The sequence below is a fragment of the Pseudomonas sp. FG-3G genome (assembly GCF_901007645.1).
GTDB lineage: Bacteria > Pseudomonadota > Gammaproteobacteria > Pseudomonadales > Pseudomonadaceae > Aquipseudomonas > Aquipseudomonas rhizophila.
Genome location: NZ_CAAKGZ010000035.1, coordinates 1 through 56,877 on the forward strand (window position 1 = coordinate 1; position 56,877 = coordinate 56,877).

The following is a 56,877-nucleotide window of genomic DNA, read 5'->3' on the forward strand; positions in this document are numbered from 1 at the left end:
TCCCACGGGTTTGGGTTACAGCGGCATCGTGTAATGCAGCGCGTAACTTTCGACACCGTCGTTGGTCGACTTGATGCCGGCGTTGGAGTAATGAGTGGCGCGAATACCCACTTCATGTCCACCGTTGAAGCGCAGGCCGAAACCAATGCGGTCCTCGAACTGAAAAGCCGTACCGAGCTGGTTGTTTTCCACTTGGGTATTTTCAAACAACGCAACACCGATACCCGCCTCGATGTAGGGTTTTACGTTTTGACCGGCAAACTCATACACAAAGACAGGCGAGAACGACAGGCTGTGGTTGCTCGAGGCCTCATCCCCTTCCCAATACGTGTAAGCGCCGCTCCAATAGCCGGTCAGGCGACCGACATCACTCTGTAACCAGCTCTTGTCCCAATCGAACTGCATACCCAAGCGGTAAGTCATGGTCGACTCGCCGGTCTGGCCCACCCCAAACTCCACACCTGCCGCTTGTGCGGAGTAAGTGTGCCCCAACAATGCAGCCGCAAGTGCGGCCAAGCAGAATAAACGCTTCATTAGAAACATCCTTTTCCGAACAGACTTAGTTAGTTTTGTTACAAACAGACAAAGCTATAGAAATCCGCGTTAAAACAGAAGTTCAGCCTGATTTAGGTATTTTTCAGGTTTTTTTACAGACTGAAGCTTCGCACAACGCCGGACGAATTCCATAGCGTTGGTAGGATTTTTCTTAAATGTATCGGATCTGCGCTACTCCAGAATCGCGTTTCGCTGGCGGGACCGGCGGCCAGGAGGCCGCGTTCAGCGAGCAGGCGTTGAAGTTGCCGGGCAACGGCGGCCCCCGTATCGATCAAGCTGATGTGCGCGGGAACCATGTGCTTGAGCAATGGCTTGAGGAAGGGATAGTGCGTGCAACCCAGGATCAACGTGTCGCAGCCGGCGGCCAGCAACGGTTCGACATAGCCCTGCAGCAGTTGACGCAAAGCCGGGCTCTGGAGATCGCCTGCTTCAATCAGCTCTACCAGCCCGGGGCATGGCTGGGTGATCACCTGCACATCGGTGGCGAACCGATCAAGTAACGCGGCGAATTTGGCGCTTTGTAATGTGCCAGTGGTTGCCAGCACACCGACAATGCCACTTCGAGTGGCGGCCGCCGCCGGTTTGACCGCCGGCTCCATGCCGACAATGGGCCAGTGGGGATAATCGCGACGCAAATCGGCGACCCCGGCAACCGTCGCGGTATTGCAAGCCACCACCAGCGCCTTGGCGCCCTGCTGATGGAGAAAGTTGGCGATGATTGCGCAGCGCTGCCGGATGAATTCCGGGGTTTTCTCGCCGTAGGGAATATGCCCACAGTCTGCAACGTAGAGCAGTGACTCATTGGGCAACAGCCGACGGATCTCCCCCAGCACCGACAGCCCGCCGACACCCGAGTCGAACACACCGACCGGCGCTTCACTCATGCTGGCTGCCACCGCAGACGCTGCACCCCGGATCACGCTTGACCCTCAGCTCACGAAAACGGCTGCCCAAGGCGTCGATCAACAGCAGGCGCCCCACCAGTGGCTCGCCGAAGCCGGCCAACAGTTTCAAGGCTTCAAGGGCTTGCAGACTGCCTACCAACCCCACCAGCGGCCCGAGCACACCGGCTTCGCTGCAGGTCAATTCGGCTTCACTGCCGTGGCCGTAGAGGCAGTGATAGCAGGGGCTTTCCGGGCGGCGTGGATCAAACACCGACAACTGCCCTTCCAGACGAATCGCCGCACCGCTGACCAGCGGTTTGCCTGCAGCGACACACGCCGCATTCACCGCTTCGCGGGTGGAGAAATTGTCGGAACAGTCCAGCACCACATCCACTGCCGCAACGGCAGCAGACAGACTGTCTTCGTCCATGGCCTGTGGGTGAGGCACCAGGCTGATGTCGGGGTTGAGCGCCGTCAGGCGACGCATCGCCGAATCGACCTTGCTCAGGCCCACACTGTCGGTGTCGTGGATGATCTGGCGTTGCAGGTTGGTCAGGTCGACCGTGTCAAAATCCGCCAGGTGCAACTCACCGACGCCAGCAGCGGCCAGGTACAACGCCACCGGAGCGCCAAGTCCGCCGAGGCCGACAATCAATACGCGGCTGTGCTTGAGTCGCAGTTGCCCGTCGATGTCGACGTGCTGCAACAGAATCTGCCGGCTATAGCGCAACAACTCCTGATCGTTCAGCACGGCAGGCGCCCCAGGCTGATGCGCTCATGCCCACCCAGGTCCTGGCGGCTGTGGACTTCAGTAAACCCTTGGGTTTGCAGCAGATCACGCACCGCGTCGGCCTGATCGTAACCGTGCTCGAGCATCAACCAGCCACCCGTTTCTAGATGATCGGGGGCCTGGGCGATGATTGTGCGCAAATCATCAAGTCCGTCGTGCCCTGCCACCAGGGCACTGGCCGGCTCGAACCGCACGTCGCCCTCCGCCAGATGAGGATCGGTGGCGGCTATATAAGGTGGGTTGCTAATGATCAGCTCAAAACGCTCACCGTCCAAAGCGCTGAACCAGTGGCTGCTCAGTACCGTGACGTTGCGCAGGTCCAGGCGCTGGCGATTGCGTTCGGCCAGGGCCACCGCCTCCAGCACACGGTCGACCGCGGTGACTGTCCAGGCCGGGCGCTCGCTGGCCAATGCCAGAGCAATCGCGCCGCTGCCGGTGCCCAGATCCAGAACCCTCGCCGGTGCGGCCGGCAGCAAGGCCAGCGCGGTTTCCACCAGCAGTTCGGTGTCGGGACGCGGAATCAAGGTGTGGGGCGCCACTTCCAGGTCCAGGTTCCAGAAGCCTTGCTGCCCGAGGATATAAGCCACTGGCTCGCCAGAACGACGGCGGCGCAGGTATTCAGAGAACAACAGCGCCGCTTCGCTTGGCACGATTCGCTCGGGCCAGGTGTGCAGGAAGCTGCGGGACTTGCCCAGTGCCGCGGCCAGCAGCAATTCGGCATCCAGTCGGGACGTGGGCGAATCCGGCAGCTCGGCGGCGCGTAACAAACTGGCGATGATGGTCATATGTTCACCTGTGCTTACTCGCCAATCGCGGCCAACTGGTCGGCCTGGTATTCGGCCAGCAACGGTTCGATTACTGCGTCGACGCCGCCGGCGAGAATTTCGTCGAGCGAATACAGCGTCAGGTTGACTCGATGGTCGGTGACCCGGCCCTGGGCAAAGTTGTAGGTACGAATCCGCTCCGAGCGATCTCCCGAGCCCACCAACAGCTTGCGTTCGCTGGCGATGGCGTTGGCCGCAGCGCTGGTCTGTTGATCATTGAGCTTGGCCGACAGCCAGGACATGGCGCGCGCACGGTTCTTGTGCTGGGAACGCTCCTCCTGGCACTCGACCACAATGCCCGAAGGCAGGTGAGTGATACGGATAGCCGAATCGGTCTTGTTGACGTGCTGACCGCCCGCACCCGAGGAGCGGTAGGTGTCGACCCGCAGGTCCGCCGGGTTGATCTCGATGGCTTCCTGCTCGTCCGGCTCGGGCAAAACCGCCACGGTACAGGCCGAAGTGTGGATACGCCCCTGGGATTCGGTGGCCGGGACACGCTGCACGCGGTGGGCGCCGGATTCGAATTTCAGCTTGCCGTAGACGTTGTCACCTTCGACCCGGGCGATGACCTCTTTATAGCCACCGTGTTCGCCTTCGTTCTCCGAGAGGATCTCCACCCGCCAGCCGCGACGCTCGGCGTAACGCGAATACATGCGGAACAGGTCCCCGGAGAATATCGCCGCTTCGTCGCCGCCGGTGCCGGCACGGATCTCGAGAAACACATTGCGACCGTCATTCGGATCCTTGGGCAACAACATGCGTTGCAGGTTGCTTTCAAGCTCGAGCAACTGCTCCTTGGCTTCACGGACTTCCTCGACCGCCATTTCGCGCATGTCCGGATCGCTGTCCTTGAGCAACGCCTGGGCGCCTTCAAGGTCGCCCTGCACTTTGAGCAACTGTTTATAGGTGGCGACGATCGGCTCGACTTCGGCGTATTCCTTGGAATACGTGCGAAACTTGTTCTGGTCGGAAATGACTTCACCATCGCCCAGCAGGGCGGTCAGTTCCTCGAAACGGTCCTGGAGAATGTCCAGCTTATTGAGCAGTGACGCTTTCATTGCGATTTTTTATCCGAAAAACTATCCGGTGAACCCTCACCGAGGGCAAAGAGTTCCTGGGCCATGGCCAACGCATCGAGGCGGCCTTCGGCGGTCAGCTTCTTGAGCTGGACACTGGGCGCGTGAAGCAATTTATTGGTCAGGCCGCGAGCCAGTTGCACCAGCACCTCTTCGGCGCTGCCACCGTTGGCCAGCAGGCGCTGGGCCTTTTGCAGCTCTTCGTCGCGCAGGCGTTCGCTCTGCTGACGATAAGCCTTGAGCACATCCACCGCCGCCAGCTCGCGCAGGCGGACCATGAAGTCCTCGGCGCCAATGGTGATCATTTCTTCGGCCGCCTGGGCCGCCCCTTGCCGGCTCTTGAGGTTCTCGGCGACCACTTCGTGCAGGTCGTCGACGCTGTACAGATAAACGTCGTCGAGCTCGCCCACTTCCGGCTCGATGTCCCGGGGAACGGCAATGTCCACCATGAAAATCGGCTTATGCTTGCGCAGTTTCAGGGCGCTTTCCACCGCGCCTTTGCCCAGGATCGGCAACTGGCTGGCGGTGGAGCTGATGACGATGTCACTGTGCACCAGCTCGGCCGGGATGTCCGAGAGCAGCACGGCATGGGCACCGAACTGCTCGGCCAGGGTACTGGCGCGCTCCAGGGTCCGGTTGGCGACAACGATACGCTTGACCCCCAGGTCGTGCAGATGGCGCGCGACCAGGGTGATGGTCTCCCCCGCGCCGATCAGCAGCGCCTGACTGCGTTGCAGATCGCTGAAAATCTGTTTCGCCAGGCTGACCGCGGCAAATGCCACGGACACCGGGTTTTCGCCGATGGCCGTGTCGGTGCGCACCTGTTTGGCGGCATTGAACGTGGCCTGGAACAAGCGCCCCAGCAGAGGCCCGACCGTGCCGGCCTCACGGGCCACGGCATAGGCCGACTTCATCTGGCCGAGAATCTGCGGTTCGCCCAGCACCAGCGAATCGAGCCCGGAGGCAACTCGCATCATGTGACGAACGGCCGCATCGTCTTCATGCACATAGGCACTGGCGCGCAGCTCTTCAAGACTCAGATCGTGATATTCGGCCAGCCAGCGCAGCACGGTATCGGCCGAAATGTGATCCTGCTCTATATAAAGCTCGCTGCGATTGCAGGTGGAGAGGATGGCAGCCTCGCGGCTCTCGGTGAGTCGGCAAAGCTGCTGCAGGGCCTCAACCAGTTGCTCAGGCGTAAAGGCCACGCGCTCGCGGACGTCTACGGAAGCAGTCTTGTGGTTAATACCAAGTGCAAGGAAGGCCATTCAAGGTCGCTGATAGTGACGTGAAGCCGGCAATTGTCCTACTTCGCCAGATTCAGAACAACCACTCGATATCTATCGCCCTGCCCCGTGCCGTAAATCGACGGGCCGGTTATGTTTGACCGAAGGCTGTGTCATGATGATCCGACCGCAGGTTAGTCGTCCTTTTCCTATATGAATAGATCTTCCGCGTTGCTCCTCGCTTTTGCCTTGCTCGGCGGCTGTCAGTCCATGGCTCCCGTGTCGACAGACGGTACGCCGCCGGTCGAAGACAGCACCCAGGCCCCTGAAAAGCCCAAGGTCTATAGCTCATTCAGCGAAGAAACCATTTTCAGCCTGTTGAGCGCCGAACTGGCAGGCCAGCGCAATCGCTTCGACATTGCGCTGGACAACTACGTCACCCAGGCCATCAACACACAGGACCCGGGCATCTCCGAGCGGGCGTTTCGCATTGCCGAATACCTGGGTGCCGACCAGCCCGCCCTGGATACCGCACTGATCTGGGCCAAAAACGCACCGCAAGACCTCGAAGCGCAACGCGCCGCCGCCGTGCAACTGGCCCGGGCCGGACGCTACGACGACTCCATGGTGTATATGGAGAAAGTCCTGCTGGGCAAGGGCGACACCCATTTCGACTTCCTTGCGCTATCAGCGGCCGATACCGACCAGGAAACCCGCGACGGCCTGACTAAAAGCTTCGACCGACTGCTGCAGCGCCATCCCGATAACGGTCAGCTGATTTTCGGCAAGGCCCTGCTGCTGCAACAGGATGGTGACATCCAGGGCGCCCTTTCCCTGCTGGAAGACAACCCGCCGCAAGCGGGCGAAGTGGCGCCGATTCTGCTGCGCGCTCGCTTGCTGCAAGGCGCGAACCGCGGCGACGAAGCCCTGCCGTTGCTGGAAAAAGCCATCAGGCAATACCCGGACGACAAGCGCCTGCGTCTCACCTACGCGCGCATGCTGGTGGAAAACGACCGCATGGACGACGCCAAGGTGGAGTTTTCCAGCCTGGTCCAGCAGTACCCTGAAGACGATGAATTGCGCTATTCCCTGGCGTTGGTCTGCCTGGAAGCCAAAGCGTGGGAAGAAGCCAAGGGTCACCTGGAAGACCTGATTGCGCGGGGAACGCATGTCGACTCCGCCCACTTGAACCTGGGCCGCATCGCGGAAGAGCGCAACGATCCCGAGAGTGCACTGCTCGAGTACGCCCAGGTCGGCCCAGGCAACGATTATCTGCCGGCCCAGTTGCGCCAGGCCGATATCCTGATGAGCAACGGCAAAACGGCCGAGGCCCAGAGTCGCCTCGCCGTGCAGCGGGACACCCAGCCGGACTACGGCATCCAGTTGTATCTGATCGAGGCTGAAACCCTGTCGGCCAATAATCAGGGCGACAAAGCCTGGACTGTGCTCGATCGGGCGTTGAAGCAGTACCCGGACGACCTGAACCTGTTGTATACCCGCGCCATGCTGGCGGAGAAACGCAATGACCTGGCGCAGATGGAGAAAGACCTGCGCCTGATCATCCAGCGCGACCCCGACAATGCCATGGCCCTCAATGCCCTGGGCTACACCTTGTCCGATCGCACCACCCGATACGCCGAAGCCAAGGTGCTGATCGAACAGGCGCACCAGCTCAACCCGGAAGACCCGGCGGTGCTCGACAGTCTTGGCTGGGTGCATTTCCGCCTGGGCAACCTCGACGAGGCCGAACGCCTGCTGCGCCAGGCCCTGGAGCGCTTTCCCGACCAGGAAGTCGCCGCGCACCTGGGCGAAGTCCTGTGGGCCAACGGCAAACAGCGCGAAGCCCGGCAGATCTGGAGCAAGTTCCTCAAGGAACAGCCCGACAGCCCCATCCTGCGCAGCACCATCAAACGCCTGACCGGATCAGAGACCCTTTAAAATTATGCTTTTGCGCCACTTCATCGTTTTCAGCTTTATCGCCCTGCTCGCCGGTTGCGCCGGCTTCGGCGCCCGAGAATCCGTCCAGGGCCACGGCAACACGGCCCAATGGCGAGAGCACAAGGAACAACTGAGCGGTCTCGACGGCTGGCAGATCGATGGCAAGATCGGCATACGCGCACCGAAAGACTCGGGCAGCGGCACACTGTTCTGGCTGCAACGCCAGGACTACTACGACATTCGCCTGTCCGGTCCGCTGGGTCGTGGCGCGGCGCGCCTGACCGGCCGACCAGGCCAGGTTTCGCTGGAAGTGGCCAATCAGGGTCGCTACGAATCACCCTCGCCGGAAGCCTTGCTGGAAGAACAACTGGGCTGGAAGCTGCCCGTATCCCACCTGACCTGGTGGGTTCGCGGCCTGCCGGCACCGGACAGCAAAAGCCGCCTGACCCTCGATGCCGACAGTCGCCTGTCCAACCTGGAGCAGGACGACTGGCAGATCGAATACTTGAGCTACGCCGAGCAAAACGGTTACTGGTTGCCCGAGCGCATCAAACTGCACGGCAGCAACCTGGACGTCACGCTGGTGATCAAGCAATGGCAGCCGCGCAAGCTGGGGCAATGACATGACCGCTGCGCGCCTGACCCTGCCCTCCCCGGCCAAGCTCAACCTGATGTTGCACATCCTGGGCCGTCGCCCGGACGGCTATCACGAGTTGCAGACGATTTTTCAGTTTCTCGACTACGGCGATGAAATCACCTTTGCCGTGCGTGACGACGGCGTGATTCACCTGCACACCGAATTCGAAGGCGTTCCTCACGACAGCAACCTGATCGTCAAAGCCGCGAAAAAACTTCAGGAGCAATCCGGGTGTTCGCTGGGCATTGATATCTGGATCGAAAAAATCCTGCCCATGGGCGGCGGCATCGGCGGCGGCAGCTCAAACGCGGCAACGACTTTGCTGGGGCTCAACCACCTGTGGCAGCTGGGTTGGGACGCTGATCGCCTGGCCGCATTGGGCCTGACGCTGGGCGCCGACGTGCCGGTTTTCGTACGGGGCCACGCGGCTTTTGCCGAGGGCGTCGGGGAAAAACTCACACCGGTAGAGCCCGAGGAACCCTGGTACTTGGTGCTGGTGCCGCAAGTATCTGTAAGTACAGCAGAAATTTTTTCAGATCCACTGTTGACACGTAACTCTCCTCCCATTAAAGTGCGCCCCGTTCCCAAGGGAAACAGTCGAAATGACTGCTTACCGGTGGTAGCAAGGCGTTATCCAGATGTTCGTAACGCATTGAATTTGTTAGGTAAATTTACCGAAGCAAAACTCACCGGAACTGGAAGTTGTGTGTTTGGGGGCTTCCCAAGCAAAGCTGAAGCTGATAAAGTCTCGGCCCTTCTGACAGAGACCCTTACAGGGTTTGTAGCAAAAGGAAGCAACGTTTCGATGTTGCATCGCAAGCTGCAAAGTCTGCTCTAACGGAATCGAGTGCTGGGCACTCGAAGCAACAGATACAGGGGCGTCGCCAAGCGGTAAGGCAGCAGGTTTTGATCCTGCCATGCGTTGGTTCGAATCCAGCCGCCCCTGCCATTTTCCTATACTCATCCAGGTATACCCTCAGCCTTCAGGTACTGCGCGTGTCCAAGATGATGGTCTTTACGGGGAACGCTAACCCCGATCTGGCTCGGCGTGTTGTACGTCAGCTGCATATCCCTCTCGGTGACATTTCTGTCGGTAAGTTCTCCGACGGCGAAATCACTGCCGAGATCAATGAAAACGTTCGCGGTAAAGACGTCTTCATTATTCAGCCGACTTGCGCTCCGACCAACGATAACCTGATGGAACTCGTCGTGATGGCTGATGCCTTCCGCCGCTCCTCGGCTACTCGTATTACTGCTGTTATTCCTTATTTTGGTTATGCCCGTCAGGATCGCCGTCCGCGTTCCGCACGTGTGGCAATCAGCGCGAAAGTCGTGGCTGACATGCTTACCGTAGTCGGCATCGATCGTGTGCTCACGGTCGATCTGCATGCTGACCAGATTCAAGGCTTCTTCGATATTCCCGTGGATAACATCTACGGCTCCCCGGTTCTGGTGGATGACATTGAAGATCAGCGCTTCGAAAACCTGATGATCGTGTCCCCGGACATTGGCGGCGTCGTGCGTGCACGGGCCGTTGCCAAATCCCTAGGCGTTGATCTGGGTATCATCGACAAACGCCGTGAGAAAGCCAATCACTCCGAAGTGATGCATATCATCGGCGACGTCGAAGGGCGTACCTGTATTCTGGTCGACGACATGGTCGATACCGCCGGCACCCTGTGCCACGCGGCCAAGGCCCTGAAAGAGCATGGCGCTGCCAAAGTCTTTGCCTACTGCACACACCCTGTGCTGTCGGGTCGAGCGATCGAAAACATTGAAAATTCCGTGCTGGACGAGCTGGTGGTCACTAACACCATCCCGCTGTCCGCTGCAGCACAAGCCTGTGCGCGTATCCGCCAACTGGATATCGCACCGGTTGTTGCCGAGGCGGTTCGCCGCATCAGCAATGAAGAATCGATCAGTGCGATGTTCCGTTAAGGGCCCTGCCCTTTCCATTACATCTCGTTGACGAAAAGCGCCCCGCCCCGACATTACCTGCCGGGGCGGGGCTTTTTTGCCCATATCGCCTTTAGCGCTGGTCGCAAGCGCTGGGGTGAATGTGGTTACTTTGGAGATACAACATGAACGAATTTACCCTGAATGCTGAAGTGCGTTCCGACCTGGGGAAAGGTGCGAGCCGCCGCCTGCGTCGTCTCGCAAGCCTGGTTCCAGCTGTAGTCTACGGTGGCGGCAAAGCCCCTGAGTCCATCAGCATGCTGGCCAAAGAAGTTGCCAAACTGCTCGAAAACGAAGCGGCCTACAGCCACATCATCGAGCTGAACGTTGGCGGCACCAAGCAAAACGTCGTGATCAAAGCCCTGCAGCGTCACCCGGCCAAAGGCCACGTGATGCACGCTGACTTCGTACGCGTTATTGCCGGTCAGAAGCTGACTGCTGTTGTTCCAGTGCACTTCATCAACGAAGCTGCTCCGGTCAAGAAAGGCGGCGAAATCTCGCACGTAACTTCCGAGCTGGAAGTTTCCTGCCTGCCGAAAGACCTGCCTGAATTCATCGAAGTCGACCTGGCTGACGCCGAAATCGGCACGATCATTCACCTGTCCGACCTCAAGGCTCCTAAAGGCGTTGAGTTTGTTGCCCTGGCGCACGGCGATGACAAGGCAGTTGCCAACGTCCACGCTCCACGTGTTGCTCCAGAAGCGACTGAAGAAGAAGCTGCAGAGTAATTTCACTCTGTCGCCGGAGTGACCGGAAACATCGCGGACTGGAACGTAGCGAGACAGCGGGCGAGAACGCGAAGTTTACTTAACGGTAGATCCGCCATTTTCGTCCCACTGTCGCAACACCGTTTGAGCGCGACGTTGTTATCCACACTCCAGGAAGGGCCCCTATCGTGACTGCCATTAAACTGATCGTTGGCCTGGGAAATCCAGGCGCTGAATACGAACAGACCCGGCATAACGCAGGGGCCCTTTTTGTTGAGCGCATCGCGCACGCACAAGGCGTCAGCCTGGCGGCCGATCGCAAATATTTCGGCCTGACCGGGCGTTTCTCACACCAGGGTCAGGATGTTCGTCTGTTGATTCCCACCACCTACATGAACCGCAGCGGCCAGGCCGTGGCGGCATTGGCCGGTTTCTTTCGCATCAAACCTGAAGAAATCCTGGTGGCCCACGACGAACTCGACCTGCCTCCGGGCGTCGCCAAGCTCAAGCAGGGCGGCGGCCATGGCGGTCACAACGGGTTGCGCGACATCATCGCGCAACTGGGTAATCAGAATACCTTTCACCGCCTGCGGCTCGGCATCGGCCACCCGGGCGTTGCCAGCATGGTTTCAAATTTTGTCCTGGGTCGTGCGCCTCGCGCCGAACAGGAAAAACTCGATGCCAGCATCGACTTTGCCCTCGGCGTGCTGCCGGATATCCTCGCCGGTGAATGGAACCGCGCGATGAAAAACCTGCACAGCCAGAAGGCCTGACTCTACTCCGAGGGGAAACACCATGGGATTCAATTGCGGCATCGTCGGCCTGCCTAACGTCGGCAAGTCCACCCTGTTCAACGCCCTGACCAAGTCCGGTATCGCGGCCGAAAACTTCCCCTTCTGCACCATCGAGCCTAACAGCGGCATCGTGCCGATGCCCGATCCACGCCTGGAAGCGCTGGCGGCCATCGTCAATCCCAAGCGCATCCTGCCGACCACCATGGAATTCGTCGACATCGCCGGTCTCGTCGCCGGTGCCTCAAAAGGTGAAGGCCTGGGTAACAAGTTCCTGGCCAACATTCGTGAAACCGATGCAATCGCCCACGTGGTGCGCTGCTTTGAAGATGAGAACGTCATTCACGTCTCCAACAGCGTCGACCCCAAGCGTGACATCGAGATCATTGACCTTGAGCTGATCTTCGCCGACCTCGACAGCTGCGAGAAGCAACTGCAGAAAGTCGCTCGCAACGCCAAGGGTGGCGACAAGGACGCAGTGGTCCAGAAGGGCCTGCTGGAGCAGTTGATCGCCCACTTCACCGAAGGCAAGCCCGCGCGCAGCCTGATGAAGAACATGAGCACCGATGAGAAGCTGGTGATCAAGGGCTTCCACCTGCTGACGACCAAGCCGGTCATGTACATCGCCAACGTCGCTGAAGACGGTTTCGAGAACAACCCGCACCTGGACGTGGTCCGGGCCATTGCCGAAGAAGAAGGCGCCATGGTCGTTCCGGTCTGCAACAAGATCGAAGCGGAAATCGCCGAGCTGGACGATGGTGAAGAGAAAGACATGTTCCTCGAAGCCCTGGGCCTGGAAGAGCCCGGCCTGAACCGCGTGATCCGCGCCGGTTACGAAATGCTCCACCTGCAGACTTACTTCACTGCCGGTGTCGAAGAGGTCCGCGCCTGGACCGTACGCGTCGGCGCCACTGCCCCGCAAGCCGCTGGCGTGATCCACACCGACTTCGAAAAAGGCTTCATCCGCGCCGAAGTCATCGCCTACGCAGACTTCATCCAGTACAAAGGTGAAGCCGGCGCCAAGGAAGCTGGTAAATGGCGCCTGGAAGGCAAGGAATACATCGTCAAGGATGGCGACGTGATGCACTTCCGCTTCAACGTTTAAGAGAGCCCGTGGAATCACACGGACTTCCCTGGACGAAAAAATCCCCGTAATCATGACTGATACGGGGATTTTTTTCGTCTCGGGATTTCCACCGATGACAGAGGCTCGCCATACGCTTCAAACAAACGAGGCCGCGGATGCGGCCCCGATTATTCCACGTTAGCTTTTACGCAACAGCACCCTCGTCACCCGACGCTCTTCAACCTCGACAACGGTCATGCTCCACTCTTGCCAATCGAGTTTGTCTCCGATGATGGGCAAGCGGTCCAGCAAGCTCATGACCAACCCGGCGAGCGTCTGATAGTCATCCGTCGCTTTTGCCTGGAAGCCGATGTGTTCGCGAACCTGGCTGAGATTCAGCGCACCGCTGACCAGAAATCCGTCATCCTGGGCCACGATGTTCGGACCTTCTATTTCACTGGCATCGGGCAGTTCACCCGCGATGGATTCGAGAATATCGGTCATGGTGAGAAGACCAATGAAATCACCGAACTCGTTCACCACGAAGGCGATGTGGGTCGACTCTTTGCGCATCTGTTCCAGCGCGTTGAGAATCGTGAAGTTGTCCAGCAGGTTGATGGCCTTGCGAGCCATGGCTTCCAGATTCGGCTCGTTGCCCGCCAACAGCTCCTTGAGCAACTCCTTCTTGTGGATGAACCCCAGAGGCTCATCCACACGGCCTTCGCGGATCAACGGCAACCTGGAATACGACGAGTGCATCAGCCTGGTGCGGATCTCGTCTGGGGAATCGGCCAGGTCGAGGTGGTCGATTTCCGCCCGATGCGTCATGACACTGCGTATTGGGCGCTCCGCCAACTGCAGCACACCACTGATCATGACCCGCTCACGTCGGTGGAAGACCTGTTCGGCTTCGTCGCCTGACAGCATGTCAGCGATCTCTTCACCGACTTCATCAGCCCCCAACTTGTGCCCACCCAGTAAACGCATGACCGCATGGGCAGTGCGTTCGCGCATAGGGCGATGCCCCTGCATGCTCTTCTTGCGACGAGAGCGAGCCAACTGGTTGAACAGTTCGATCAGGATCGAAAAACCGATCGCGGCATAGAGGTAGCCTTTCGGAATGTGGAAGCCCAGGCCCTCAGCCGTGAGGCTGAAGCCGATCATCATCAGAAAGCCCAGGCAGAGCATGATGACGGTTGGGTGGCTGTTGACGAACTGGGTCAGGGGCTTACTTGCGATGATCATCAGGCCGATGGAGAAAATCACCGCGATCATCATGACCGACAGGTGTTCCACCATGCCCACGGCCGTGATCACGGCGTCCAGGGAGAAGACCGCGTCCAGCACCACAATCTGCGCAACGATAGGCCAGAACATCGCATAGGCGGCGTTACCTGTACGCTCGGTGACATGCCCCTCAAGTCGTTCATGCAACTCCATGGTGGCCTTGAACAACAGGAATACACCACCGAACAGCATGATCAGGTCCCGGCCCGAGAACGTCTTGTCGAAGACCTCGAACAACGGCTCGGTCAGGGTCACCATCCAGGAGATGCTGGCCAGCAGGCCAAGGCGCATCAACAATGCCAGCGACAGGCCAATGATACGGGCACGATCGCGCTGCTCCGGCGGCAGCTTGTCAGCCAGGATGGCAATAAACACAAGGTTATCAATGCCGAGCACCAGCTCCAGCACGATCAGGGTCAGCAGGCCAAGCCATGCCGTCGGATCAGCAATCCATTCCATAAGGGTTATTCAACCTCTCGTAGAGTCGGGGCGAAAGGTGCCAGGGAAAGAAGCTTTATCGAGCGGATAGAGCAAGGCATGACTTGGGAGGCGACACCGTTGGTCTCACTGGGAGAAATCGATGAGAAGCCTACGGATGGGATTTGGATAGCCAGCGATCCAGAAAAACCGGATAAACGCTGGGTAACGCAGAGCGGACTTGTAGGGGGCGCGGATTGAAAAAAACGACTGGGAGGCTCCAGAAGGGTGTTCATATAGACCTGAAAATAATTGGGGAGGTGATCCTATAATGTTTCCGAACGCGTCATACGCATCGAATTATTACAGAATCTGACATCCCCGCACGCGGCGGCAGATGGGACGACTGCGCAGCTTCATGGATTTGCCAACGGCAACCTCACCACGAACTCGCTCCCCTTGCCATCCCCCTCACTCTTGCCGACCACTGTGCCACCGTGGCTTTCGACCAACTCGCGCACCACCGTCAAACCAATGCCCAGGCCAACGCCGTTGAAGCCGATGGCGTGAACATCCTGCACAAAGGGTTCAAAAATAAACGGCAGCGCCTTGGCCGAAATACCTATGCCGGTATCACGGATGCTGACCTTCAAGACACTCCCTTCGACGGTAACCGACAATTCGACGGTGCCGCCCACAGGGGTGTATTTGACCGCATTACCCAGCAGGTTGCCGAGAATCTGAGCAAGCCGTACCGGATCGCCGTACACCAGCAGGGCACACTCGGGCAGTGTGGTGCTGAACAGCAAATTGCCGCTGACCATGGCCGGTTTACAGATATCGATGGCCTCGCGAACGATCTGCACCATATCGACAATCTGGCAATCGAGGCGAAACTTGCCGGTGCTGACGCGGGAGACATCGAGCAAGTCCTCCACTAATCGAGACATGTGCCGGACCTGACCTTCGATCAGCTTCTGCATGCGCGGCAACTCCTCACTGGGCACCCGCACCAGTCGGCCGGCAATCATGCTGATGGGCGTCAGCGGATGACGCAGTTCGTGGGCAACCAAAGCGAGAACGCTACGCTGGCGCTCCAGCGCCCGTTCGGCCGCGTCTTGCAGATGCTGCGCGCTAAGGGCGGCAATGACCAATTGCTCATTGGCCTCGCGCATCTGCCGATACAGTTGTTGTTCTGCCTGCGTGGAAGGTGGCTTTTCAGCCTCGGACTGGGCCGACAGGATCGCCAGGACCAGTTGCTGATTGGCCTCGATCAGTTGCTCGACATGTTGCTTGTCGGCAAGTTGGGTGTTGGCGTCGTTCAGCTCCTTGCGCAGCGCGGCCAGCACCGCACGCGCCTCGACAGTTTTCTGGCCGAGCAGGAACAGCTCGCGAGCGGCCATCGCCTTCGCCTGCTCATTCCCGCCATTGGCCTCATTCATGATGATGCCTCATCCAGTACCTTTGCCAGACATCTGCCGGGTAGGCCGGCCTCCGAGCAAACCTTCCTGATCCGGCAACATGTCACCGATCTGCAAACCGCTATCGTCAATGCTGTAAAGGCGTAACTCATCGGAGTGAGCGCTGGCCCGCACCTTGACCACGGCCATGATGCGCAATAAACGGCTTTGCACTTCAATGTAGCGCTGAACGATGATTGCATCGGTGAGAAAAGCCGTGCCGTAAGGACTGAATCGCAGATCCGTGTAGCGATCCTCCAACTCCGAGGTCAGCAATACACTGACACCGGCGCTGGTCAACGCGGTGACCATGCGCGACAGCGACTCGCGAAAGTCTTCGCGAAAGGTCGGCGCCAGGGCCAGTTCGAACCCCGACAGCGAGTCAATCACCACCCGCGTGGCGTTCAGGCGAGCAATCTCGCTCAACAGCAACTGCACGATCTCGTCGATGGACAGATCTGGAGCACGGCTATCCACCAGCCCGACTTTGCCGCTTTTAATCAAGTTTGAGAGGGTGGCGTTCTGGGAGTGATTCGGGCGCTGCTCGAACACGGCGATCACGCCGTTTTCACCGTTTCGCGCGCCTTCAGCGAGAAACGATGCCGCGAGAATGCTTTTTCCAGAACCCGACGGGCCAGCAACCAACAGGGAGTAACCGCGCGGCAGGCCACCGCCGAGCATTTCGTCGAGCTGTGGCACACCCATTCCCAAGCGTTTGATGGGGAACTCCAGCGGGGCTTCGACCGGATTGTAGGGCGCAGGGGCAAATACCTTGATTCCCGATGGGGCGATACGGAAAGTGTGCAGACCCGGCAGCGTTGGCTGGCCACGCATCTTCATGATTTCCATCTTGCGCACCATGGAATTGCGCTGAACGCTCTGGCGCAGCCAGATCAGTCCGTCGGCCACGGTGAAAATCGGGTTGGTATCGGTTTCGGTAAAGTACTCACCAATCAGGAAAGTCGTGGCCTGCCAAGTGGTCATCAACATGCCCAGTTGCTGGACGAACTGCGGCAAGTTGTTATTCGGGTTGTCCTGGGTCTGGCTGGCCAGCACCACCGAGCGGAACGAGTCAACGAACACCAGCGCCGGGGAGTGCGCCTCCACCTCGCTGACAATGCGCCGCAGCACTTCGTCCAGATCCCCAGCCAGGGTGTCGTCAGCCAGGTTGACGTAGCGGATCGAATGATTGATCGCGTCGCTGTCGAAGAAATCGAACTGCTGCTGATAGCGCAGCATCTTCAGTGGCGGCTCACCCAGCACGGTAAAAAACAGCGCCGGACGTGAGGGGGTCGCCAGGGCAAACATCATCTGGTGCGCGAGGGTGGTCTTGCCGCAACCGGGTGGGCCGGCGATCAGATTGAACGAAAACTCCGGCAATCCTCCGCCCAAGACCTCGTCCAGTCCTGGCACGCCGGTGGCCAAGCGGTTGATAGTCACTTTGCTGCTCATGGCGAATTTTCCTGCGAAGGGGTGTCGCTCAAAGAAGAATCCCACACGTCACGAAGCAAACGTGCGGTAAGCGAGGGTCCGATCAGCGTGGTCAGCAACTCATAGAAAGTGGTCAGCAACATTTCACCGAAAAACCGCGCATCGGCTTCGCTTTGCTCAACAAGCACTGAATTCAGGGCGGTCAGAACCATGCCGGACGGCACCTTGTTGCAGGTGCTGGTCAGGCGCGGATGAGCGGCCCCACACAGATGCAGGCTGCGGCGATACAACGCGACAACCCCTTGCTGACCAATGACAGGCGTCAGGGCCACTTCTATATCCTGCAAAATGGAAACGATCGCGTGGGCGGTCTTTGCAATGTCAGCGTTGGGGCCAACGCGGTGCGCCAGAGAAGCTACGATCTGACGGCTCTCTTCGCTTAGCGTGGACATGGCTAACTGATATCCGATGGGCGAGTATCGATAGTACACCCTCGGGGGCGTTATCGAGACCCTATTGGACAAAGCAATGCAGATGCGGTCATTCAAGAACTGGATTGAACTGTGGCGAGGGAGCTTGGTCCCTCGCACAATAAATCTTGAGTCACGCGTGGCCAGGAAACCCACTACCCCCTTTTGACTTTGAAGCGCCCCAGCACGCGCTGCATCAAAGATGCTCGCTCCGAAAGATCCTTGGCCGCCACCGCGCACTCTTGTGAGTTGGACTGTTTTTTCTGCGTCACTTCATCGATCTGCTCCAACCCGATGCTGGCCTGTTGCAGGCCTGAGGCTTGCTCGCTGGAGGCTTGATAGATCAATGAAACCAGGTTGGAAACAGCACTGGTTCCGCTGACGATGTTTTTCAGCGATTCGGCGGTCCGGCCCGCGATGATCATGCCGCGTTGCGTTTTGCTCGAGGAGTCGGCAATCAATGCAGCCGTCTGCTGGGCGGCCTCGGCGCTGCGGGCGGCCAGGCTACGCACCTCATCCGCCACCACCGCAAAACCACGCCCCAACTCACCTGCCCTGGCGGCTTCGATAGCCGCGTTCAACGCCAACAGGTTGGTTTGCGCGGCGATGTTGTCGATGGTGGTGATGATCGCGGTAATGTCTTTGCCCGAATTGTCGATTTCGGCCATGGCGGCAATCAGCTCACTCATCAATTTGTCGCTTTCCCCGGCATCGGCCCGTGATGCCTGGGACTGCTCATCGGCCTTTTTGGCATTGGCGGCGTTGTCCCGGGTCTGTGCGGCCATTTGCGTCATCACCGCGCTGATTTCAGTGATGGACGACGCGGAATTGGACGCCCCATCGGACAATGACTGGCTCAGGTCGGTAACCTGCGCCGAGCTGCCGGTGATCTGGGTGGCGCTGGCCTGAACTTCGCCAATCAGTTGGTTCAGATTACCCACCATCTTCTCCAGTGACTTGCCAAGGGTATCGTGGGGCGAGGACAACCGGACCTCCAGGTCCAGATCACCTTCGCTAATGCGTTCGGCCACCCTGACCTGCCGTTGCAGGCTTTCAGACATATCGTTGAGCGCGACAGACAACTGGCCCACTTCGTCCTCGGTTTTTTGCACCAGGCGACGCGAGAAATCCCCCAGGCTGATGTTGGCTGCCAAGGCGGCGGCTTCGCGAATCGGCCCAACGATTTTTGCGGCGGCAAACCACAGGGCGACCAGCGCCAACAGCGAAACGCCCAGGCCAACCGACACCTGCCAGATGCTGTTGCTGATACTGCGCGCCTGTAGCTCCTGCTCCAGGGCAATGGCCTGAGTCATGACCACTGCCTTTGGCAGGCGAATCAGCACCGCCCAGGGTTTACCTGTGCGCCCCAGCTCGATGGGCATCAGCACTTCGATATGCTGGGTGTGCGGATTGAGCAGACCGTCACCACGACCACTCTGGATATCGCGCAGCACTTTCTCCCAAGAGTCAGGCAACAAGGCCTTGATGGGCTGGCCAATCAGGTCGGTACGCTGACTGTCCGCGACCACCAGCCCCTGGTTACTCAGAATCGATACCGTGCCTTTGCCACCGTAGAGATCGGCCGACATCTGCTCGCTGAGTTTCTGGATAAAGTCGATATCGAAGTCAGCGCCGACCACGCCGTAGAACTTGCCATCGGATACGATCGGCACCGACAAAGTGGTCAGCCATACGTTTTTGCCCTGAACCACATAAGGAATGGGGTCCAGCACGCTTTCCTTCAGAGTGTCGCGTGGGCCGCTGTACCAACCCCCTTTGGGTACACCGTTCGGGTGGCGATCCGGGGAGTCATACTCGACCAATGGCTGTACTGCCACATGTCCGCCAGCGCTGCGCGTCCAGTAAGGCGTGAAGCGCCCGGTCAACGGATTACTGCCGTCCTGAGCATTGCGCAACACAAGATCCTGACCATCCAACGCGTCCGGTTCCCAGCAGGAGTAAGTGCCATTGAAGTCCGGGTTATCTTTTAGAACGCTGAGCAATACCGTGTTGATCTGCTCACGTCCCAACGCCAAAGGGCTCTGCGAAGCCTTGCTGGAGGCAAAGGTATTGGCCATGGTGCGGGCCGCATCCAGAGCATTTTGCAACTTGGCCTGAATGGCATTGGCACGGGACTCGGCCAGGTTCTGAATTTCCCGGATCGTTGATTCTTCAACCAACGCCGAGACTTCGGTCGCCACGTATTGTTCATTGGCCCTGGCGGTAAAGAGCCCGTAAATAACCAGGCTAATTGATGAAACAAACAGACATACGCCTGCCGTGACACAAATGCGTGCCTGCAACGACTTGAACTTCATATCATCCCCTGCCTGATTATTTTTATTGCCAACGTTTAAGACGACAGCCTCAAACTTGTGCACGACACGGCAAATAACAATCGCTCACGGCTGTTTACGCTGTCCACGAGGCAATCGCCTTGAACGGACGCGGCGATACAGCTGTTTTATAAGTATTTGAAGCGTGGCAGGTAGGGGCGTGAGTCACCTCACCCGAGGGGTGAAGGTATTCAGATCAAGAGCCGAAGGCCTTATGTCCCAAGACAATAAGAGCGGCGGGTGGAAAGAATGTGGAAAGCTGCTTTCCGGTCACCCCAGCGGACTCCCTTGAAGATTGCCGCTGCGTCCATTCAATCCATCAACCACAGCAGCAAATTAACATGACCGACTTTTATACAAAATCAAACTTAAGACTTATACAAAACGGTACTTTAGTCGCGGTTCCAAGCAACTAATCAAATCGCTCTGGTGGGCGGGTATTTTTCAATGCTTTGAAATTCAGTTGTTTCGCAACGACCGGCGGGGCCCACTCGCCTCCGCCGGTTGAGTACACGTCAGTTTTTTCTGCTTTTGGGCAGAAAAATCGCCAGGGCTCCAAACAACGGCAAAAACGAGCACAACCAATACACATACTCGATGCCGCGGATGTCGGCCAGATGCCCCAGCAGCGCGGCGCCAATCCCGCCGAAGCCAAACATCAAGCCAAAGAACACGCCGGCAATCATGCCGACGTTACCCGGCACCAGTTCCTGGGCATACACCACGATGGCCGAGAATGCCGAAGCCAGGATGAAGCCGATGACCACGCTGAGAATGCTGGTCCACAGCAGATCAACGTAAGGCAGGATCAGCGTGAACGGTGCCACGCCAAGGATCGAGAACCAGATCACCGCCTTACGTCCGATCCTGTCGCCTATCGGACCGCCAAAGAAGGTCCCCGCCGCCACAGCGCCGAGGAACAGGAACAGATACAACTGCGACGACGCCACCGACAGGTCGAACTTCTCGATCAGGTAGAAGGTGAAGTAGCTGGTGAAACTGGCCATGTAGAAATACTTGGAGAACACCAGCAAACCCAGCACCGCCAATGCACTCAAGACCCGGCCCCTGGACAGACCGTGAGTAGCCGCCTGGCCTTGCTTGAGCTTGAACAGGTTCAGGTGATTGGCGTACCAGCGGCTGATGCGGTACAGCACGAACAGCGCAAACAGTGCGAACAGGCCGAACCAGGCCACATTACCTTGCCCGTAAGGAACGATGATCGCCGCCGCCAGCAACGGGCCGAAAGCAGAGCCGGCGTTACCGCCGACCTGGAACGTCGACTGCGCCAACCCATAACGCCCGCCCGACGCCAGGCGTGCGACTCGCGATGCTTCAGGGTGAAAGGTCGAGGAGCCAATACCGATCAGACCGGCGGCCAGCAGGATCATGGCAAAACTTCCAACCATGGACATCATCACGATCCCGATCAGCGTGCAGACCGTACCGGCCGGCAGCAGCCAGGGCTTGGGGTGCCGGTCCGTGTGATAACCCACCCAGGGCTGCAGCAGCGATGCCGTCAACTGGAAGGTCAGCGTAATCAAGCCAACCTGGGTGAAGGTCAGCCCATAACTGGCCTTGAGCATCGGGTAAATAGACGGTAGTACCGCCTGGATCAGGTCGTTGATCAAATGCGCCAACGCCACGGCACCGATGATGCGCATGACCAAAGGGCTGCTTTGAGGTGTGGCAGGGATAGACGCGGTATCGACCTGGGTATCGCTGATAGCCATGGGAGTTTCCATACGGGGTTTGCACAGGAAGCGGATTCATCAATGTGCCATTTTTCGGTGCAGCAAGGCTATCCCCTTAGCTTGCTATCGACTTGAAATATTGTCAGCGAGCTCGGTAATAGCGCAAAGCCATGGTCTGAATCTTGCCTTGTTAACGGTCTACAACGCGGCCCCTTACAAAGGGGACCGAGAATGGGAAGTTTCGCTACAGAGCCAGCCTACAGAGCGGGCCTGGACAAACTTTCGAGGCCTTTTAAAAGGGCACCTGTTTCGGCACTGTGTCGAAACGCACAAAAATAGTGCAAAGGTGTTCAGGGGAGTATGGGCATGCAGGCTTTTCTATCACCGGGAATCAGGTTGCTGGGGCGTTTCGGCTTTGCCCGCAAATTTCAGTTGCTGTTCCTGCTTTTCATCCTGCCACTCATGGGCAGCCTGTGGATCATCGGCCAGGACTATCGCGACAAACTCAGCCTGATTTCCGAAGAACGCGCCGGGGTTCGCCAGTTGCTGGCCCTGGATAACCTGGACAACCTGCTCGCCGCCCAGCGCAACCGCGCGGCCCGTTGGCGAGCCACGGAAACCAATCGCCAGGCAACACCCGCAACGCTTGCCGCGATGGCGGCTTTCGATGCCGTGCAGCCGGCCCTCAACCAGGCCGCCAATGATCTGGGCAGCACCTTGCAAACCGAAGGTGCCGAAGCCGACACCCTGGCTCGCTTCCAAACGTTGCAAACCAGTCTCAATGGTCTTGATTCGAAAAGCCTGGGCACCGTCGGTTGGTGGCCGGACGGTTATGACCGCTTCACTGCGGCCTTGAGTGCCCTGCAAGCCTTGCGCGAGCAGATCGTCATGGACAATCGCCTGACCCTCGCCTCCTGGCTGGAAACCTACCTGCTGATCCAGATCTCGACCCAGCAGACACCGGACCTGATCGAGCGGGTCGGTCGCCTGGCCAGCGTTGGCCAGGCCTCCGTTGTGTCGGGTCAGTTCACCCTGCAAAGCCGCCTGCAATTGCGCGACCTGCGCAGCCGGATCGGCGATGCCCGGGATCAACTGGTCAAAACCGGTGGAGTACTGCAAGCGCGCCTGCCGAACGAACTGCAAGCCTGGGCCGGACAATTCCAAGACAGCCTCAAGCATCTGGATTCCGGCCTGAAAGTCCTGGATGAAGGGGTCTTCGCCGGCTCCATCAGCCTCAAGCCGGAAGAATTCGAGAAACACATGGATGCGCTCCTGGCGGACTTGGCGACCTTGCGCCAGCAGTCTCTGATGGCTCTGGATGCGAGACTGGACCACTACCACTCCTCGGCCATCCGCCAATTCACCCTGGTGGCCACGGTGCTGGGTTGTCTGCTGTTGGCCGCGCTTTACCTCTTCGTCTGCCTGCAAGCGTCCATCCGCCGCAGCGCCAGTGGCATCACATTACTGGCCGAAGCCCTGCGTGACGGCAACCTCAGTCTGCAAGTGCCGGTACAAGGACGCGACGAACTGGCGGCCATCAGTACCGCTCTCAACGTTGCAGTGGTGCAGTTGCGCAACAGCCTGTTGGGCGTGGACCACGAAACATTGCAGTTGAGTAATGCCGTTCGCACCCTCAACACGCACTCCAGCGGCGCCCTGGGCGAAGTCGAAGCCCAACAGATGCAGATCAGCCAGATCGCCGCGGCCGCCACGCAACTGGCCGCCACCTCTCAAGGGGTCGCCAGAAGCTGTGAGCAGGCCTCCGACAGCGCCCAGCAGACCCGGCGTATCGCCGCCGACAGCAGCCGCGACAGTCAACGCACTACGGCGAGCATCCAGCAACTCAACCAGCGCCTCAACGAAACCGCCGCCGCATTGGGCCGGGTCAGCGAACAGGGGCAACAGATCCAGATGGTGGTCGACACCATCCGCGGCGTAGCCGAGCAGACCAACCTGCTGGCCCTCAATGCCGCCATCGAAGCCGCTCGCGCTGGGGAACAGGGCCGTGGTTTCGCGGTGGTGGCCGATGAGGTACGCAGCCTGTCGCAACGCACCCAGTCCTCCACCCAACAGATTGCTGGCACCGTCGACAGCCTGCGCGCTACGGTCAACGAAGCGGTCAGCCTGATGGAAGCCGCATGCGGCCAGGCCCAGACCGACGCGCAAGCCGTTACCGGCCTTGGCGAGCGGCTGGGAGAAATTGCCAGCGCCGTGCAGAGCGTCACCGATACCCTGGCGCAAATCGCCACCGCGGTGGACGAACAAGCCAGCACCGCCGACGAGGTCAGCGGCAATATCCAGCAGGTCGACCAGGCGGCCATGCGATTGCTTGAAGGGGCACGCGCCGTGAACCTCGCGGCGGATACTTTGAGCCAGGGCAGCCAGGCCCTGAGCGCCAACACAGGGAGATTTCAACTCGGTTGACGGGTATTTGCGGCGAGGATTGATAAGCGGTTGAAAGCGCTGAGAAATATTTCAGATTTACGCTTGACACATCTTCGTTACCGGCGAATAATGCGCGCCACTTGGCTACATAGCTCAGTTGGTTAGAGCATAGCATTCATAATGCTGGGGTCCGGGGTTCAAGTCCCTGTGTAGCCACCAAGTACCGATCCATAGATGTCTACAGCAGTCTATGAATCACCTCAAGAAGCCCGCCTAGTGCGGGCTTTCTTGTTTCTGGCTGTCCACCTCTATCTACCCCTATCCTTCCCCACCGTGTATGCCCACGTGTATGCTTCAGAACTAATTGAACTGGAGGCATACACGGATGAAGCGCGCCGATATCAAGCGACGCCCTCTCGCTGATACAACACTTTCCAGCCTGGAGCCTGAGGCCGGGGCATACCGCGAACTAGACAGCCCTGGGCTGTATTTCAGGGTCAAACCAAACGGCCAGAAATCTTGGGAATTACGCTACAAGAAACCGGACGGCAAATGGTCTTGGCTAGGTCTCGGCGGCTATCCAGAAGTAAGCGGCGCCTTCGCTCGGCAGAAAGCGGCAGAGCTGCGAGCTGACGCCTCAGAGGGCAAGAACCCAATCATCTCCAAGAAGGCTCGTCAGGCGGCTGACATTGACGCAGCCAATGACACCTTTGAAGCACTAGCCAGGGAATGGCATACGTCTCGCCTCAGCGGCTGGGATGCTGGGACTGCCAAAAGGATACTTGGCGCACTCGAACGCCACGTGTTCCCCTCGCTAGGTAAACGCCCCTATACCTCGATCATGTCTATGGAGTGGATGGAGCTATTGAGAGGACTTGAGCGCCAGGGGATTTTGGAACAGATGAGCCGCGTGAGGGCTTACTGCAAAGATATCTATGATCTGGCTCGCGTAACCGGCAGAGCCGTCAACAATCCCTTGGAGGGCGTGCATAAGTTTCTGTCATCGGGAAAGGCAGAGAACTACGCTCATGTCTCACCTGACGAGCTTCCTCAGTTACTGAGAGCGATACGTTCCTATCCGCATGCCAAAGATGTTCAGCTTGGCCTGCGGCTGTTGACCCTGATGGCAGTCCGTCCCAGCGAACTTCGCGAAGCTCATTGGTTGGAGTTCGACTTCGACAAAAAGCTGTGGACAGTGCCTGTCGAACGCAAGGGACGTAAAAAAGGCCGCGAACATCTGGTGCCGCTATGCACTCAGGCCGTAGATGCCCTTTTGGAGCTTCGGCAACTTACCGGTGCATACCCTCTCCTGTTTCCAGGTAGAAGCGACCGCACCAAACCCCGAAGCGACACCGTGTTTCTCATGGCACTCAGGCGTCTTGGTTACGAAGGCCGCCAGACCGGTCACGGCTTCCGCCACATCGCCAGCACCATCCTCAATGAGCATGGTTACCCCGCTGACCATATCGAGGCCCAACTCAGTCACAAGGCACAGGGTGTCCGAGGTATTTACAACAAAGCTCAGTACCTCGAGCAGCGCGTGAAAATGATGCAGTGGTATGCGGATCACCTTGATGCCCTAGAGGTAGGTAATGTCGTGCAAGGCCAATTCGGAAAGGCAGTATGAGGGCGCATACCCAGCCCACCTCTAAAACCGGTGTAACGCGTGTGACACGTGTAACGGACAACCCCAACCGATTGAATTTATTGAGTTTTTACCGAGTTACACCACAACCACCTCAACGATACACCGAGTGTAACGACACCAAGTCGTGTAACGAAAATCCGCCTCCTTCAGCACTGCGGGCGGTGGCGTCTTCATATGTGCATCGCTGCGACTGCCCCCCAGCTCCGGGGCGACGGGGAGCCCAACATGCACATTGAACCGAGCACTGGCATTGAGGAGCTGGAAATTTCAGGGATCGATGTAAAGTGCTTAATCCAGGACATGGACGACGTCGAACGTGCCGTTCGCGAGCTGGCGCTCTATCGCCAGTTCAGCGAGCACTTCCGACAAGCATTCGACCTTATCGACGACGCTACTTCATTCTGGCTTGAGGATGGCTCCTATGCGCTGTGTGCTGAGGCAGTCACAACAACGGTCTTTGAGCTACGTGACGTCATCGATGACCATGCCAGCATCGCGGGAGCAGCCTCATTGCCAAATGTCATTCGACACCTCCCTGGCTTCAATCATCAAGCTACAGACTCGCAACTGGCAGCGACCTTTGCTCTCGTGCTTGGCACCGAAGCTGTAGAGGTACTCGGAAACTGGTTGTTCGAACTTGAACTTGCGACCTACGACATCGATGCAGAACTGCTAGAGCAGTTGAGAAATGATTCACCCCGCCAGTATCTAGCCCTGGTCGAAAAAGAACGATTCCGCCGCAGTGGAACCGAAATCAACGCGCGAGAGCGATTCGCTGAATTGCTGGGTGAAGCCAAACAGACCCTATCGATGGCAGTACTGTATAGGCAAGCGGAAAACATCGACGTATTCAAGACTGGCTTCAACGCATCCAGCCTGATGCACCGAATGCTCGACGAGGCTTTCTCGGCAAAGGCATCAAAGCGGGGCCATGAAGCCGGTAAGGGAAATCGAGACCCTGAATCAAAAATACAATCGGACACGATGTATAGGCGCGCAAATATCAAGGCAGCAGCCGAAAAAATCATTAGTGGCCGCTTGATTGAAAAGCGCAGTCTGAGCGATGCAGAGCTAACCAATCTGCTTTTCGATCAGAACGTTCATGGAACCAAAAAAACCATCAGGGACCACCTGACCATCCTGGGTCTTAGACCACTCAAATAAAAAAGGGGAGCGGACACAGTCCGTTCCCCCTCCCCTACGTAGCGTATGGCCTGTTGTCTCATTTCACTCAGGTTAGGCTCGCTATGAATACCGCATCAAAAACCATCGCTTCTCACGACCCAGCATCGACCCTCATTCGAATGCCCGAGGTCATTTCCATCGTAGGGCTCGCACGCCCAACCATCTACAAGCTCATGCGCCAACCGGACAGTGGATTCCCAATGCCGGTGAAGCTCAGCAACAGCAACGCCCGAAGCGCTCCGGTTGCATGGGTTTTGGCAGAAGTTCAAGCATGGACACGAGCACGCATCGCTGCCCGTGATCAGGTGGCCGCATGAGCCGCAAGATCGCCAACAAGGCCCTGATGCATCCGTTCTCCATTCTTCGACAGATCGGTTTTTCGCCTCGCCTCATGCAACGCCTGGAGCGCTACCGCAGCCAGCAGGACAAACAGGGCCGCGTGGTCAGCATCCTCAGCTGGGCCGATGGCACCTGGTGCGCTCTCTCGCTCCACTGCGAAAAGACCGGGGCGGTGATCGTCGACGAGGGCCAGCAAGCGGAAGCCTATGAAGATGCCCGCTCGATGCTCCAAGGCGGCTTCCTGCCCCTGCTTTCCCTGCGCTTCGAATTTCATGCCTGAAACGAAAACGCCTCCGGGGGCGATCCGGAGGCGTTGAGGTAAATCTACATGCCCGAACAATTTATGCCACACCTGGAAAATCCGCAAGGCACCCCCATGGTTGCACTTTCGAAAAACGGACGTTACTCTCTGGCCGTCGCTGCAAAATCAGCGATCGGGTTTGGCGACCCGACTACATACAGGCGCACAGGCGCCCCCATACCGATTGCAGGCGCTTTTTTTGTGCCCGCATTCATCTTTTATGGTGGCTGTGCGTGGGAGACCTTCGGGTCTGCCGGGGTCCTGTATGCCCGGTTCGCCAACCCGCGCACAGCTGCCACCCTAAATCGTTTGGCGACGATCCGTGGCAGCTCCTCACATACAGGAGTTCCGCTAGATGAAACACGCCCTCAATCCGTCCAAATTTCGCGCCGCTGCACACCGCGCAATGGCTCTCGCCGCTTTACACGCCAATTCCAGCCTCGCTACTCGTCTTGCCCGTTACAACGCCCATATGGTCAAAGCTCGCGCCCTCGAAGCCGCAGGCGGTGCCCAATGAATTCATCCCTCAGCTTCGCCTTACCTGAAGACCTGCTCTGCGTCAGCAAAGACATCAAGAAGGGTGTCCCGGTTGATGCAATCACCTGTGCTATCAACCGCGCAGAGTCCGTGCTGATGTTGCTTGAGGACCATTTCGAAAGCGAAGGCGACAGGCCACGTCTAGCCAATCACGTCCTGGCCGCTGTTATTTGGGATGTCCGGGGCACCCTGGGACTGATCAAAACCCTGACCCTGCACGGTGACACCACCTCTGTTCCGATGGATCAGAAAGGCGGTGCCGTATGAGCACTCACACAACACTAGGCCGAGCGTCGTTTTTCAATAAATCCTCCGGCCGGGGCGTGTTTCGGGTGAATGCGGGCATTCCTATTGAGGACGCGCTCGAAACGGTTTCGCTCCTCCAGCATTACGCCAATCAACTCTCCCTTGATGCCGCCATGAGCGACAAGGGCGAGCGCTACAGCTGGTGCGCGCTTTACCTTGGCGAAATGGCAAAAGCTCTGATCGATGACGTAAACGATGCGATGTTTATGCCGGGGGCCGATACATGACCCAGCGCATGAACAGCCCAACAAAACGCCCCAGCTTCGCCGACGTGAAAAACGCCGGACTCAAGGACATTGATCGCGTACTTGCGCACTGGCTGCCCAACGGCAAACGGGTCGATGGCGGCAAGGAATACACCGCCCCTAATCCGACCCGCACGGACAAACGTGCCGGATCACTAAAGGTCAATTTGAGCAAAGGCACCTGGGCGGACTTTGCTACCGGTGACAAGGGCGGCGACCTGATCGACCTGGTGCGCTACCTCGACGGCGGCACAGACGTCGAGGCCTGCAACAAGCTGGCGGAACTGCTACACGTATCGGCAGGCGCCGCACAGTCCAAGCCAACACCGAGCAAAGGCAAAGCACCGGAATGGATCGCCATCCAGCCGATCCCGGTCGAGGCCATGAACAAGTGCCCGGCCAAGCACCGGCAACACGGCGCGCCCTCCAAGGTATGGATCTATCGCGATGCCCAAGGCCAGCCCCTTATGGCGCTATATCGCTTCGACCTGGGGCCCGACGAAGACGGCAAGCCAAGGAAAGTCTTTTCACCGTTGACCTGGTGCCAGCGCGCCGACGGCCAAACCACTCAATGGCGCTGGCAAGGTTTGCCCAATCCGCGCCCTCTTCTGCACCTGGACGAACTGTCGCAACGGCTCGATGCGCCGGTCGTACTGTGCGAAGGCGAGAAAGCAGCCGATGCCGCTGCCGAGCTGATGCCGAGTTACGTGGCGACTTGCTGGCCGAACGGTTCCAACTCTTGGCACAAGGCCGACCTGACACCGCTCAAAGGGCGGTCGGTCTTGTTGTGGCCGGACAATGACTCCAGCGGTCAGAGCTGCATGGAGGCCGTCGCGGCAAAGCTGCGTGAAATCGGCGCCGCCTCAGTGCAAGCAATCGCCCTCAACGTCTTCAAACGCAAGCCCACGTTGAAAAATGGCACACCGACCTTTGCCAAAGGTGGTCAATGGGACGATGGCGACGATGCAGCCGACGCACTCGCCAAGGGCTGGACATCGGCCCACCTCGTCGAGCTGGAGCGCACTGGCGAGCTGTTTGGCTCGGCACCTGCCCCGGCTCCGGCCGGAGAAGTCGAAACCAAGGCGCAGCCCAAAACCAAGCGGCCCACCAAATCAAAAAATGACCTGTTGCCCGGCGGTTTTCGCCTGACGCCGGAAGGCGTGTTTTATTCCGGCGACGATGGCGAAGCGCGGCCTGTGTGCTCGCCCTTGGAGATCCTCGCACGTACCCGTGACGACAAGGGGCACAACTGGGGTTTGCTGGTCGAGTTCGACGACCCAGACGGCCAGAAGAAACGCTGGAACATTCCGGCCCGCACCATGACCGGCGACTTTGGCAAGGACGTCCTTGGCCCACTGGTGGACATGGGGCTACGTCTGGCGGGCAGCCGCTCAGGACGCAACGCACGCAACGACTTACAAAGCTATTTGCAGGGCTTTGACAGTGCGCAACGGGCTCGACTGGTTACCCGTCTCGGCTGGCACGGGAATGCTTTCCTATTACCCGAACGCCAGATCGGTTCGCATGACGAACACCTGCACTTCTATGAGGCTGGGGCACAACTCCCACCGATCAGCGAGTCCGGCACACTGGAACAATGGCAGGAGCAAATCGGCGCACTGTGCATTGGTAACCATCGTCTAGCGTTCGTCGTCAGCGTGGCCTTTGCGGGACCGCTGTTGAATATGCTCGGTCACGAATCAGGCGGGTTTCACCTCTACGGTGACAGCTCCGGCGGCAAGACCACACACCTACAAGTCGCTGCCTCTATCTATGGCGGGCCGCGTGTGGTGCGCTCCTGGCGCTCGACAGACAACGCCCTGGAATCCATCGCCGCCGCGCACTCGGACGGGCTCCTGGTGCTGGATGAAATCGGTATGTGCGACCCGCGCATCATCGGCGAAACGGTCTACATGCTCGGCAATGGCACCGGCAAGGCTCGTGCCAATGACCGAGGACAAGCGGGCCGACAGGTGCAGGAGTGGCGCTTACTGTTTCTCTCGACCGGCGAGAAGACGTTGGCGCAGCACATGGCTGAAGCCAATAAGGAACTGAAAGCCGGTATGGAGGTGCGCATGCTGGCCGTACCAGCGGATGCCAGTAAAGGCCTCGGCATGTTCGATGTGTTGAGTGGTTTCGACGACGCAGCGGCCCTCTCAGACGCGCTCAAGGCTCGGGTAGCCAAATACTACGGCACGCCACTCACCGCGTTCCTGGCGGCTCTTTGCGAGCCCGGCAAGATGCACGGATGGTCAACTATCCTCCGCCGGACTCTGGAAGGCTTCGTCACCAAAGCCCTCCCTGCCTCGGCCAGTGGGCAAGCACACCGAGCCGCTGCACGCTTTGGGCTGGCCGCAGCGGCCGGAGAGCTGGCCACCGCGCTCGGTATCACCGGCTGGCCCGACGGCACCGCGACCACAGCGGCACGTGTGTGCCTGAGCGCGTGGCTGAATGAGCGTGGCGGCGCCGGAAACCTTGAAGGCGATGCGATCTTGGCCCGCCTTCGCCAGATCATCGAGCGCTTTGGGGAAAGCCGCTTTACCCGCTGGGAAACCGCCGCCGCGAAGATCGATGAGCACGGGCCCCGCACCATTGACCGGCTGGGCTTTCGCAAAACCCTGGAGCACGGCATGGGCGACACCATGCACACCACCCACACCTACTACGTGCTGCCCGAAGCATGGCGATCCGAGATCTTTCGGGGCATGAACATCAACGCCGTGAACAAGGAGCTGCTGCATCGGGGGGTGCTGGAACCTGGTAGCGACGGCAAGGCATCGAGCTTGGTTCGGTTACCCGGCCTGGGCCCGCAACGCTGCTACATCGTGAAGACGATACCGGGAACGGATGAGAGCGAGGCTCGGGCTGCCTGACGGCCTCCCTACTGATGGAGGTAGCGCCGGCTCATTCCCGGCCTCGCCAGCCGCCCAACCCAATCCAATCGAATTACACAGAGACGAAACAATGAACGACATCCAAAAACTGAAAGACCGCCGTGAACAGCTGACCTCCGAAGTGGAACGCCTGCGAGCCGAACTCTTGCACTATGAGACCGCTCTAGCCGCCCCCGAGTCTATCCAGCGAGGCCGGGAGCGGGACGTGCAGGATCAGTACGCCGACCGGAAAAGAAAATGTGATTCACTGGACTTTGAAATTGATCGTTTGAGTCAAAAAATTGTTCGACGCGAAAACATCGCCAATCACGAAACCCTGATGGCGGGCTACCGCGACGCCATGGCGACCTGGAAGGCCGACGAGCACGAGCTCAACGAAAAGCGCCAGAGTGTCAGCACCCGCCTAAATGAAATCCGTCAGCAAGCCACAGATGAAATGGCGAAGGCACGGCAGGCTGAGACCGAAGCGGCAACTGCCTACGCTCAGGCTGTCGCGTGGGGCGACACCGAGGGCGAGAAGACTGCTAATGCTGACGCTCAAAAAGCCGCTAAAAACCTCGCAACGGCAGCCGAGCAAAACCGTCGTCAGCAACTGATGATCAGCGCTCTGGAACAAGAGCTGACCACCATCGATCAGCACATCGCTGAAGCGCAGCAAGAACATCAAAAAATTGAGAACAAGGCGCTGCACCTCGCAAACGCGGTGCTCGAAGAGAAGTGGAATGAGGCCGCTCAAGCATTGCTTGATGTGGGCGGACAACTTTGCGCGGCGCGTCGAATGATCGACCGGGATCCTGTGGCGCTGCTCAAGCTCAACATTCCAGAGCAAGGGGAAAATTTCAGCAACTGGGCCTGGAGTGACCTGTCGGACCGCTCAGTACGGTACAAGGTACAAGACGTGCTGGCTTTGTAGCGCCCTGCCCACCTTAAACAGCCCACGTGTGTGGGCTGTTTAAACAATGCCCAAGGATCAGCACTATGAACACTGCCATGCAGAACAGCCCCAGTCGTACCGAAACGCTGAAAGCAAGGAAAACCCACCTGAGCGCTCTGCTCAAGCTCATGGGCTCTCGATGGGTGAAGACCACAGCAGTACAAACCCTCACCTCTAACGCGATCAAAGTAGAGCTGAGCCTCATCGATGAGCAATTGAAACGCCGGAGCTAGATACCAATGGAGGCCTATTCGGCCTCCATTTACATTTAACTCATTTTCAGCTGCCAGATAAGGGCCACGACTTACGACTCCGTAAATTTAATCTTGCCATAAACCAAAGGCACGCTTAGGGTTATACGACAATATTTATGCCACCCTCGTCAAGTCGTTAAATTGTAGCTCGACGAAAACTGAGAAAGGGTTCGAACAAAGCCGACTTGCCGCAAACTTGGTCTATATCCCAGATGAAACCACAGGATGAAATTTTGAAATCGACCTCAAAAGCAATATCGGCATCTTTAACTCAAAGGATGAAAGATACTTATTTATTATCAGAGAAACATTAGTATTAACCTGATTAAGTAGAACCTCACCCCAATGATCAGGTGAGTAGCGCATCAAATTGCTAAACATGCTAGTTAAAAGAAAATGCACGGCAATTTCTGGAAGTACCACAGGAAAAAAAGGGTTCTCTACGTACCAGAGGTTACCTCTGATATCGGCATAAATAGCTGCTTGAGCCCTATGCTCATCCACTGCTGGGATATTTACTATTGTTTTCCCGTATCGCTCAGTTACATCAAAATTTGGAAAAGATTGCGCAACGTCACCTAGGGGGGGACGTCTAATGCCGTCACCTATCTGCAACTCCCAAGACGTGCTGCGCCGGTCTGTAACAACCTTTACTTCTAGTGGGTGGGTGCGAGAGTCCCGACCAGTTGTAATTTTATAATAATCCCGAATTTCTGGAACCATACTTAAAAGAGCACCAGCACTAACCGTAAACCTGTTCTTATAGAAAGCAAGGATTGAGTTTAGATTACTTTGTGCATAATCGCTGTCACGAGTTCTAACTAGACTAGTAGGAAAAGATGACACCAAGTCACTAAAGGTTCCGTGAGGCATGTCCCCGCCAAACTGAACGCGGATTGGGTCTGGCAAATAGTTCATCCCATGGGAACCAGGAAGATTATCCAATTTAAATCTTATTGGGTTATTCAATATTATTATCGAGTAGGCGTAAGCTGTAAGAGAATAGAACAAAGTTAGAGGTTTCACCATGACTGGGCCACTTCTACTACTGAGATATAACTCCCGGCCCTGTTTCAGGCAGTTCTTCAGCCTTCTAGCCTCATCAGCGGAAATTCCAGAGTTTCGCTCATCTCCGGTTGTACGTTTTCTGATTCTATAAAGCTCTCGAATGTGATCAGAGTTTTCAAGGTTCTCCAAAAGCTCAAGAGCTGGCGACGGAAAATTTAAATCATCCAAGGCTATAAAGTCGAGATTACTACGAGCACCAGTCCGCGCTTGTATTTCGCTGTCTAGCAAAAATAAATTTTTTGAGTTCGCAAAATTTTGATCCTCAGTAGGCACCAGCTTTTTACTTTCATAGAAGAGCCTTAATTTACCGTTGAACTGCTTTTGCCCATCGTGACCAAGGGCTCTCCATTCATTATTTGCTTCTTCTTGGTTCTTTTTAAACAGAGCATAGTCAAACGTGGATTCGAAGGGAGGTCGATTTTCCGCCTGAACAACCTCCACTTCATCATGCAAGATAGCTTCAATATCCATATTACGCTCCTGACAAGACAAGATATATAACCCAATAAAGCGAGCATAAGGAGCTAAAACAAAAAAACATTAAATAGTCGGTTTTTTATAAAAACCAAACTCATAATTGAATTTCTGTCCTACGCTGTCTTTCAAGATAGCTCACAGCCATCATTTCGTGCAACTCTTATCTGCATATCATATAGCGCACTTTTTTGTACACAGCCGTCTCTTCAATACGGAGCCAGTCAAGCATAATTCTCACATCACCGCACCGCCACTGGTAGATGCTCACATATATGATGGTATTCCCTCATTGTTGCACTCTTTCAGGGTGTGATCGACTAGGCCTACCCGGCTATAAATGCAGCAGCATATGCATCCATGGCGAATCGTGAAACCTTCAAAAAATGAGTTCACCCCCGATTAGGTATGTGTACGATAAACGCTAGTCTGAGAATCGGGAGGGGGTATGGAGCAAAGAGAAATCGAGGCGTTGTTGGCGACCGTGCATGCAGTCTTGCGTGCGGAGGGTGCTGATGAGGCGGCCGACTTAATTCGTGATTACCCTGCCAAGGCTGAGCTGACCGGCAGCGACAGCTGGAACGGCGGAACCTATTACTGGGACATCCAGTTGTCCATGCCCCCTTTGGATTTTGCCAAGCTTGGGGCCAGGCGCAATCAGCTTAAGGAGCGAATCACGTCGGCGCTTAGAGAGGTCACCGAGCATGAGGCAAATCTTGCTTATGCGGCAGTGATCATTCCAGCGAAAGAATTTTATCCGGAGTGGCGATCTGGTAAATCTGACGTACCGAAGAAGGTGCGCCAGAACATACTTGATGGCCTTCGGCTCGATGACGTGAAATGGCACGGCGAGCTCAATGACGTTGAGTTTCTGAGCCGGCTTTATGAGCTGGAAAAGCTTCCATCTTTTGACGCTCGCTTTAAGGATGCAGCTGGTGACATTTGGCAACATCGGTGGAACAACGATGATTGGGAAAGCGACTGGGTCTTCACTGATTCTCGCTTCCAACTGCTCGACGGCCACGCAGAGCAGTTCCTCCGTTTCCTTTGCGAAATTGTGCACCCTGTCGTGCGTCCAGACCGGACTGACTCCCTCAAACTCGTAAGCCACTTCAACGATCAACTCAAAAACACCGGTTGGGAAATTTATCAAGAGGAGCTGATCGCTGGCCGCCCGCGCTTCGCTTACCGCTCGGTTACCGACGCTACCAGCCAGAACAACACCTCTAGGTCCGTAATGCGTGCAAAGGCGGTCGTCGAAGCACTAAATGCAGGTTGGATGGCGAAGCAAATCGAACGGGTGGAGTATTCCGTCGACAGCGACCCCGAACTCGCTATCGGCACTGCCAAGGAGCTGGTTGAGAGCTGCTGCAAATCCATACTCACCAAACGCGAAATCCCTTTTACGAAATCTGACGACCTAGGTGATTTGACTAAGAAAGTTACGAAAGCGCTCCAGTTAGTGCCTGAGGGAGTCAGCGACGCGGCAAAGGGCGCTGACAATATTCGGCTAGTGCTACGCAACCTTGCGGGGCTTACGAGCAATCTGGCGCAGTTGAGAGGCCTATACGGAACCGGGCATGGCAAAGACGGCCAGTACCGCGGGCTTCAGCCGAGGCACGCACGTCTAGCAGTTGCCGCAGCGGTAGCTTTCATTGATTTCGTGTCTGAGACATACCGGTATAGGGAAGAATTGGAGGCAATCGAGAAGAGCGAATAGGGTAGGACTTGGTAGGCCGTCCCTGGCGGGAAATCTTAGGTTAGGGGCTGGAATGATAGCTTGGAAGCGTTCCTAGTATAGGCAAACGCATTTTTCTCGCGAGCTGCTAGGCAAATCTGAACACTAGATCTTACTAAGAAATCACGGTATGGATCTCAGATGCGCACTCTGTTACAAATAAACGAAGCAGACTTACTCAACGCAATCGTCGGCCTCCGTCTACCAGTATGAGCGGCTTAGGGCTGTTCCAGCCCATAGACCGATTAGAGCAGGTATCGTGCCCCCCAACTAATTCTGAATGAAAGGGGAGTTGCCGCATGTGCTGAGTAAATTAGCTAGCGGTAGAAGTGGCCAACCCACCAGTCACGAATAAATCCTCTCAGACGCAATATTGGGAAATTCGCCAACTCATTGAGAAGCCTTACACCATCAGGCATCAACCGCATCCGTTCTAGCAATATACTTGTCGCCTTCTTCACTTTCGCCGAAGGGTAGGCGTCGCCATGACTTAATTGTAAGAAATCTTCAACCAGCGAATTATTGGTTGAGTTGTATGCGAGCAGCCAATGTTTGATAATAAAACGCAAAACCAGATCAAAATGACTCTTTTCTTCGGCAGACGATCCGCCTAAATATTCGCAAACCGCTCTAAACTCTACAAGCTCAGTTGTCAAATCCCGTTCAAAAATAGAATCAAGAACATAGGTACTTATAGATACGGACGTGTGTTTAAAGCGACACAAGCCCAGAATTGCGTCAACATATGCGGCAGGTGAAATTCTCCCATCTCTCATCGCCTCATTGATGAAAATTTGCAGCCACGCGCTTTCCGACAATTCATAAGCATTTAGTGCAAAGCCTCTCGAGAACCCATCATCCGATAGAAGAAGGGCCTTGTTTTCCTTAGCTATGAAATATGTTTCGATTGCTTCTGGGCTGATTTCAAGTAAAAGTTCAGTGAGCTCATCCAGACCGGTAGGAAAATCAAAATGAACCACTTTGCATACGGCATTTATTGCATCAGCACAATCAGATAACCTTTCAATCTCTGCTGCCAGGTCCGCCTCGGTATATTCGTTCTTTATAAAAGTCCCACTCCGCCACCCAATACTAAATGTGGAACCCTCTCGATCTCCTGTCTCGCGCACAAGTTTACGCAGAGAATCTAACGAAGACTGAGAGACAAGCACAGTCTCGAAATAATCTGACAACACCGTCAATAAATTAAGCTCCGCAGCCACCCAAGCAGTATAAGTGTCTAAAACAACAGCTTTTCCTTCGTATCGGCGGATCGCCTCAATGGCCCGATCTCGCTCCTCCACTGTACCCGCACAGGTATAGATGCTTCCTTTACTCACCCTCATTAAATCTGAAACTTGAAATACATTTTTTTTCCACATTCCAGCTGCGACTTCTAGAGGTATATTTTTCTCAGAAACAGTCGCTATAAAACCTTCATCTTTTTCAGCCTGCCGCCTTATAAAATCAAGTAAAGACTGTACATTTCCATCTTCAACTTTAATGGACCATAGCCCACCTGCCTCTGGAAATTTACTTTCATATGTGGCGCACACATTATGAAAAGCATCTAGAAATTTATGTTTAACTTCTTCTAGCCTCCACCTTACTACCCCCTGAAATTTAACCTGCTCATATTCAAATCCAGGCTTCATCCCATATACTTTTTTTACATAAGGATCGACGCCTTCAGGATTAAGCGAAAGATCATCCTCTATACTTTCAGAAACATTTCTCTCAATGACAGTATCATCTGAGCAGACAAGCTTGATATGGCAGCCACCACTTACTGCTAGAGCATCATCCATTAACACATCTTTATTAGCATTGATAAAAATGTGAAAATAGCTTAACGCAACTTTTGATATTTCAGGATTTTCTACATATAAACGATGCGCCAGCTCCAATCCTTTTTTTGAGTCGCCAATCATGACCAATGCACTAGCGACATGCATCCATTGGTCCGGCGGCCCGTTGAACCGATCGATATCATACAGAAGAAAAAGCTCAGATAGCGCTGGCAGGTTTCTTTCATTTTTGGCCATATCTATCAAAGCGAGAAAACCAAACAGATCAGTCCCCCCCGAACTATAATATTGAGTAATACATTGCCTAGCCATTTCAAAAGAATTTCTTCTGAAATAATAGATACCCAATAACAACTCAAAACCTTTGGGCGCCAGCGCCAGTTCTTCATAGAAGCAAACAGCTTCTGCCCTTAACGGATGCTCGTTTATGAAAGCAAGGGCCAGCATATGCTTGAGATCATAATTATCAGCCACATCTGGACATACGCTAAGGCGAGATATGATTTCCTTCCACATCATTAGCGACCGAAGAAGCTTCATATAATGAAAAAACTCGATCACGTCTGTCTTATCGGCAATAAATTTTGAGCCGTAAGCATAAGCAATTTCTGCGATTGTTTTAATACCAGACGCGCGTGAAAACTCAAACAGCAATAAGCGCGCTCGGCTATCCAACAACGATGTAGCAAGCAGTGCCTCTAACTTGGCTTTGCCCACTGAGTCGCCTTTTTTGGCTCTAGCAATGTACACCACGATTTTTGCCTGGCAAAGAAAATCGCCATCGAACTTAGCTAATTGGTAGTCTTGAAAACTCGACAGCCCTTCCCAGTCTTGTTGGGCAACCAAGAGTAGAAAACGTAGCTTTCTAGCTTCTTCATAATTATCCAGCTTATCAATCGCCTTCCTACAAAGCTCAGGCTCATCTAGATCTAATAAACATTTTATTGTAGTATTAATTAACCCCTGATCATCAGACAGTTCGGAAAGAGTATAAATGCAAAGCTCACGCAACCGATCACGACTCGCACTAAGTTTATAAGAAATAATCAAACCTTGAACTACTTGCAAGTCCCAGCCATTTGCAAATCTATCACTTCCTTTAAAGTCCGACCAATAATCATCTAAGTATCCGGCGGCGATATTTATTTTTAGCACGTCCTCAGCCGAAAACTTAAAACCATTCTGACTTTGCCGCTCATCGATGTAAGACTGGATTATGCCTAGAGCAACTAGACTCTTCGCTAACAGATCGTCTGGCTCTTCGCTCAAATATTCATCGGCCAGAGCTCTCCAGATGCTGCTGTTTTTCGACGAAAGCAGATGAATATGAGCAAGACGAACGGATTTAGACCTCTTTAGCTCATCGGAGAAATTTTCATAAGGATCATCAAAAAAATCTGAGTACTGATAATGTATTCTTGTGGCTTGCAGCACAAACTCGGCCAGCGTTTCGTTGTTAGGATGACGCTCAAGCTCTTTCAAGCCGTAGTCGATGGCCTCATTGGTTTTCCCCTGCAAAATTAAGGCGAACGCCTTAAAAGCCACTGCACGTTGATCATCCGGAGCGTAAGTACACGCTTCTAATAATAGCCGCGCGGCCTCCTCTGGTTTGCCAAGTAAATGATCGCAAATACCTATATTTGCTTTGATCCGAAAAATTGAGATGGGTTGGAGATTCTTTGCCTGATGAGACAGAAGCTCCGTGTAAAGACTACGAGCCTCAGTTACACGACCCGAATTCATCAGATCTCTGTAGTGATCGATTTGCCGACCTATCTCGCTTTGTAGCTCACCCTCTACACCTAGACTGCGCATTTCAGCTTGGCTAGTAATGACCTCTGCTAGAGCGCTTTTGATTTCGTCTCTATCATTGCTAATGATAGTTCCGTAGTTATCACCATTCACAGCGACTCCGCCCCTGGTCGCTGTAACGTTCGTTTTTCCGCGAGGTTTTAAGAGTCCTACATACTCCAGCAAACTCCGCATTTACTTTCCTTTACGGTATGAAGTCTTAATAGTTCCCTTGTTATCCCCATTAACCGCCGCACCACCTCGATCGGCCTTGACAGATGTTTTGTTTTTCCATACCAATTTCAGTGTAATTACAACTATTAGGCAAACCCCGACTGCTACCGCTATTGCCAATTGTGGGTTATCTACTATCGAAAAACTCATGCTTAGTCTCCATGACCAGACGCGTTGATGGCTCGATGCTACCTCAGCTTAGCGTGCCACGCTATGCCGGCTCGGTGGCGAGTTCATTTTCGATTTCGCTCCAATAGCTGCCAGTCAGCAACCTGTCTATTGGGTGTAACACCGAGGGCTTTCGTAACACTCAACACAGCATTGCCGTACCCGTGGTGTAACCAACAATTAACCCTACAAAATCAATCAGTTATGAGAGTTTGTAACATCAGTAACTCTTGTAACACCCTTCAACGGGCTCCCCTGCCCCCCTTGCCAAGGAAGCTATCAGCGGGTAGGCATCGTCATGAATATTCGGGACAGGTGGTTGCTTAGCGCAACGGATGAAGACAGAAATTACTTGGCCCCAGACGGTACGTAGAGGGAAAGGGTTGGATACCCGAATGTCGTTTTAGCGGAAACGTCCAGCTTAGTGGACAAGTGGGCCGGGTTCGCTGCTGTTTAGCATTCTATTTGCACGATGGTTTGTACCGTCGCGAGGGACCCTGCGCATTTCGGAAAGGCACGGGGCAAAGAACCCGCAGCATCTTGTTAGCGACTGAATTTTCTACGTCGGTTGACAGGTTGACGTGGTTGACACCATCCCCAAGGTTGACCGGGTTCAGCCGTTCGCTATCAGCAACACAATGGCTCACCTTTACCGTTGCGGTAACGATGCCCTTTTTTCGTCAGGGTCCTTTCAATTTCAACGTTGAAATTTCAGTAAGGTGCAATCTCTGTCACTACCAAGATCCCGCGGGTTTCCGACCCCGTGTGCAGCGAAATCTCCCAGGGTCCCCGGCGCAATTTGGCCCACCTGGTAAACAGGGCTACTGATATGCAATGCCACTGGCTCGATGTAGATTGGCTACATGGTCAACACGGGAGGGAGAACAGCATGGAAGACCCATCTCTGCTTGCGTCTGTGCTCAAACGAATGAATGAAAATCAGCTTGCCCTGGGAGCAGCTATCGAGGAGCTCTCAAACTGGGTTGAGCAACGAGGATCTACAGAGGTCGCGCAAAACATCAGGGGGGCACTGGAAACGCTGGATAGGAACTCAGGATTTCTCACCCTGGCCCTCGCCTCCCTGGCGGCAGAAGGACGGGCCAAGGAATAACTATCTTGGCATCGGCCCTGCTTGATCGAGGTACGCCATGTCTGGTGGCGCTTTGACAGGCGGAGGGTACATGGGCAAACAGTAGCCAGAAAAAGGCAGCGTGTATGCCCACATGTATGCCTAACCGAACGGAACGACAATAAACCTTTTATATACAGCCACTTGAGCGCCCAGTTCAAATGACTGTGTACCACCAAGTACTAAAAACGGCTTATCGAAAGATAAGCCGTTTTTTTATGCCTCGATAAAAGCCGTCCCCCAAGTCCGCGCTGATTTGCGCCCGACGCCTCGCATCGCTACAGTCGATCCCTATCCCCTGGCCCACGGATGGAGCGACACATGCTTGCAGATCTGAAACCGAATCTTCATCGCCTGTCAGCCGTTTCGCTGCTGGCTGTAGCCCTGGCACTCGTTGCCTGTAAGGCCCCGTCCTCCTCCACAACCCCAGCATTGCCCGTCGCACCGGAGATCGCCTCCGGCTATCGCACCGACCTGCAGACCCGCCACGCTGACAAGCACATGGCCGCGGCGGCCAACCCGCTGGCGGCCGAAGCCGGGCGGCAGATGTTGCGGCGCGGCGGCTCGGCCATCGACGCGGCGATTGCCATGCAGGCGGTGCTGACCCTCGTGGAGCCGCAGTCCTCCGGGATCGGTGGCGGTGCATTCATCGTGTTGTGGGACGGCAAGGCAGTACGTACTTACGACGGTCGCGAAACGGCACCGGCCGGCGCCACCGAGAGACTTTTCCTGCAAGCAGATGGCAAACCCATGCCGTTTACCGCCGCGCAGATAGGCGGCCGTTCCGTGGGCACACCGGGCGTGTTGCGGGCACTGGAACTGGCCCATCGCAAACATGGCCGACTTGAATGGGGCACGCTGTTCGAGCCGGCCATCGCATTGGCCGAACAGGGTTTTGCGATCTCGCCCAGGTTGCACTCGATGATTGCGGCCGATGCGTCCCTGCCGGGGTCGCCGGACATGGCCGCCTATTTCCTGAACGCCGACGGCAGCCCGAAGGCGGTCGGCACCCTGCTGAAAAACCCCGCTTTGGCCGACGTGCTCAAGCGCATTGCCCGCGAAGGTCCCGACGCCTTGTACAAAGGGCCGATTGCCGAAGAAATCGTCGCCAAGGTGCAGAAGCATGCCAACCCCGGCAGCCTGTCATTGAATGACCTCCAGGGCTACGCCGCCCGGGAACGTGCGCCGCTTTGCACTGACTACAAGCGCTGGCAAGTCTGTGGCATGGCGCCCCCATCTTCGGGCGGGATCGCCGTGGCACAGATTCTCGGAACCTTGCAGGCATTGGAACAGCGCGACCGCCGCACGGCCCTCGCGCCCATGAAACCCGTCAAGACCGATAAACCCGCCGGCATTGAGCCGACGCCCGAAGCAGTGCACCTGATCGCCGAAGCCGAGCGCCTGACCTACGCTGACCGCGCCCTGTATGTCGCTGACTCGGACTTCGTCCCCGTACCGGTCAAAGGCCTGGTCGATCCCGGTTATCTGGCCAGCCGCGCGAGCCTGATCGGTCCACGCAGCATGGGCATCGCCAAACCCGGCACACCACCGGGCGTCCAGGTGGCATACGCCCCGGACCGTTCGCCCCTGCGCATCTCTACCTCGCAAGTGGTGGCAGTGGATGACCAGGGTGGCGCCGTGTCGATGACCACCACGGTGGAGTCAGCGTTCGGCTCACACCTGATGGTCCGGGGTTTCATGCTCAACAACCAGATGACCGACTTCTCGTTCATCCCCGAAGAAAATGGGCAAAAGGTCGCCAACCGCGTCGAACCCGGCAAACGCCCCCGCTCGTCCATGGCGCCGACCCTGATCTTCGATCGCCAGAGCGGTGAATTGCTGGCCGCTGTTGGCTCACCAGGAGGCTCCCAAATCATCGAATACGTCGCCAAGTCAGTGATCGGCCTGCTGGACTGGGACCTGGACGCGCAAGCCGCCATCAATCTTCCCAACTTCGGCAGCCGCAACGGCCCCACCGAACTGGAACAAGGTCAGTTCAGCCCGACACTGATCCAGGCGTTGAAAAACAAAGGCCATGCCGTGAGTGAAATCGACATGACCAGCGGGACCCAGGCAATCGTCCGAGTCCGTGATGCCCAAGGCAAAACCTCACTGGCCGGTGGAGCGGACCCGCGGCGTGAGGGGCAGGCGCTGGGGGATTGAGCGTCGCGGCCATCCGACCGGTCTGCGAAGTCGCGTCGCCGCCCATCGCGGGCAGGCTCGCTCCCCCAAGGGGTCAAGCCTTGGGGGGATCGCTCTGCGGTTGGTAAATCAGCAAATCGGCGGGCTGACATTGCAGATGGCTGCAAATGGCTTCGAGGGTAGCCAGGCGAATACCCTTGACCTTTCCTTGCTTCAACAAGGAAAGGTTGGCTTCCGTAATGCCTATCGCGGCGGCAAGGTCCTTGGATTTAACCTTGCGCGTCGCCAGCATCACATCAAGTTGAATAACGATAGGCATAGGGCTCTCAAACAAAAGTCCGGTTTTCTGAATCGACTTCACTGGCCCGGGACAATATCCGGGCAATGATTGCAATGCAGGCTGCAAGAAACAACGCGACAAACGACGGGGCGGTAACGCTGAGGGTAAGCAGACGCTGACCGACCGGTGCGTTGATCGTCACCAGCAGGCTGAGAAACGGCTCACACAGGAAATCCAGCAGCACCCACAGCGCCACAGCGCGACCTACCTTCCCCAGGCAAACGGCTGCTTCGCTGGAAAAATACTCGCCTTGGGCATATCGCTGGAACAACTGCCGCAAATGGCCCAGCCCGAACGCCAGGGCCAGCAGCGGTATGCTCGACAACAGCATTGCGCCAAGGCATTGCCAGCCAGTCAAGCGCATAGCCTCTGCTGACAAGCTCGACAGCTGTCGCTCGGTCAGGGCAAAGCCCAGACCGTATTCTGAAGCAACGTCAGGAAACAGCCAGACCCCGGCGTTGAGGACCATCATCGTGATAATGAAGACAAGTGTGATGGCAGCCATGCGCTGGCTGTACAGGGCGAGACGATTCGAGGACATGGAAGGCTCCACAGAACAAAGGAAGCGCAAACCATAGCGGTGAAATTATCGCAGAACAATAATTAATATGTAAAAAACGATAACATCAAACTCAAGTCGACAACTGATTGGCAAACTGGCTCACGGCATCGACCACCTTCTTCGCGCCATCCTGAATCTCGACGATCACCGTCCCCGCCTCCGCTGCCAGGGCCAGACCCTGTTCGGCCTGGTGCTGGCCGTCGGTCATCAGTGCCACGGCGTTGCGGGCCATGTCCTGGTTCTGGCGAACCACGCCGACGATCTCATCAGTGGCCTGACTGGTACGCGACGCCAGTTGCCGCACTTCATCGGCCACCACCGCAAAGCCCCGGCCCTGCTCACCCGCCCGGGCGGCTTCGATGGCCGCGTTGAGCGCCAGCAGGTTGGTCTGTTCGGCAATGCCGCTGATGGTCTTGACGATGGTGCCGATCACCAGGGATTGCTCATTCAGGGCCTCGATGCCTTCGCCGGCGGTTTGCATGTGCCGGGCCAGGTCACGCATCACGCCCACGGCCTGGGTCACCACGGTGGTGCCGCGCTGGGCGCTGTTGTCGGTTTGCAACGAGGTGCTGTAGGCAATGCCGGCCGCCTCGGAGACGGCTTTTTCCTGGTTGACCTGATCAGTGATGTTCGTGGCGAACTTGACCACTTTGTACAGTCGCTCGTTGGCATCAAGCACCGGGTTGTAAGAGGCTTCCAGCCAGACTTCACGGCCGTTGCTGTCCAAGCGTTTGAAGCGACCGGCGACGAACTCGCCGCTGTTGAGACGCTGCCAGAACTGCTGGTAGGTGGCGCTGTTGTACTCCTCCGGTTCGCAAAACATGCGGTGATGCTTGCCCTTGATCTGCGCCAGGCTGTAACCCATGGCATTGAGGAAGCGATCATTGGCTGTCAGTACGTGACCGCCCAGGTCGAATTCGATCACCGCCGTTGAGCGCACCAGCGCACCAATGAGGTTTTCATGCTCGCGCGACGCCTCGATGGTACGGGTCAGGTCGCTGGAGTACATCGAGAAATAGCGGATTCGGCCATCAGTCGCCCGAACCGGTTGGAGAATCGAACGCAACCAGGCTTCCTTACCGTTGCCCCGGAGCAGCCGTACGGCGCCGGAGAAATGCTCGCCTCTAGTCAGCGCCGTCTTGAAACGCAACTGGAACTCATTGGATTTCAGGTAAGCCGGCACCAGCTCTTCGACAGACCGGCCGATGAGGTCCTGGGTCTTGTAGTGCATTTCGTCGAGAAAATTCTGATTGACCGTCTGCACCCGCCCTTCGGCATCCAGAGTGAGGGCCAGCATCTCGCGGTCCAAACTCTCCTTCACCTGCACACATGGCATGCTCCGAGAGCAGGAGAGTTAGGTGGCCTGTTCTCTTGCCATCGGCTCGCCGATTTTTTTCTAAAGAGCGCCCCGGGCCGCTTCTGAAAATAATCCTGCGCGCTCGCGAACCCCGATTAGCCTCCCATGGTCACTGGAATGTTCCAGTGTTGGCGCCTGACGCCAAGACCCTGCCGCACCCAATACCCATAACCATAAAAATCGAGGTAATTGCCGTGACCACCGACATACAAGACAGCCGTTCCGCCCGCTTCGCCTTGCGCTGTTCCAGTTTTGCCGAGCGCTGGTTCCCTGACTCCTGGGTATTTGCCGCCCTGGCAGTATTGGTAGTCGCGGTGGCGACACTGTTCATCGGCGCCAAGCCCACGGCCGCCGCCATGGCGTTCGGCGATGGCTTCTGGAGCCTGATACCGTTCACCATGCAGATGGCCTTCGTGGTGATCGGCGGTTACGTGGTCGCCAGCTCGCCACCCGCCGTCAAACTGATCGATCGCCTGGCACGCATCCCGAAAAACGGTCGCTCCGCGGTGGCCTGGGTCGCATTGATCTCCATGGTCGCATCGCTGCTCAACTGGGGGCTTTCCCTGGTATTTGGCGGTTTATTGGTACGTGCCCTGGCCCGTCGCACCGATCTGAAAATGGACTACCGCGCCGCGGGCGCCGCCGCTTACCTGGGCCTGGGCGCAGTTTGGGCACTGGGTTTGTCTTCCTCGGCGGCGCAATTGCAGGCCAACCCGGCCAGCCTGCCACCCTCGATCCTGTCGATCACCGGGGTCATTCCGTTCACCCAGACCATTTTTCTCTGGCAATCGGGAGTGATGTTGCTGGCGTTGATCGTGATCTCGCTGATCGTGGCCTATGCCACCGCTCCCGGCCCGAACAGTGCCCGTGACGCCGCCGCCTGCGGGATTGATCCCAGCTTCAGCATGCCGGCATTGCAGCCTCGCACCCGCCCGGGAGAATGGCTGGAACATAGCCCGCTGCTGACCATTGCCCTGGCGCTGCTGGCCGCCGGCTGGCTGTTCCACGAGTTCTCGACCAAACCTGCGATAAGCGCCATCTCCGGGCTCAACACCTATAACTTCCTGTTCCTGATGCTTGGCGCGTTGCTGCACTGGCGGCCGCGCAGCTTTCTCGATGCCGTGGCGCGCGCGGTGCCGACCACCACCGGCGTGCTGATCCAGTTTCCGCTGTACGGCTCGATTGCCGCGCTGCTGACCACGGTCAAGGGTAGCGACGCCCAGACGCTCGCCCATCACATATCCACCTTTTTCGTACAGATCGCATCCCACGATACCTACGCCGTGTTGATGGGCGCCTACTCGGCGGTGCTGGGCTTTTTCATTCCTTCGGGAGGCGGCAAATGGATCATCGAAGCCCCCTATGTCATGCAGGTGGCCAATGATCTGAACTATCACCTGGGGTGGGCGGTGCAGATCTATAACGCCGCCGAAGCGCTGCCAAACCTGATCAATCCGTTCTACATGCTGCCGCTGCTGGGAGTGTTGGGGCTCAAGGCCCGGGACCTGATCGGTTTCTCCTTCGTGCAATTACTGGTTCACACGCCATTGGTGCTGGTGCTGCTGTGGGCGCTGGGGACGACATTGTCTTATCTGCCGCCCGTGATGCCATAAAGCCATAAAAAAGGGCCGATATTTTCGTCGGCCCACTTTTTCTTCGCTCCGGTCTGTTTCAGTATGGCTACACCCTGTTCGAGGGGTCCACACGCTGAAAAGGATCTGAGCATGTCCAAACTCGCCGTACTTTCTCTTGCCACCCTGGCCTTCAGTGCCGCCGCCCATGCCGACATCGATGTTCAGTTGGGCAGTACCGAACGCGTCACCCGTCTCTTCGCCTATCCCAACAACTGCAACGTCATTTGTTTTCGCAACTGGACGCTGGAGCAGACCGTTGAGCATTACCTGACCCAAAGCGTGCAGCGTGACGGCTACAGCGCGGCCAAGGTCAGCGTCAAAAGCGACAACGATAAGGTCTACGCCAGTATTAGCGGTGTGCCGCAAGACTACGGCAAACCGTTGACTGCGCTGCTGGATGCCGGTGACCTGGCATACAAGGGCGCCACCAAACTCAACAGCGATAACAAATGGGCCTACGACTGGTACCTGTTCCTGCCGCTGGGCATGGCCCTGGAGAACCGCAAGAGCATTGAGTTGCTGCACTTCCCGCCGGATTACTCCCTGACCCAGGCGCAGGACTACCTGGAATCGGCCACCACCGATCGCTGGGCCACGCTGCTGACCGCCAACGGCATCGCCGCCGAACAGACCCCGGCCTTCCAGACCATTGTCGACATCGCACCGATTGCGGCGCCATCCAATGCCGGCCAGGCGCTGGGCGGGGTCTACGACTATTTCAATGACTACCAGACCACCATGGTCAAGCAAGTCAGCCAGAACGCCAGCGGCGACGCCCTGCCGATGGTGGCCTTCGGTGCTCCCGTGCGGAACTGGATCAAGACACAGTACGGCCAGACCGTGGACGTGCTGGGTCTGGCGACCATTACGCCGACTGCGGGTGTCAAGGTTCCGGTCCTGGGCTCCAACCACCCGAGCTACATCTGGTATGCCGCCGACCCTGACAGCTACAACGGTGATCAGGCCAAGGCGGATGCGGCAGGTTTGAAAGTCATGGGGCAGGACCTCAGCGCTGCATGCTGGCAAGCCGGCATGGGCAGCAAACCGGGCACCGATCCGAGTGCGCAATTGAATCAATGCACACAGACCTGGCAGGTCACGCAAAAGGAAGAAACCTGTGAGCTGTTCTATACCTCGATCCGCAAGCTGTCTGCGGACGAAGCGGCGAAAAAATGCGCGGAGCCGGCAATCAAATCACAACTTCCACAATTGAAAGTCCCCATGCCAGCGCTGCCTGACGCGGTGTAAACCCCAAGGACTTTCCTGCGTAAGCCTGGGCTCACGCGGGAAAGCGCCTTTGGCTCCTGTCAGAGTCGACAGTAGATGTCGTTTCAAGGTTGCGCGAAGCTAGGCAGGTTTCAATGATCGCTGGCAGGATCGCCAGCGCCAGAAGGCCGAGCGTCCTACGCGACAGGGACCGTCATGACCACCTTCCTTGCAGACAGCGCATCCTCACCGAACGGGGACGGCATCTACCCCGAGAAACAACTCAGCACGCGCATGGGTTATCCATCCAGGCGCGATTTCGAAGTGCGCCAGACGACTAACGGCCGCGGCAATGGCATCGTCGCCCGCAAGCGGTTTGCGCCGTTGGAAAGGATGTGCAGGGTATCGGGACTGATCGTCAGCCGACGACGCCTGCATACACTGCAGATCCTGCCGGACATCCACATGTATGACCCGCGCTTCGCCGCATTGCTGCAGCACTCCTGCAGCCCGAACGTTTTCCTTGACATGAGCGAACTGTGGTTATGGGCGTTGACCATCATCGAGGAAGGTGACTGCCTGACGATGGATTACGCCAGTACCGAGCAGAAATTGTATCGACAGTTCGCCTGCCGGTGCGGTTCGTCCAACTGTCATGGCTGGATCACAGGCTATGACGAACCGCCCAACGAGCGAGGGATGAAATTTCTGCGGCACTGGCGTCGCCGCTGTCATCGCGACTGAATGAGCCGAATCAGGGCGCGCCGACCGGACGCAGCCGATACTGCGGCGGCAACTGCTCGAAACCGCTGATCGTCGTGTCCAGGCTTTTCCAGCGGCCGTCCTTGATCCCGTAGATACAGCCGTGGATCGACAGTTTCTGCCCGCGATGCCAAGCGTTCTGCACAATGCTGGTGTGGCCGACGTTGGCCACCTGCTGGATCACATTGAGCTCGCACAAGCGATCCACGCGTTCTTCTTCGGTCGGCAATTGGGCCAACGTTTCGCGGTGCTCGTAGTACAGGTCGCGAATCGAACGCAGCCAGCCGTCGATCAGACCCAGTTGACGATCCTGCATCGAGGCACGCACGCCGCCACAGCCGTAATGCCCGGTGACCAGGATATGTTTGACCTTGAGCACGTCCACCGCGTACTGGATCACCGACAGACAGTTGAGGTCGGTGTGCAGCACCACGTTGGCCACGTTACGGTGCACAAACAGATCGCCGGGCAGCATGCCGACGATCTCGTTGGCCGGCACCCGCGCATCGGAACAGCCGATCCACAGATACTCAGGGGTTTGCTGACGGGCCAGCTTGGAAAAGAAATCAGGATCTTCCTGCTTGATCGCATCGGCCCAGCGCGCGTTGTTATCAATCAGATCTTGTAATTCGTTCATGCTATCTAGCCCTCGAGAATAGTGCGCAACTTTGACAGACGACCGCCCGTCGAGGTCACGTCCAGAATGCCGTTGGAATTCTCGCCACGGCTGTGGGTCCACCCAGTAAGCCCCACAGTATGAGGAATTGCCATGAATGATTCACGACGTCCTTTCGACGCGGTCCAGCCGGAACCCATCGACGATAACGAAGACCGCATGGGCTCGATGCATGAACTGGAATTCGACGAACAAGAGCCCAGTGCGAAAATCGGCGACGAACTGCCGGAAAATGAACGCGAACAGTTGATACCGCGTGAACGCGTGCGTGAAGCCGGGCTGACAGGGGCTTCAACGGATGATCACGAACCCACCGACGACGACATGAGCCCGGAAACACTGATCCGCGAAGACGGTGCCCGGGACGCCCATGAAGCCGGTGACGACGGGCAGGCCGACTGGGACCTGAGCGTGGTGGATGAAAATGATATTGGCGGGGGCGACGGGCTGGATGAAGCGCAAATGGCCGATATCGATCCGCTGGATGGCAAGCGGTAAGTGTCGATAGAGCTGACGCCATCGCGAGCAGGCTCGCTCCCACAGGTTCTGCGTCATAACCCAATGTCTTGAGCGATGCAGATCCAATGTGGGAGCGAGCCTGCTCGCGATAGCGGTGGATCAGTTTGCACTGGGGTTGAATGTGCCGCCGTCATCGCGAGCAAGCTCGCTCCCACAGGGTTTTGTGTTCGAGCGCAAATTTGATGCACACCGCCAAGCTCTCTGTGGGAGCGAGCTTGCTCGCGATGACGGCGTTGCGGTTAACCTCGATGTGGCAAGTTCAGTCCACCAAGGTACACGCCATGACCACCGCATCTTCGCGTCCGCCCACCGCAGGGTAGTAATCGCGGCGACGGCCGACTTCATTGAAGCCATAGCGCTCATACAGCCGGAACGCTGTGCGGTTGCTGTCACGCACTTCCAGGAAGCACTCCCGAGCCTCGGCCTTGTAGGCAATGGACATAAGATGCTCCAGCAGCCGCAAACCCAAGCCGCGCCCCTGGTTTTCCGGTTTGACGGTGATGTTGAGCAAGTGCGCTTCATCCAGGATGATCTGCACCACGCCGTGGCCCACTTGCTGCTGGCCTTCGAACATCAGCCAGATCTGGTACTTGCCCAGCCCGTCGAGAAAGATCCCTCGGGTCCAGGGGTGGCTGTAGGCCGCATATTCGATTTTCAGCACAGCGTCGAGGTCCGCCTCGGTCATCGGGCGGAACGATACAGCGTCACTCATTCGATTCTTTCCAACGCGCCATCAGCCGGCGCATGGCTTGCCAGACATCAGCCTTGCGCTGTGGCGTCTCCATTAACAATTCCAGGCCGGGCAACGCCCAGGCCGAGCCCAGGCCTTCGACCTGCAGTTCGCGATTGAACGCTTCAGCATCCACCTCACCAGCAAATTTCACCGCCGGCAGGCCGATCAGCCAAAGGCACACGCAGGGCTCATCCTCAAGCCGCGCCGAGACAAAACCCTGGACAAAATCCCGCGCCGCTTCTGGTCCCTGGTCCATGGTCCCGCGTGACAGCAACGGCCAGCGCACTGGCTCGCCAATGATCTGTGGGCTGTCCGGCAGACCGGCGGCGCGCAGCATGTCCTTGAGCAACAGATACGCCGGATCGCGGCTTTGAAACGGTTCGCCCGTGGGCAGTTCCACCAGTAGCAGGCAACGTCCTGCCCGTAGCAGTTGCAGCGCGAAACGCGGCGGTGCGACGTAAGGGGCCTTGACCGGGGGCGGGGTCTCATCGGCGGCCTCTACCGGTTTGGCGTTGGTGCGGGTCGAAGCCAGGCTCGGGCGCGGAACCTCGATCTTCGGCCGTTCGACCACGGGCGCCACCGGCTCGGCAACCGTCTTGGCCACGGGCGCGCTCACGACCGGCTCGATATCCAGCGGCTCGGGCGTTTCCAGCAGCTCGGGCCGCGACGGGGCGGCAAACGGCAATTCGGTACGCGGCAGCCAGTTGACCACCTGCATGGCGGTCAGATAGGCGCGGCGGCGGGACTCGATAAGCAAGGGTCGGCCACTTGTGGATAACTGAAAGTGGAAGGGATTCTACCGCCCTTCGAGAGAGATCGCTTCCCTGTTGAATCAATAGTTGAGCGATTCAACCGACAGTCCGTCTCAGGGGTGAATCGCAACCGGCCTGATGCAGTACAATCGCCCCTTTTAATTGCCAACCCGACGGCCATTGCGATGATCGAACCCAAGCGCGTCTTGCGCGCCCTCGCTGAACACTGGGCATTGCTGGAACCTTTGTGCGAGCACTTCGACCAGGGCACCCTGAGCCTCAACGAATTGCGTTCACAATTGGCCGCCCAACAACTGGACAGCACGCCCCAGGACATCACCAACCTGTTGGACGTGTGGATCCGCCTGGACATCCTCGTACCGGTGGCGAAAAGCCCGAACCGTTTCGAGCTCAACGCCCAGATCCATGACTTCCTCGCCTACCTGCGCCGCGAACACCGCCTCGGCCTGTGCCTGGAAATCGAAGCCTACCTGCGCCACCTCGAGCGCCTGGCCGGTTATATCCAGGACGCGTTCGACATTCGCGACGGCAACGATCTGGCCCGCCAGTTGCGTCTGCTGGACATGCGCGTGCGCGACGTACTCAAGAAACTCGCCAACGACGAACAGGCCCTGGTAGCGGTGGCCGAACGGGCCAAGACCAGCGACCGGCAGATTCCGTTGCGCCAGCGCTACGCCGAAGTGCTGGCGACCTGGGATGAATACGTCGAACCGATGATTCAGTTGGTGAACGCCGACGGTGCGTTCGAGCAAGGCGTGCGCAAGATCGAGAATGTGCTGTTGCGCATGCTCACCGAACAGCAGCGCCTCGGCCACCTGGTGGACGATGACATGCTGCTGCGCACCCACGCGCGCATCCTCGAGATGCAGACCAGCGCCCAGTTGACCCTGCGCCATGCCCGCGAATTGCTCCTGCCGCTACGCGAAGAGGCCCGCCGTCACAACGCGGTGACCCGTGGCGCCGCCCTGGCCCTGGCCGCCATTCGGCGCAAAGGCCTCGATGCCGTGCCCCAAGCCGCCATGCCGCTGTTCACCCGTCCGCAAAGCACCTTCCTGGGCAGCGCCAGTCAGGTCGAAGCCTACGTGTACGCCCTGGCCCGTTTCGAGCCGAAACCGGCGCGCTTCCCCAAGTCCCACAAGACCCACAAGGGCGGCGAGGCTCCTCGCGCGCCACGCACCGTACGCGAGATGGTCGAGCGTTGCGAAGACGCGCTGCCAATGCCGGACCTGATGACCTGGTTGCTGGAGCAGGAGCCGGACGGCGCCACCGACGAATTGCTGTACTGGTTCTCGCGTCTGTCGCGGGAAAAACGTTTCAAGCGCGAGCGTCTGGAACGCCGCGACTACCACACTCACGAGCATCAGGTCAGCCTGCGCTCCTTCGCCCTGCTCTCGGCCCGCGACACCGCCGCCGAGGATTCTGCGAGCATCCCCCATGCATCTTGATCTATCCGAACTGTCCCAACTGGCGCCGATTTTTCGCGAGCTGTTCAAGGGTTACCACGTCAGCCGCCGCGACCCGGAGCTGTACGCGCAACTGTCGAACTTCCAGGACCAGTACCGCACGCTGTTCAAGGCCCTGGGTTTCGAACTGGTGTGCGACACCCGTGGTTTCTACTACTTCGTGCCGGACCTCGCCGCCGCTGCGGTGAACAAGACCGCCCAACGCCTGGCGCTGTTCACCTTCATCCTCGTCGAGCACCTAGCCGACCAGGGCCGCGACCCGATTGCCGTGCTCGACGGTGGTAGCCTGGGCCGCGATGAGCTGCCCTCGCTTCTGGAAAAGTACCGCGACCTGTTCCTTCAGGCCGAAGTGCAGACCCAGGAAGAGCTGGAAGAAAAAATCATGCGCCGCATGACCCAACTGGGTTTTGCCGGCGAAGAGAACGGTGTCTACCGCTTCCTGCCACCGATGCACCGTTTCCTCGACGTCTGCCTGTCGGTCCAGCAGGACCGCGACCTGGCCGCCAGCCTGCACAGCGTGCTGCCGTTGCCTGCACCGGTACTGATCGACGAAGACAGCGACGAAAAGTTGCTGCAAACCGATGATCCGCTGGATCTGAGCGAATTCGAAGGTGAAAGCGAAGAAGACGCACTGGCCCGTGCCATTGCCGAAGAACAGGAGACCGACGCATGAGCAAGGAACGCTACGGCATCCGCCGCTTTGCCCTTTTGAACACCGCCGGCTACAGCCTGGGCCTGTTCCCGCTGGAAGAACCGCTGTCGGTGTACGGCGCAAACAACCTCGGTAAATCCGCGTCGATCAACGCCTTGCAGTTCCCGATCCTGGCGCGCATGTCGGACATGAGTTTCGGCAAGTACAGCCTGGAGCAATCCCGGCGTTTCTACTTTGCCTCGGACACCAGCTACATCCTGGTGGAAGTCGCCCTGCCCCACGGCCCGCACGTGATCGGTGTGGTCGGTCGCGGCCCCGGCGGCGGTTTCGGCCACCAGTTCTTTGCCTACGCCGGCAAGCTGGACCTGGCCCATTATCAGAAAGACGACACCTGCCTGCGTCAGAAAGAGCTGTTCACCAACCTGGAGCGCGAAGGCCTCAAAGCCTACGAACTCAAGCCTGATGAACTGCGACGCCTGCTGGTGGGCGGTCATACCTCGATTCCGCTGGACCTGACGCTGATCCCGCTGCGCTCCACCAGCGAGCAAAGCCTCAAGACCTTCCGCGCGCTGTTCATCAACCTGTTGCACATGCGCGAAATTACTGCGGCCAAGCTCAAGCAACTGTTCCTCGACGCGTTCGAGCACAGCCTGCGTTCCGGTAGCGTGGATTACATCGCCGCGTGTGAAGAAGCCTTCCGTGATGTACGACGCATGGAACAGGACTACAACTCCCTGGTGGCTGCCGGTCCGCTGGTGGAGGCCCTGGCCAATGGCGTGAAGCAGCGCGATGTACTGCGCGGCAAACTGCATCGTCTGTCACCGTTGCTCGACTCGCTGCTCGGCACTTGGTCGGACTACGCCAGTGCGCGCAAGGAAGAGCTGACCATCCAGGCCGAGCACTACCGCAACGAGCAGGATTCGCTGCAGAACGACCAGCGCGGCGGCACTCAGGAGTTGATGCGCTTGGAACGGGAAATCAGCGGTATCCAGCGCTGGATTGGCGAACTGTCGGTGCTCAAGAACCGCTTTGCCCTGGTGGATGACGTCAAGGTCCTCGAGCAACAACTACTCGCGGCCAAGGATGCCCACGACGAACTGGCCGGTGCCCTGGCCCAGTCCCGGCAGTTCAGCGCCGAAGACCTGGATGAGCGCCTGCGGGATCTGGAGAAACGCCTGAAGTCGGTCAAGCAGCAACTCGATCATGCCGACAACAACAGCTACGCCCGCCTGCGGGAAGAATTCTCGCAACAGGACGTTGAACGCCTGATGCGCCTGTTCAACAGTGCGCTGTTCAGCCTGCCGCTGGGCGAGCACGGTATCGCGCTGGACGAGAACGGCGAGTGGGTCAAATCCATGGAGCTGATCCTCGACGGCTTCAAAGGTGAGCGTTTCGAAGTACCGGGCCTGTCCATCGACCTGTCCCACATCGAACCGCCGGCCCTGCAAGCCCTGGCCGATCGCGCCGCACTGCGGGACCAGAAACAACGCCTGGAAAAAGAACTCAAGCAGCTCAAGACCCAGCAAGCTGTGGCCGCCGACCGCGCCGCGAGCAAGACCCAGACCGAGGCGCTGTACCAGCAGGTTCTGGATGCGCAGAAAGCCCTGGAAGACTTCCGCCGCACCCAGACCCTGAGTGCCGAGGAAGGCGAAAAGCTTGAGCAACTGGCGCAGATGGAAGCCGCCCAGGACGAACTCAAGCGCTCCAGCGATGCCTTCACCGAACGTGTCCAGCAGTTGTCCGCCAAGTTGCAACTGGTGGGCCGGCAGATCGCCGACATGGAAGCCAAGCAACGTACCCTCGACGACGCCCTGCGCCGTCGTCAATTGTTGCCAGCGGACCTGCCGTTCGGCACACCGTTCATGGACCCGGTCGACGACTCCATGGACAACCTGCTGCCACTGCTCAATGACTACCAGGACAGCTGGCAGGGTCTGTTGCGGGTCGATGGCCAGATCGAAGCACTGTACGCCCAGGTGCGCCTCAAGGGCGTGGCCAAGTTCGACAGCGAAGACGACATGGAGCGCCGCCTGCAACTGTTGATCAACGCCTATGCCCACCGTACCGACGAAGCCCTGACCCTGGGCAAGGCACGGCGTGCGGCGGTGACTGACATTGCCCGAACCCTGCGCAACATCCGCAGCGACTACGACAGCCTCGAGCATCAACTGGCGCTGTTCAACCGCGAGATCAACAAGCGTCAGGTGTCCAACCTGCAGAGCTTCCGGATCGTCCTGGCGCCGAACAAGGAAGCGCTCAAGCACATCGACCAGATCATCCACAGCGCCGGCCAGTACGAGGAAGGCGAGACCCTGTCGGTGTTCGACCTCAGCCAGAGCGCCGAGCAGGACAACAAGAACGAAGAGGCCAAGGAATACCTGGCCCGCCTGGTGGCGGCCAACCACAACCAGCTCGGCCTCAAGGACCTGTTCGAACTGGCCTTCGAGATCACCAAGGTCAACGGCCAGCCCGTGATCCACACCGATATCGATGGCGCGGCGTCCAACGGCACCACGATGACCATCAAGGCGCTGACCAACATGTATTTGTTGCTGCACCTGATGGACCGCGAACAGGCCGGTCGCGTGCGTCTGCCGTACTACCTTGACGAAGCGGCAGACATCGACGAGAAAAACCAGGCCGCGCTGCTGGAAACCAGCTTGCAGCTGGGTTTTGTGCCGATCCTGGCCAGTGTGAAACCGCAAGTCTGCGCCAGCGTCGCCATCGACCTGGAAGGCGGCAGCGGCCCCAACGGCATCTACATCGACGAGGCGGACTGGAAGTACATCCGCCGTCATGATGCGGTGAAAGCCACGGTGAACGTACAGGCCGACGAGCCGGAGCTGGATCCGGTTTGAGGTAAATAGCCGGACACAAAAAAGGCCGCGATCCAATGGATCGCGGCCTTTTTCATTGCGGCGAGCTTTTTAGGATTGTCGCGAGCAGGCTCGCTCCCACAGGTTTAGCGTCGCAATCAGATGACACTTCGTGGGAGCGAGCCTGCTCGCGATGGCGTCAGAACAGACTGATTGCCCCCTGATCACTTACCCAGCTTGATCTTCGGCGCCCAGGTCA

At 57.4% G+C, this 56,877-nt stretch carries 49 protein-coding genes, 2 tRNA genes and 2 pseudogenes (1 of these 53 only partly in view); 30 read left to right on the forward strand and 23 right to left on the reverse strand.

The window, feature by feature from the left end:
* Positions 1 to 15 precede the first annotated feature (15 nt).
* From PSEUDOMOFG3G_RS22890 to hemA, 6 genes are all read right to left on the reverse strand, one after another.
* Positions 16 to 534 carry an acyloxyacyl hydrolase gene (locus PSEUDOMOFG3G_RS22890; protein ID WP_047229402.1) on the reverse strand — a complete coding sequence of 173 codons (519 nt, stop codon included), beginning with the start codon at positions 532 to 534 and terminating at the stop codon, positions 16 to 18.
* Positions 535 to 647: 113 nt separating this feature from the next.
* Complete coding sequence (gene murI / locus PSEUDOMOFG3G_RS22895; protein ID WP_139051144.1) at positions 648 to 1,439, reverse strand: glutamate racemase; 792 nt, start codon at positions 1,437 to 1,439, stop codon at positions 648 to 650.
* Positions 1,432 to 2,190 carry a molybdopterin-synthase adenylyltransferase MoeB gene (locus PSEUDOMOFG3G_RS22900; protein ID WP_139051145.1) on the reverse strand — a complete coding sequence of 253 codons (759 nt, stop codon included), beginning with the start codon at positions 2,188 to 2,190 and terminating at the stop codon, positions 1,432 to 1,434. The genes murI and PSEUDOMOFG3G_RS22900 overlap by 8 nt, the downstream gene beginning before the upstream one ends.
* Positions 2,184 to 3,014 carry a peptide chain release factor N(5)-glutamine methyltransferase gene (gene prmC, locus PSEUDOMOFG3G_RS22905; protein WP_139051146.1) on the reverse strand — a complete coding sequence of 277 codons (831 nt, stop codon included), beginning with the start codon at positions 3,012 to 3,014 and terminating at the stop codon, positions 2,184 to 2,186. Before prmC ends, PSEUDOMOFG3G_RS22900 begins: the two co-directional genes overlap by 7 nt.
* 14 nt (positions 3,015 to 3,028) lie before the next feature.
* Positions 3,029 to 4,111, reverse strand: coding sequence for a peptide chain release factor 1 (gene prfA, locus PSEUDOMOFG3G_RS22910; protein ID WP_047229398.1), 1,083 nt, complete (start codon positions 4,109 to 4,111; stop codon positions 3,029 to 3,031).
* Positions 4,108 to 5,397, reverse strand: a complete 1,290-nt coding sequence (hemA, locus tag PSEUDOMOFG3G_RS22915; protein ID WP_047229397.1) for a glutamyl-tRNA reductase — start codon at positions 5,395 to 5,397, stop codon at positions 4,108 to 4,110. The genes prfA and hemA overlap by 4 nt, the downstream gene beginning before the upstream one ends.
* A gap of 171 nt (positions 5,398 to 5,568) precedes the next feature.
* On the opposite strand from hemA, the gene PSEUDOMOFG3G_RS22920 reads away from it, so the two are divergent.
* From PSEUDOMOFG3G_RS22920 to ychF, 8 genes are all read left to right on the forward strand, one after another.
* On the forward strand, positions 5,569 to 7,293 hold the full coding sequence (locus tag PSEUDOMOFG3G_RS22920) for a tetratricopeptide repeat protein (protein ID WP_047229396.1): 1,725 nt from the start codon (positions 5,569 to 5,571) through the stop codon (positions 7,291 to 7,293).
* Between the two features lie 4 nt (positions 7,294 to 7,297).
* Positions 7,298 to 7,915 carry a lipoprotein insertase outer membrane protein LolB gene (gene lolB, locus PSEUDOMOFG3G_RS22925; RefSeq protein ID WP_047229395.1) on the forward strand — a complete coding sequence of 206 codons (618 nt, stop codon included), beginning with the start codon at positions 7,298 to 7,300 and terminating at the stop codon, positions 7,913 to 7,915.
* A 1-nt stretch (position 7,916) separates the two neighbouring features.
* A complete protein-coding gene (gene ispE / locus PSEUDOMOFG3G_RS22930; RefSeq protein ID WP_047229394.1) occupies positions 7,917 to 8,768 on the forward strand; it encodes a 4-(cytidine 5'-diphospho)-2-C-methyl-D-erythritol kinase in 852 nt (283 codons plus the stop codon).
* A 36-nt stretch (positions 8,769 to 8,804) separates the two neighbouring features.
* Positions 8,805 to 8,879 (forward strand) — tRNA-Gln (locus tag PSEUDOMOFG3G_RS22935).
* Between the two features lie 47 nt (positions 8,880 to 8,926).
* Complete coding sequence (locus tag PSEUDOMOFG3G_RS22940) at positions 8,927 to 9,868, forward strand: ribose-phosphate pyrophosphokinase (protein WP_003171603.1); 942 nt, start codon at positions 8,927 to 8,929, stop codon at positions 9,866 to 9,868.
* A gap of 143 nt (positions 9,869 to 10,011) precedes the next feature.
* Complete coding sequence (locus tag PSEUDOMOFG3G_RS22945; RefSeq protein WP_139051147.1) at positions 10,012 to 10,614, forward strand: 50S ribosomal protein L25/general stress protein Ctc; 603 nt, start codon at positions 10,012 to 10,014, stop codon at positions 10,612 to 10,614.
* A 167-nt stretch (positions 10,615 to 10,781) separates the two neighbouring features.
* A complete protein-coding gene (gene pth, locus PSEUDOMOFG3G_RS22950) occupies positions 10,782 to 11,366 on the forward strand; it encodes an aminoacyl-tRNA hydrolase (RefSeq protein ID WP_003185374.1) in 585 nt (194 codons plus the stop codon).
* Positions 11,367 to 11,388: 22 nt separating this feature from the next.
* Entirely contained in the window at positions 11,389 to 12,489 is a 1,101-nt protein-coding gene (gene ychF, locus PSEUDOMOFG3G_RS22955) for a redox-regulated ATPase YchF (protein ID WP_047229391.1), read from the forward strand.
* A 159-nt stretch (positions 12,490 to 12,648) separates the two neighbouring features.
* Here ychF and PSEUDOMOFG3G_RS22960 read toward each other — a convergent pair whose 3' ends face one another.
* The 7 genes and pseudogenes from PSEUDOMOFG3G_RS22960 to PSEUDOMOFG3G_RS22985 form a co-directional block, all read right to left on the reverse strand.
* Positions 12,649 to 14,196, reverse strand: coding sequence for a TerC family protein (locus PSEUDOMOFG3G_RS22960; protein ID WP_047229390.1), 1,548 nt, complete (start codon positions 14,194 to 14,196; stop codon positions 12,649 to 12,651).
* 374 nt (positions 14,197 to 14,570) lie between these two features.
* Positions 14,571 to 15,596 (reverse strand): HAMP domain-containing sensor histidine kinase, encoded by a 1,026-nt coding sequence (locus tag PSEUDOMOFG3G_RS22965; RefSeq protein WP_076386316.1) that lies wholly within the window; start codon positions 15,594 to 15,596, stop codon positions 14,571 to 14,573.
* A gap of 9 nt (positions 15,597 to 15,605) precedes the next feature.
* Positions 15,606 to 17,066, reverse strand: coding sequence for an ATPase domain-containing protein (locus PSEUDOMOFG3G_RS22970; protein ID WP_139051148.1), 1,461 nt, complete (start codon positions 17,064 to 17,066; stop codon positions 15,606 to 15,608).
* Entirely contained in the window at positions 17,063 to 17,497 is a 435-nt protein-coding gene (locus PSEUDOMOFG3G_RS22975) for a hypothetical protein (RefSeq protein ID WP_257220859.1), read from the reverse strand. The genes PSEUDOMOFG3G_RS22970 and PSEUDOMOFG3G_RS22975 overlap by 4 nt, the downstream gene beginning before the upstream one ends.
* 173 nt (positions 17,498 to 17,670) lie before the next feature.
* Entirely contained in the window at positions 17,671 to 18,576 is a 906-nt protein-coding gene (locus tag PSEUDOMOFG3G_RS28465; protein ID WP_373685102.1) for a methyl-accepting chemotaxis protein, read from the reverse strand.
* Positions 18,571 to 19,833, reverse strand: a pseudogene (locus tag PSEUDOMOFG3G_RS28470) (HAMP domain-containing protein); the annotation flags it as partial. The pseudogene PSEUDOMOFG3G_RS28470 and the gene PSEUDOMOFG3G_RS28465, both read right to left, overlap by 6 nt.
* Positions 19,834 to 20,366: 533 nt before the next feature.
* Entirely contained in the window at positions 20,367 to 21,584 is a 1,218-nt protein-coding gene (locus PSEUDOMOFG3G_RS22985) for an MFS transporter (RefSeq protein WP_139051150.1), read from the reverse strand.
* Positions 21,585 to 21,911: 327 nt separating this feature from the next.
* Between PSEUDOMOFG3G_RS22985 and PSEUDOMOFG3G_RS22990 the strand changes: the two genes are divergently transcribed.
* The 12 genes from PSEUDOMOFG3G_RS22990 to PSEUDOMOFG3G_RS23045 all read left to right on the forward strand — a co-directional run bounded on the left by PSEUDOMOFG3G_RS22990 (position 21,912) and on the right by PSEUDOMOFG3G_RS23045 (position 32,552).
* A complete protein-coding gene (locus PSEUDOMOFG3G_RS22990; RefSeq protein WP_047229445.1) occupies positions 21,912 to 23,969 on the forward strand; it encodes a methyl-accepting chemotaxis protein in 2,058 nt (685 codons plus the stop codon).
* 103 nt (positions 23,970 to 24,072) lie between these two features.
* Positions 24,073 to 24,149, forward strand: a tRNA-Met gene (locus tag PSEUDOMOFG3G_RS22995).
* 166 nt (positions 24,150 to 24,315) lie between these two features.
* The gene (locus PSEUDOMOFG3G_RS23000; RefSeq protein ID WP_139051151.1) at positions 24,316 to 25,557 is read left to right on the forward strand and encodes a tyrosine-type recombinase/integrase; all 1,242 of its coding nucleotides are present in this window, start codon (positions 24,316 to 24,318) and stop codon (positions 25,555 to 25,557) included.
* A 246-nt stretch (positions 25,558 to 25,803) separates the two neighbouring features.
* Complete coding sequence (locus PSEUDOMOFG3G_RS23005; RefSeq protein WP_171061423.1) at positions 25,804 to 26,742, forward strand: hypothetical protein; 939 nt, start codon at positions 25,804 to 25,806, stop codon at positions 26,740 to 26,742.
* An 83-nt stretch (positions 26,743 to 26,825) separates the two neighbouring features.
* Positions 26,826 to 27,080, forward strand: coding sequence for an AlpA family transcriptional regulator (locus tag PSEUDOMOFG3G_RS23010; protein ID WP_082097993.1), 255 nt, complete (start codon positions 26,826 to 26,828; stop codon positions 27,078 to 27,080).
* On the forward strand, positions 27,077 to 27,382 hold the full coding sequence (locus PSEUDOMOFG3G_RS23015; RefSeq protein ID WP_139051153.1) for a hypothetical protein: 306 nt from the start codon (positions 27,077 to 27,079) through the stop codon (positions 27,380 to 27,382). The genes PSEUDOMOFG3G_RS23010 and PSEUDOMOFG3G_RS23015 overlap by 4 nt, the downstream gene beginning before the upstream one ends.
* Before the next feature lie 376 nt (positions 27,383 to 27,758).
* Positions 27,759 to 27,920, forward strand: a complete 162-nt coding sequence (locus PSEUDOMOFG3G_RS23020; RefSeq protein ID WP_010457911.1) for a hypothetical protein — start codon at positions 27,759 to 27,761, stop codon at positions 27,918 to 27,920.
* Positions 27,917 to 28,207: a hypothetical protein gene (locus tag PSEUDOMOFG3G_RS23025; RefSeq protein WP_139051154.1), complete on the forward strand. Its 291-nt coding sequence runs from the start codon at positions 27,917 to 27,919 to the stop codon at positions 28,205 to 28,207. Before PSEUDOMOFG3G_RS23020 ends, PSEUDOMOFG3G_RS23025 begins: the two co-directional genes overlap by 4 nt.
* Positions 28,204 to 28,473 carry a DUF3077 domain-containing protein gene (locus PSEUDOMOFG3G_RS23030; protein ID WP_139051155.1) on the forward strand — a complete coding sequence of 90 codons (270 nt, stop codon included), beginning with the start codon at positions 28,204 to 28,206 and terminating at the stop codon, positions 28,471 to 28,473. Before PSEUDOMOFG3G_RS23025 ends, PSEUDOMOFG3G_RS23030 begins: the two co-directional genes overlap by 4 nt.
* Complete coding sequence (locus PSEUDOMOFG3G_RS23035) at positions 28,470 to 31,364, forward strand: DUF927 domain-containing protein (protein ID WP_139051156.1); 2,895 nt, start codon at positions 28,470 to 28,472, stop codon at positions 31,362 to 31,364. The genes PSEUDOMOFG3G_RS23030 and PSEUDOMOFG3G_RS23035 overlap by 4 nt, the downstream gene beginning before the upstream one ends.
* Before the next feature lie 91 nt (positions 31,365 to 31,455).
* On the forward strand, positions 31,456 to 32,298 hold the full coding sequence (locus tag PSEUDOMOFG3G_RS23040; protein WP_139051157.1) for a chromosome segregation protein SMC: 843 nt from the start codon (positions 31,456 to 31,458) through the stop codon (positions 32,296 to 32,298).
* 65 nt (positions 32,299 to 32,363) lie between these two features.
* The gene (locus PSEUDOMOFG3G_RS23045) at positions 32,364 to 32,552 is read left to right on the forward strand and encodes a hypothetical protein (RefSeq protein WP_139051158.1); all 189 of its coding nucleotides are present in this window, start codon (positions 32,364 to 32,366) and stop codon (positions 32,550 to 32,552) included.
* Between the two features lie 222 nt (positions 32,553 to 32,774).
* Here PSEUDOMOFG3G_RS23045 and PSEUDOMOFG3G_RS23050 read toward each other — a convergent pair whose 3' ends face one another.
* Entirely contained in the window at positions 32,775 to 34,112 is a 1,338-nt protein-coding gene (locus PSEUDOMOFG3G_RS23050; RefSeq protein ID WP_139051159.1) for a YaaC family protein, read from the reverse strand.
* Positions 34,113 to 34,563: 451 nt separating this feature from the next.
* Between PSEUDOMOFG3G_RS23050 and PSEUDOMOFG3G_RS23055 the strand changes: the two genes are divergently transcribed.
* Positions 34,564 to 35,835 carry an abortive infection family protein gene (locus PSEUDOMOFG3G_RS23055; protein ID WP_139051160.1) on the forward strand — a complete coding sequence of 424 codons (1,272 nt, stop codon included), beginning with the start codon at positions 34,564 to 34,566 and terminating at the stop codon, positions 35,833 to 35,835.
* 335 nt (positions 35,836 to 36,170) lie between these two features.
* Here the strand turns inward: PSEUDOMOFG3G_RS23055 and PSEUDOMOFG3G_RS23060 are convergent, their stop codons facing one another.
* Positions 36,171 to 39,647 (reverse strand): M48 family metallopeptidase, encoded by a 3,477-nt coding sequence (locus PSEUDOMOFG3G_RS23060; RefSeq protein ID WP_139051161.1) that lies wholly within the window; start codon positions 39,645 to 39,647, stop codon positions 36,171 to 36,173.
* A gap of 1,096 nt (positions 39,648 to 40,743) precedes the next feature.
* Here PSEUDOMOFG3G_RS23060 and PSEUDOMOFG3G_RS23065 point away from each other — a divergent pair.
* Together PSEUDOMOFG3G_RS23065 and ggt are read left to right on the forward strand one after the other, a co-directional pair.
* Positions 40,744 to 40,965, forward strand: coding sequence for a hypothetical protein (locus tag PSEUDOMOFG3G_RS23065; RefSeq protein WP_042956428.1), 222 nt, complete (start codon positions 40,744 to 40,746; stop codon positions 40,963 to 40,965).
* Between the two features lie 339 nt (positions 40,966 to 41,304).
* Complete coding sequence (gene ggt, locus PSEUDOMOFG3G_RS23070; protein WP_139051162.1) at positions 41,305 to 43,146, forward strand: gamma-glutamyltransferase; 1,842 nt, start codon at positions 41,305 to 41,307, stop codon at positions 43,144 to 43,146.
* A 73-nt stretch (positions 43,147 to 43,219) separates the two neighbouring features.
* Here the strand turns inward: ggt and PSEUDOMOFG3G_RS23075 are convergent, their stop codons facing one another.
* From PSEUDOMOFG3G_RS23075 to PSEUDOMOFG3G_RS28480, 4 genes and pseudogenes are all read right to left on the reverse strand, one after another.
* Positions 43,220 to 43,444 carry a helix-turn-helix transcriptional regulator gene (locus PSEUDOMOFG3G_RS23075; protein ID WP_047229383.1) on the reverse strand — a complete coding sequence of 75 codons (225 nt, stop codon included), beginning with the start codon at positions 43,442 to 43,444 and terminating at the stop codon, positions 43,220 to 43,222.
* Positions 43,445 to 43,451: 7 nt separating this feature from the next.
* Positions 43,452 to 44,006 (reverse strand): DUF2975 domain-containing protein, encoded by a 555-nt coding sequence (locus PSEUDOMOFG3G_RS23080; RefSeq protein ID WP_139051163.1) that lies wholly within the window; start codon positions 44,004 to 44,006, stop codon positions 43,452 to 43,454.
* A 91-nt stretch (positions 44,007 to 44,097) separates the two neighbouring features.
* Positions 44,098 to 44,529, reverse strand: a complete 432-nt coding sequence (locus tag PSEUDOMOFG3G_RS28475) for a methyl-accepting chemotaxis protein (RefSeq protein ID WP_373685103.1) — start codon at positions 44,527 to 44,529, stop codon at positions 44,098 to 44,100.
* A 108-nt stretch (positions 44,530 to 44,637) separates the two neighbouring features.
* Positions 44,638 to 45,363 (reverse strand): annotated as a pseudogene (locus tag PSEUDOMOFG3G_RS28480) (PAS domain-containing protein); the annotation flags it as partial.
* Between the two features lie 215 nt (positions 45,364 to 45,578).
* Between PSEUDOMOFG3G_RS28480 and PSEUDOMOFG3G_RS23090 the strand changes: the two are divergent.
* From PSEUDOMOFG3G_RS23090 to PSEUDOMOFG3G_RS23100, 3 genes are all read left to right on the forward strand, one after another.
* Complete coding sequence (locus PSEUDOMOFG3G_RS23090; protein WP_076386741.1) at positions 45,579 to 46,997, forward strand: short-chain fatty acid transporter; 1,419 nt, start codon at positions 45,579 to 45,581, stop codon at positions 46,995 to 46,997.
* A gap of 111 nt (positions 46,998 to 47,108) precedes the next feature.
* Entirely contained in the window at positions 47,109 to 48,266 is a 1,158-nt protein-coding gene (locus tag PSEUDOMOFG3G_RS23095; protein WP_047229380.1) for a hypothetical protein, read from the forward strand.
* Positions 48,267 to 48,440: 174 nt separating this feature from the next.
* The gene (locus PSEUDOMOFG3G_RS23100; RefSeq protein ID WP_139051165.1) at positions 48,441 to 48,968 is read left to right on the forward strand and encodes a lysine methyltransferase; all 528 of its coding nucleotides are present in this window, start codon (positions 48,441 to 48,443) and stop codon (positions 48,966 to 48,968) included.
* Positions 48,969 to 48,978: 10 nt separating this feature from the next.
* On the opposite strand, the gene can is transcribed toward PSEUDOMOFG3G_RS23100, so the two are convergent.
* Positions 48,979 to 49,623 carry a carbonate dehydratase gene (can, locus tag PSEUDOMOFG3G_RS23105; RefSeq protein WP_047229378.1) on the reverse strand — a complete coding sequence of 215 codons (645 nt, stop codon included), beginning with the start codon at positions 49,621 to 49,623 and terminating at the stop codon, positions 48,979 to 48,981.
* 132 nt (positions 49,624 to 49,755) lie between these two features.
* Between can and PSEUDOMOFG3G_RS23110 the strand changes: the two genes are divergently transcribed.
* Complete coding sequence (locus PSEUDOMOFG3G_RS23110) at positions 49,756 to 50,160, forward strand: serine kinase/phosphatase (protein ID WP_139051166.1); 405 nt, start codon at positions 49,756 to 49,758, stop codon at positions 50,158 to 50,160.
* A gap of 280 nt (positions 50,161 to 50,440) precedes the next feature.
* Here PSEUDOMOFG3G_RS23110 and rimI read toward each other — a convergent pair whose 3' ends face one another.
* A complete protein-coding gene (gene rimI / locus PSEUDOMOFG3G_RS23115; protein WP_047229376.1) occupies positions 50,441 to 50,893 on the reverse strand; it encodes a ribosomal protein S18-alanine N-acetyltransferase in 453 nt (150 codons plus the stop codon).
* Positions 50,886 to 51,671, reverse strand: a complete 786-nt coding sequence (locus PSEUDOMOFG3G_RS23120) for an energy transducer TonB (RefSeq protein ID WP_139051167.1) — start codon at positions 51,669 to 51,671, stop codon at positions 50,886 to 50,888. Before PSEUDOMOFG3G_RS23120 ends, rimI begins: the two co-directional genes overlap by 8 nt.
* A gap of 180 nt (positions 51,672 to 51,851) precedes the next feature.
* On the opposite strand from PSEUDOMOFG3G_RS23120, the gene mksB reads away from it, so the two are divergent.
* From mksB to mksF, 3 genes are read left to right on the forward strand one after another with little or no spacing between them, the layout of a single operon-like run.
* On the forward strand, positions 51,852 to 53,132 hold the full coding sequence (mksB, locus tag PSEUDOMOFG3G_RS23125) for an Mks condensin complex protein MksB (protein ID WP_139051168.1): 1,281 nt from the start codon (positions 51,852 to 51,854) through the stop codon (positions 53,130 to 53,132).
* Positions 53,122 to 53,823, forward strand: coding sequence for an Mks condensin complex protein MksE (mksE, locus tag PSEUDOMOFG3G_RS23130; protein ID WP_047229373.1), 702 nt, complete (start codon positions 53,122 to 53,124; stop codon positions 53,821 to 53,823). Before mksB ends, mksE begins: the two co-directional genes overlap by 11 nt.
* On the forward strand, positions 53,820 to 56,660 hold the full coding sequence (gene mksF, locus PSEUDOMOFG3G_RS23135) for an Mks condensin complex protein MksF (RefSeq protein ID WP_139051169.1): 2,841 nt from the start codon (positions 53,820 to 53,822) through the stop codon (positions 56,658 to 56,660). The genes mksE and mksF overlap by 4 nt, the downstream gene beginning before the upstream one ends.
* 182 nt (positions 56,661 to 56,842) lie before the next feature.
* On the opposite strand, the gene PSEUDOMOFG3G_RS23140 is transcribed toward mksF, so the two are convergent.
* Positions 56,843 to 56,877, reverse strand: partial view of a PqiB family protein gene (locus tag PSEUDOMOFG3G_RS23140; RefSeq protein ID WP_139051170.1) — the 3' portion only. The gene runs 2,269 nt beyond the window's last position; the window shows 35 of its 2,304 coding nt (coding positions 2,270–2,304); the start codon falls outside the window, past its right edge — the gene reads right to left on this strand; the stop codon is at positions 56,843 to 56,845.

What these genes read in the sequence shown, in the direction of transcription:
- PSEUDOMOFG3G_RS22890 (WP_047229402.1), bottom strand. Translation starts at nt 534, where the DNA reads ATGAAGCGTTTATTCTGCTTGGCCGCACTTGCGGCTGCATTGTTGGGG.
- murI (WP_139051144.1), bottom strand. Translation starts at nt 1,439, where the DNA reads ATGAGTGAAGCGCCGGTCGGTGTGTTCGACTCGGGTGTCGGCGGGCTG.
- prmC (WP_139051146.1), bottom strand. Translation starts at nt 3,014, where the DNA reads ATGACCATCATCGCCAGTTTGTTACGCGCCGCCGAGCTGCCGGATTCG.
- prfA (WP_047229398.1), bottom strand. Translation starts at nt 4,111, where the DNA reads ATGAAAGCGTCACTGCTCAATAAGCTGGACATTCTCCAGGACCGTTTC.
- hemA (WP_047229397.1), bottom strand. Translation starts at nt 5,397, where the DNA reads ATGGCCTTCCTTGCACTTGGTATTAACCACAAGACTGCTTCCGTAGAC.
- PSEUDOMOFG3G_RS22920 (WP_047229396.1), top strand. Translation starts at nt 5,569, where the DNA reads ATGAATAGATCTTCCGCGTTGCTCCTCGCTTTTGCCTTGCTCGGCGGC.
- lolB (WP_047229395.1), top strand. Translation starts at nt 7,298, where the DNA reads ATGCTTTTGCGCCACTTCATCGTTTTCAGCTTTATCGCCCTGCTCGCC.
- ispE (WP_047229394.1), top strand. Translation starts at nt 7,917, where the DNA reads ATGACCGCTGCGCGCCTGACCCTGCCCTCCCCGGCCAAGCTCAACCTG.
- PSEUDOMOFG3G_RS22945 (WP_139051147.1), top strand. Translation starts at nt 10,012, where the DNA reads ATGAACGAATTTACCCTGAATGCTGAAGTGCGTTCCGACCTGGGGAAA.
- ychF (WP_047229391.1), top strand. Translation starts at nt 11,389, where the DNA reads ATGGGATTCAATTGCGGCATCGTCGGCCTGCCTAACGTCGGCAAGTCC.
- PSEUDOMOFG3G_RS22960 (WP_047229390.1), bottom strand. Translation starts at nt 14,196, where the DNA reads ATGGAATGGATTGCTGATCCGACGGCATGGCTTGGCCTGCTGACCCTG.
- PSEUDOMOFG3G_RS22965 (WP_076386316.1), bottom strand. Translation starts at nt 15,596, where the DNA reads ATGAATGAGGCCAATGGCGGGAATGAGCAGGCGAAGGCGATGGCCGCT.
- PSEUDOMOFG3G_RS22970 (WP_139051148.1), bottom strand. Translation starts at nt 17,066, where the DNA reads ATGAGCAGCAAAGTGACTATCAACCGCTTGGCCACCGGCGTGCCAGGA.
- PSEUDOMOFG3G_RS22975 (WP_257220859.1), bottom strand. Translation starts at nt 17,497, where the DNA reads ATGTCCACGCTAAGCGAAGAGAGCCGTCAGATCGTAGCTTCTCTGGCG.
- PSEUDOMOFG3G_RS28465 (WP_373685102.1), bottom strand. Translation starts at nt 18,576, where the DNA reads ATGTCTGAAAGCCTGCAACGGCAGGTCAGGGTGGCCGAACGCATTAGC.
- PSEUDOMOFG3G_RS22985 (WP_139051150.1), bottom strand. Translation starts at nt 21,584, where the DNA reads ATGGCTATCAGCGATACCCAGGTCGATACCGCGTCTATCCCTGCCACA.
- PSEUDOMOFG3G_RS22990 (WP_047229445.1), top strand. Translation starts at nt 21,912, where the DNA reads ATGCAGGCTTTTCTATCACCGGGAATCAGGTTGCTGGGGCGTTTCGGC.
- PSEUDOMOFG3G_RS23000 (WP_139051151.1), top strand. Translation starts at nt 24,316, where the DNA reads ATGAAGCGCGCCGATATCAAGCGACGCCCTCTCGCTGATACAACACTT.
- PSEUDOMOFG3G_RS23005 (WP_171061423.1), top strand. Translation starts at nt 25,804, where the DNA reads ATGCACATTGAACCGAGCACTGGCATTGAGGAGCTGGAAATTTCAGGG.
- PSEUDOMOFG3G_RS23010 (WP_082097993.1), top strand. Translation starts at nt 26,826, where the DNA reads ATGAATACCGCATCAAAAACCATCGCTTCTCACGACCCAGCATCGACC.
- PSEUDOMOFG3G_RS23015 (WP_139051153.1), top strand. Translation starts at nt 27,077, where the DNA reads ATGAGCCGCAAGATCGCCAACAAGGCCCTGATGCATCCGTTCTCCATT.
- PSEUDOMOFG3G_RS23020 (WP_010457911.1), top strand. Translation starts at nt 27,759, where the DNA reads ATGAAACACGCCCTCAATCCGTCCAAATTTCGCGCCGCTGCACACCGC.
- PSEUDOMOFG3G_RS23025 (WP_139051154.1), top strand. Translation starts at nt 27,917, where the DNA reads ATGAATTCATCCCTCAGCTTCGCCTTACCTGAAGACCTGCTCTGCGTC.
- PSEUDOMOFG3G_RS23030 (WP_139051155.1), top strand. Translation starts at nt 28,204, where the DNA reads ATGAGCACTCACACAACACTAGGCCGAGCGTCGTTTTTCAATAAATCC.
- PSEUDOMOFG3G_RS23035 (WP_139051156.1), top strand. Translation starts at nt 28,470, where the DNA reads ATGACCCAGCGCATGAACAGCCCAACAAAACGCCCCAGCTTCGCCGAC.
- PSEUDOMOFG3G_RS23040 (WP_139051157.1), top strand. Translation starts at nt 31,456, where the DNA reads ATGAACGACATCCAAAAACTGAAAGACCGCCGTGAACAGCTGACCTCC.
- PSEUDOMOFG3G_RS23045 (WP_139051158.1), top strand. Translation starts at nt 32,364, where the DNA reads ATGAACACTGCCATGCAGAACAGCCCCAGTCGTACCGAAACGCTGAAA.
- PSEUDOMOFG3G_RS23050 (WP_139051159.1), bottom strand. Translation starts at nt 34,112, where the DNA reads ATGGATATTGAAGCTATCTTGCATGATGAAGTGGAGGTTGTTCAGGCG.
- PSEUDOMOFG3G_RS23055 (WP_139051160.1), top strand. Translation starts at nt 34,564, where the DNA reads ATGGAGCAAAGAGAAATCGAGGCGTTGTTGGCGACCGTGCATGCAGTC.
- PSEUDOMOFG3G_RS23060 (WP_139051161.1), bottom strand. Translation starts at nt 39,647, where the DNA reads ATGCGGAGTTTGCTGGAGTATGTAGGACTCTTAAAACCTCGCGGAAAA.
- PSEUDOMOFG3G_RS23065 (WP_042956428.1), top strand. Translation starts at nt 40,744, where the DNA reads ATGGAAGACCCATCTCTGCTTGCGTCTGTGCTCAAACGAATGAATGAA.
- ggt (WP_139051162.1), top strand. Translation starts at nt 41,305, where the DNA reads ATGCTTGCAGATCTGAAACCGAATCTTCATCGCCTGTCAGCCGTTTCG.
- PSEUDOMOFG3G_RS23075 (WP_047229383.1), bottom strand. Translation starts at nt 43,444, where the DNA reads ATGCCTATCGTTATTCAACTTGATGTGATGCTGGCGACGCGCAAGGTT.
- PSEUDOMOFG3G_RS23080 (WP_139051163.1), bottom strand. Translation starts at nt 44,006, where the DNA reads ATGTCCTCGAATCGTCTCGCCCTGTACAGCCAGCGCATGGCTGCCATC.
- PSEUDOMOFG3G_RS28475 (WP_373685103.1), bottom strand. Translation starts at nt 44,529, where the DNA reads ATGCGTGACCTGGCCCGGCACATGCAAACCGCCGGCGAAGGCATCGAG.
- PSEUDOMOFG3G_RS23095 (WP_047229380.1), top strand. Translation starts at nt 47,109, where the DNA reads ATGTCCAAACTCGCCGTACTTTCTCTTGCCACCCTGGCCTTCAGTGCC.
- PSEUDOMOFG3G_RS23100 (WP_139051165.1), top strand. Translation starts at nt 48,441, where the DNA reads ATGACCACCTTCCTTGCAGACAGCGCATCCTCACCGAACGGGGACGGC.
- can (WP_047229378.1), bottom strand. Translation starts at nt 49,623, where the DNA reads ATGAACGAATTACAAGATCTGATTGATAACAACGCGCGCTGGGCCGAT.
- PSEUDOMOFG3G_RS23110 (WP_139051166.1), top strand. Translation starts at nt 49,756, where the DNA reads ATGAATGATTCACGACGTCCTTTCGACGCGGTCCAGCCGGAACCCATC.
- rimI (WP_047229376.1), bottom strand. Translation starts at nt 50,893, where the DNA reads ATGAGTGACGCTGTATCGTTCCGCCCGATGACCGAGGCGGACCTCGAC.
- mksB (WP_139051168.1), top strand. Translation starts at nt 51,852, where the DNA reads ATGATCGAACCCAAGCGCGTCTTGCGCGCCCTCGCTGAACACTGGGCA.
- mksE (WP_047229373.1), top strand. Translation starts at nt 53,122, where the DNA reads ATGCATCTTGATCTATCCGAACTGTCCCAACTGGCGCCGATTTTTCGC.
- mksF (WP_139051169.1), top strand. Translation starts at nt 53,820, where the DNA reads ATGAGCAAGGAACGCTACGGCATCCGCCGCTTTGCCCTTTTGAACACC.